Here is a 57,015-nt window from a genome sequence, read left to right as displayed (position 1 = left end):
CGGATCGTCTTCCGCTCGGCGAGCGACTTCTTGGCGACCTTCGCGGCCTCCTCGTACCCGATGTACTTGTTCAGCGGGGTGACGACGGACGGGGACGACTCGGCGTACTCCCGGGCGCGTTCACGGTCGGCGGTGATGCCGTCGACGGTCCGGTCGGCCAGCAGCCGCGAGACGTTGGCGAGCAGCCGGACCGACTCCAGCACGTTCTTGGCGATGACCGGCAGCATGACGTTGAGTTCGAAGTTGCCGGCGGCACCGGCGGTCGCGATGGTGGCGTCGTTGCCGATCACCTGCGCGGCGACCATCAGCACCGCCTCCGGTACGACCGGATTCACCTTGCCCGGCATGATGGACGAGCCCGGCTGGAGATCGGGCAGCCGGATCTCCGCGAGCCCGGTCCGCGGCCCCGACGACATCCACCGCAGATCGTTGGCGATCTTCGTCAGGCCCACCGCGATGGTCCTGAGCTGTCCGCTGGTCTCCACGATCCCGTCCCGGGCGCCCTGCGCCTCGAAGTGGTCGCGGGCCTCGGTCAGCGGCAGCCCGGTGACCCGGGCGACCTCCTCGATCACGGCGGCCGAGAACCCGGGCGGCGTGTTGATCCCGGTCCCGACCGCGGTCCCGCCGAGCGGCAGTTCGGCGAGCCGGGGAAGGGACGCCCGCAGCCGCTCGACGCCGTACCGCACCTGGGCCGCGTACCCCCCGAACTCCTGCCCCAGGGTCACCGGGGTGGCGTCCATCAGGTGCGTCCGCCCGGACTTGACGACGTCGGCGAACTCGTCGGCCTTGCGGGACAGCGCGGCGGCGAGGTGGTCGAGGGCCGGGATCAGGTCGTGGGTCACGGCGGCGGTGGCCGCGATGTGGATGCTGGACGGGAAGACGTCGTTGGACGACTGCGAGGCGTTGACGTGGTCGTTGGGGTGCACGTCCCGGCCGAGCCGCTCGCTCGCCAGGGTGGCGATGACCTCGTTGGTGTTCATGTTGGACGAGGTCCCCGAGCCGGTCTGGAACACGTCCACCGGGAAGTGCTCGTCCCACCTGCCCTCGGCGACCTCCCGGGCCGCCTCCTGGATCGCCTCGGCGATGTCCTTGTCCACCACTCCCAACTCGGCGTTCACCTTGGCGGCGGCGCTCTTGATCCGGGCCAGCGCCTCGATGTGGGCGCGTTCCAGCCGCTGCCCCGAGACGGGGAAGTTCTCGACGGCACGCTGGGTCTGCGCCCGCCACTTCGCGTGCGCCGGAACCCTGACCTCGCCCATGGAGTCGTGCTCGATGCGGTAGTCGCTCATGCCGGGTACAGCGATCGGACGCACGCGTATGTTCCGGGCGCTGGGCCGGTTGGCTGCGGGCCGCGGTCCGCCACACTGGGCCGATGGATCATGTGACGATCGCCCGGGACCTGGTGCGGGACCGCTTCCCCGACGCGCGCGCCGCGTTCCTCGCCGGAAGCGTGCTGACCGAGCGCCGTACCCCCACCTCGGACCTGGACATCGTGGTGCTGCTGGCGGGGCCGCCCGCGCCCTTCCGGGAGAGCCTGGTGCACCGGGGATGGCCGGTGGAGCTGTTCGTCCAGACGGAGGCCGACTGGCGGGCCTTCGCGGAGCGGGAGACGGCCGGGCGGAGCTCCCCGCTGCTGCACATGTGCGCGCACGGCATGCTGCTGGCCGACGCGGACGGCCTCGGCGCGGCCCTGCGCACCGAGGCCCGGGAACGCCTCGCCGCGGGCCCGCCGCCCGTCCCGCCCGCCGAGCTGGCGGACCGGCGGTACGCGCTGACCGACACCCTGGACGACCTCCGCGGCTGCACCGACCCGCTGGAGCGCACCTATCTGGTGGCCGAGCTGGTGCTGCTCGCGGGGGGCCACTGGCTGGGCGGCGGCAAGTGGCTCTCCCGCCGTCTGGCCATGGCCGACCCCGGCCTGCACGGCCGGCTGACGGCGGCCGCGGCCGCGGCGGTCGCCGGTACGGCGGAGGGGGCCGACGCTTTCGCGGCGGCGGTCCGGGAGGCTCTGGACCTGGCCGGCGGCCCCCTGTGGGCCGGCTACCGCCGGGGCTGACGGCGCCTCCGGCAACCGCCCGTCCCGCCGCCTCTCAGCCCGTCCGGCGTTTGAGGACGAGGCCCTTTCGGGGCCGATCGGGGGTCCAGGGGGCCGGGCCCCCTGGGAGCGGGGTCGAAGGGGCGGCAGCCCCTGGGGAGGGGACGGGTAGGGGCGGCGGGGGCGAGATCCGTCCCCCGCCGCGCCCGAGGTACTACGCCAGCCCGGGCCCGCGAACCGGAATCGACGTGAACGTCGGCTGGGGGGCGGGATCCTGGAAGAAGTCGTTGCCCTTGTCGTCCACCACGATGAACGCCGGGAAGTCCTCGACCTCGATCTTCCAGACGGCCTCCATGCCCAGCTCCTCGTACTCCAGGACCTCCACCTTCTTGATGCAGTCCTGGGCGAGACGGGCGGCGGGGCCGCCGATGGAGCCGAGGTAGAAGCCGCCGTGCGCGGCACACGCGTCGGTGACCTGCTTGGACCGGTTGCCCTTCGCGAGCATCACCTTGGAGCCGCCCGCCGCCTGGAACTGCTCCACGTAGGAGTCCATCCGGCCGGCCGTCGTCGGGCCGAAGGAACCGGAGGCGTACCCGTCGGGCGTCTTCGCCGGGCCCGCGTAGTACACCGGGTGGTCCTTCAGGTACTGCGGCATCTCCTCGCCCGCGTCCAGCCGCTCCTTGATCTTGGCGTGCGCGATGTCACGGGCCACGACCAGCGGGCCGGTCAGCGACAGACGGGTCTTGACCGGGTACTTGGTCAGCTCCGCGAGGATCGTGTCCATCGGCTGGTTGAGGTCGATCTTGACGACGTCCGAGGACTCGTCGAGGTGCTCGTCCGTGGTCTCCGGCAGGAACCGCGCCGGGTCGGTCTCCAGCTGCTCCAGGAAGACGCCCTCGGCGGTGATCTTCGCGACCGCCTGCCGGTCGGCCGAGCAGGAGACGGCGATGGCGACCGGGCAGGACGCGCCGTGCCGCGGCAGCCGGATCACCCGCACGTCGTGGCAGAAGTACTTGCCGCCGAACTGCGCGCCGATGCCGATCTTCTGGGTCAGCTCGAAGACCTTCTCCTCCAGGTCCTTGTCACGGAAGCCGTGGCCCAGCTCCGAGCCCTCCGCCGGGATCTCGTCCAGGTAGTGCGCGGAGGCGTACTTCGCGGTCTTCAGCGCGTACTCCGCGCTGGTGCCGCCGACGACGATCGCCAGGTGGTACGGCGGGCAGGCGGCCGTACCGAGCGAACGGATCTTCTCCTCCAGGAACTTCATCATGGAGGCCTCGTTCAGGACGGCCTTCGTCTCCTGGTAGAGGAAGGACTTGTTGGCGGAGCCGCCGCCCTTCGCCATGAACAGGAACTTGTAGGCGCCGCCGTCCGTGGCGTACAGCTCGATCTGGGCCGGCAGGTTGGAGCCGGTGTTCTTCTCCTCCCACATGGTGAGCGGAGCCATCTGCGAGTAGCGCAGGTTGAGCTTGGTGTAGGCGTCGTAGATGCCGTGGGAGAGGTGCTTCTCGTCCTCGCCGGCCGTGAGCACGTTCTGGCCGCGCTTGCCCATCACGATCGCCGTGCCGGTGTCCTGGCACATGGGCAGCACGCCGGCCGCCGCGATGTTCGCGTTCTTCAGCAGGTCCAGCGCGACGAACTTGTCGTTGCCGGACGCCTCCGGGTCGTCGATGATCCGGCGCAGCTGGGCGAGGTGGGCGGGGCGCAGATAGTGCTGGATGTCGTGGATGGCCTCGGCGGCCAGCGTGCGCAGCGCCTCCGGCTCCACCTTGAGGAACGTCCGCCCGTCCGGGCCCTCGACGGTGGAGACGCCCTCCGACGTCACCAGCCGGTACGGGGTGGTGTCCTCTCCCTGGGGGAGCAGGTCGGTGTACGCGAACTCAGGCATCTCAGCCCATTCCTCACTCTGACGGACGGCCGCCCGCCGACGCTGGCGGGCCTCACCAGCCTAGAACCTGCCGCCGACACGAAAGCTGTGAGGTAAGGCTCAGTTCGACACGCCGGGGTTTTCCACAGCCCCTAGTCGCGATCTATCGCGTTTCGGTACGCTGCTGCCGTGGACCTTCAGAAGCCCGCCCGAACCCCCGACGCGACCGACACGGCCGACACGGTCGCCGCCGCCCCGAGTGCCCCGGGTGCCCCGGGCCCCGGCGGGCTGCGCGCCTCGGACGCCGACCGTGACCGGGTCGCCGACATCCTCCGCGAGGCCCTCGCCGAGGGCCGCCTGACCGCCGACGAGCACGCCGAGCGCGTGGACGGCGTGCTGCGCGCCAAGACCGTGGGTGAACTGGAGGTCTTCCTCCAGGACCTGCCCGGCGCCCACCAGCGGCCGGCCGCCTCCGCCTACACCGCGGCCGCGCCCCGGCCCGCCCCGGACGCGCTGCCCGCCGAGGCCGACGCCAGCGTGGTCGCGGTCTTCAGCAGCGCCGTCCGCCGCGGCCGCTGGCGCGCCGGGCGCCGGCTGCACGCGTACTCGGTCTTCGGCAGCGTCGAGATCGACCTCAGCGAGGCGATCTTCGAGTACCAGCAGGTCGTCATCAAGGCCGTGTCGGTCTTCGGCGACGTCCAGATCCGGGTGCCGGAGAACGTGTCGCTGCGCGGCACCGGCGGCGGCGTCCTCGGCAACTTCGAGGTGGACACGCTGGACTCGGTCGACGCTAACGCGCCGGTCGTCTACGTCGACGGCTGGGCCGTACTCGGCAATGTGGAGGCGCGGGCCAAGCGCGGCAGACGAGTGGCGGACATCCTGGAGCGGGTGCAGGGCAAGGTCGACCGGAAGCTGGAGCGCGTCCAGGACAAGGTCGACCGGAAGCTGCGCAAGCACCTGGGGCGTTGACGGCCGCGTATCGCCCGCCGGGCGGACGGCCGGACCGCCGGGGGCGCTGCGCCGGTGGCGCCGTGCCGGGGGGCGCGAACGAGCCGCCGTGCGCCTGCGCTTGGGAACGCTGTGCATAGGCCCGCGCACAGCGGGTAGGCCTTGCTGCATCGTGTCTCGCCCGCGAAGCCGTCGTCAGGAGTAGACCGTGCTGCAACCGCCGCATTCGTCCCTGCATGTAGCTGCCGTTCCGGCCCAGCGGATGCCGGCACAGGACAGGGATCGAGGCAGGGACCGGGACCAGGACGCCCCGTGGCACACCGAGGCGGTGTGCCGGCGCGACGAGGCGGGTCTGTTCTTCGCCCCGTCGAAGGAGCCGACCGCGGCCCGGCTGTCCCGTGAGGAAGCGGCCAAACGCGTCTGCGCCCGCTGCCCGGTCATGGTCGAGTGCCGCGAACACGCCCTCCTCCAGCCCGAGCCCTACGGCGTCTGGGGCGGCCTGACGGCGGCGGAGCGCCGCGTGGTGCTGGCGAGGCGCCGCCGGCGGGACCTGGAGCTGAAGAAGGCGGCGCGGGCGACCACCAACCGCATAGCGGGATGAGCCCGGCCGCGTAGCCGCAGGCAGAGCCGCCGCCCGGCCGGGCGAGATCAGCGCCCCCTCCGCACAGGGGGCGCCGCACGTCCCGGCAGGTGCTACTTGGCCCGGTCGAAGTCGATCGCGCTGTAGGCCCGCAGCTTCCGCAGCCGGTGCTCGGAGTCGATCCTGCGCACCGTCCCCGACTTCGACCGCATCACGATCGACTCGGTCAGCGCGGTCTCCGACCGGTACCGCACACCCCGCAGCAGCTCACCGTCGGTGATGCCGGTCGCGACGAAGAAGACGTTCTCGCCGGACACCAGGTCGTCGGTGGTCAGCACCCGGTCCAGGTCGTGCCCGGCGTCGATGGCCCGCTGCCGCTCCTCGTCGTCCTTGGGCCACAGCTTGCCCTGGATGGTGCCGCCGAGGCACTTCACGGCGCAGGCCGAGATGATTCCCTCGGGGGTACCGCCGATGCCGAGCAGCAGATCGACGCCGGTGCCCTCGCGCAGCGCGTAGATGGAGCCGGCGACATCGCCGTCGGAGATCAGCTTGATCCGCGCGCCGGCCTCCCGGACCTCGCGGATCAGACCCTCGTGCCGCGGCCGGTCGAGGATGACGACGGTGACGTCTTCCGGCGCGGACCGCTTGGCCTTGGCGATGCGCTTGATGTTCACGGCCACGGGCGCGTCGATGTCGACGAACTCGGCGGCCTCGGGGCCGGTGACCAGCTTGTCCATGTAGAACACGGCGGACGGGTCGAACATCGCGCCGCGCTCGGCGGCGGCCAGCACGGCGATCGCGTTCGGCATGCCCTTGGCGGTCAGCGTGGTGCCGTCGATCGGGTCCACGGCGATGTCGACCTCGGGGCCGGTGCCGTCGCCCACGTGCTCCCCGTTGAAGAGCATCGGGGCCTCGTCCTTCTCGCCCTCACCGATGACGACGACGCCGTTCATCGAGACGGTGGAGACGAGGGTCCGCATGGCACGCACCGCGGCACCGTCGGCGCCGTTCTTGTCACCGCGCCCCACCCAGCGGCCCGCGGCCATCGCCGCGGCCTCGGTCACCCGGACCAGTTCCAGGGCGAGGTTGCGGTCGGGAGCCTCGGAGGGAACGTCAAGCTCGGACGGCAGATGATGATTTTCGGTCATCGGAGCGCACCTTTCTGATACGACGACGGCCGGATGAGGGTAGTGCCCCTGACTCTATCGTTAGGCAGACAAAATGAGCAGGGGACCCCACGGATGAGCGCTTGGGGCACCTGCGACGATAGAGGGCGTGGCAGGTTCGAAAGGCAAGCAGAAGACGGCCCGGGACATGGTTCTCTCCCTGGCCCTGATCGCCGTCGTGGCGGCCGGCATCTGGTTCGTCGGTGTCCCGCACGACGATCACGCTCCGGAACTCAAGCGGGTCGACTACCGGGTCGAGCTGCTCACGGCCCGCCGGGCCGCGGGCTACCCGGTCGCGGCACCCGAGGGCCTGCCGAGTACCTGGAAGGCGACCTCCGTAAGCTTCCAGGAGGACAGCGGCGACCGCTGGCACCTGGGCTTCCAGACCCCGGACGGGCAGTACGTCCAGGTCGAGCAGTCCACGCAGAAGCGCGCCGGGTTCATCGACGACGCCAGCCAGGGCGCCTCGGCGACCCAGCGGACCGAGGAGATCGCCGGCCGCACCTGGACCCGCTACACCGGCGGCCGCTACGACGCGCTCGTCCTGGAGAAGACGCCCGGCTCCACCACGGTGGTGGCCGGCACCGCGTCCTTCGCCGAGCTGACGAAGATGGCGGCGGCGCTGAAGACCGGGTGACCCGCCCGCCGGCGCACGCCAACACACGAGAACCGGCGCACGCGCACACACGAGAAGAGGCCCCCGGCGGTGCTGGGGGCCTCTTCTCGTGTGCCGTGTTCTCGTTGTGCCGTGGTGGCTCAGACGGTCGTGACGACGTCCTCGTAGGCCAGGCGCGGCGAGCGCGGGTACCAGGCGTCGGGGCCCGGCTTGCCGATGTTGACGACCATCAGCGGGGTGTGGTCCTCGTCCAGGAACTCCTTGCGGACGCCCTCGAAGTCGAACCCGGTCATCGGGCCGGCGGCCAGACCCGCGGCGCGCACGCCGACGATGAAGTAGGCGGCCTGGAGCGCGGCGTTGAGCGCGGCGGCGCTCTCCCGGGCCGGGCGCTCGGCGAAGAAGAGGTCCTTGGCCTGCGGGAAGGCCGGGAAGAGGGTCGGCAGCTCCTCGTGGAACTCGTTGTCCGCGGAGAGGATCGCGACCAGCGGGGCGGCGGCGGTCTTCGGCTGGTTGCCCTCGGCCATGTGCTTCACCAGACGCTCACGCGCCTCGGGGGAGCGGACCAGGGTGATGCGCAGCGGGGTCTGGTTGAAGGCGGTGGGGCCGTACTTGACCAGGTCGTAGATCGCCTGGACCTGCTCCTCGGTCACCGGCTCGTCGGTGAAGGTGTTCGCGGTGCGGGCCTCGCGGAACAGCAGGTCCTGGGCGGCGGGGTCAAGAACGAGAGACATGCGTGCCTTCCTCGGATGCGCGTCCGGTCCGGGGTGCGGACCGGCTGACGGGTACGACCCTACGGCAATGAGGTTTAACCTTCAACCAACCTCTGGCCAGGGTGACCCGCCTCACGCGGACCGAGTCCCGCCGGCGCCCTACTCGCTCTCCTCCTCCTCGGCCAGTGCCGCGTCCAGCCGGGCCCGCGCGCCCTCCAGCCAGCGCCGGCACACCTTGGCCAGCTCCTCGCCGCGCTCCCACAGAGCGAGGGACTCCTCCAGCGTCGTACCGCCCGCCTCCAGCCGCCGTACCACCTCGATCAGCTCGTCCCGCGCCCGCTCGTACGACAGCGCCTCGTCCACCTTGCTCGTCATTCGCCCACCTTCACTGTGAATTCACCGTCGGCGACGCGGGCCCGCAGCGCCTCGCCGCCCGTCACCTCGGCCGGATCGCGCACCACATGCCCGTCGGCCTTCTGCAGCACCGCGTAGCCGCGCCGGAGCGTGGCCGCGGGGGAGAGCGCCACCACACGCGCGTGCGTGTGCGACAGCTCCGAGTCCGCCCGGTCGAGGAGATGACCGAGGGTGCGCCGGCCCCGCTCCGCCAGGGCGGCCACCTGATCGGCGCGCTCGTCCAGCATCCGGTGCGGATCCTCCATGCACGGCCGGCCCAGCGCATGCGCCAGCCCCCGCTCCTCCCGCTCCACGAACGCGCGCGCACAGCGCCGGGCGCGGTCCCGGAGCATCAGCACCCGCTCGAGCTCCTCACCGACGTCCGGTACGACCTTCTTGGCCGCGTCCGTCGGCGTCGAGGCCCGCAGATCGGCGACGTGGTCGAGCAGCGGGCTGTCCGGTTCGTGCCCGATCGCCGACACCACGGGCGTACGGCACTCCGCCACCGCCCGGACGAGCTGCTCGTCGGAGAACGGCAGCAGGTCCTCCACGCTGCCGCCGCCCCGCGCGACGATGATGACGTCCACGTCCTCCAGGGCGTCCAGCTCCTTCACCGCCTGCACGACCTGCGGCACCGCGTGCACACCCTGCACGGCGACGTTGCGCACCTCGAAGCGGACGGCGGGCCAGCGGTGCCGGGCGTTCTCCAGCACGTCCCGCTCCGCGGCGGAGGCGCGTCCGCAGACCAGCCCGATCAGCTGCGGCAGGAACGGCAGCGGTTTCTTCCGCTCCGGCGCGAACAGCCCCTCGGCCGCGAGCGCCTTCTTCAGCTGCTCCAGCCGGGCCAGCAGCTCGCCGACGCCGACCGGCCTTATCTCGGCGGCCCGCAGCGACAGCTGCCCCCGTGGCGCGTACCACTCGGGCTTCGCCAGGACGACGACCCGGGCGCCCTCCCCGACGACGTCCGCGACCGCGTCGAACACCTGCCGGTAGCAGGTCACGCTCACGGAGATGTCGTGCGACGGATCGCGCAGCGTCAGGAAGACGACCCCGGCACCGGGCCGCCGCGACAACTGTGTGATCTGCCCCTCGACCCAGACGGCGCCGAGCCGGTCGATCCAGCCCCCGATCATCCGGGAGACCTCCCCGACGGGAAGCGGGGCTTCGGGGGACGTGTTCACAGCCATGCGCCGAGCGTAACGGTCCCCTGTGACACCGGGTCCCTCCCGCCGTGGGGCTCGCGGTCGTCCGAGGAGTGCGGCTCCGTCGTGGCCGTTCGCGCAGTTCCCCGCGCCCCTAAGGGGCGCAGCCCCGCGCCGTCGGCCTCTCTGGCACCGGGTCCCTCCCGCCGTGGGGCTCGCGGTCGTCCGAGGAGTGCGGCTCCCTCGTGGCCGTTCGCGCAGTTCCCCGCGCCCCTAAGGGGCGCCGCTCCCGCGCCACTGCGCCACCAGCACCCCCAGCCCGCACACCAGCCACACCGCCCCCACCACCTGCGCCGCCCTGCTCGCCTCCGCGATCACCGCCACCGTGACCCCCGCGCCCACCACCGGCACCACCCCATGCCGCCACCAGCTCCACCCCGCCCGGCGCCGCCCGAAATACCCCACCACGCTCGCGTGCAGCAGCGTGAACGCGGTCAGCGCCCCGATGTCGACCACCGACACCAGCTTGTCCAGCCCGTCCCCGCGCCCCGCCGCCCACACCGCCGCAACCATGGTGATCACCGCCGAGACCAGCAACGCGACCCGCGGAACCCCCGCATCCGTGCGCGCCAGCGCCCGCGGCAGCCGCCGGTCCCGGCCCATCGCGAACAGCAGCCGGCCGGCCGCCGCCTGCCCCGCCAGCGCGGCGAACGCCGCCCCGACCGCCTTGCTCGCGGCCACCAGATCATGCAGCCAGCCACCGACCGACGCGTCCACGGCGTCGTAGAAGGCCGGCCCCTGCCGTACCGGCTCGGCCGCCAGCCGCGCGGACGTCGTCGGCTCCAGCAGCGCCACCAGATAGGTCTGCGCCACGAACAGCACCCCGGCCAGCGCCAGACAGCACAGCAGCGCCCGAGCCACCTTCGCCGAGCCCCCGCCGACCTCCTCCGCGAAGGTCGCGATCGCGTCGAAGCCCAGATACGACAGCACCGCCACCGACACCGCCCCGAGCACCGCCGACAGCGCGAACGCGCCCTGGCTGCCGTCCCCGGACAGCGGCGACCACAGCCCCCGCTGCGCCCCGTCCCGCGCCAGCACCACGACCGCCGACACCACGAACACCAGCAGGACCACGACCTCCAGGACCAGCACGAGGAACCCGACCAGCGCGGCGGCCCGCACCCCCCACAGGTTCAGCAGCGTCGTGACCACCACGGCCAGCGCGGTCCACGCCCACCGGGACACCCCGGGGACCAGCGCGTGCAGGGCGATCCCGGAGAAGAGATAGGCCACCGCCGGGATCAGCACGTAGTCCAGCATCGCCATCCACCCCGCGATGAACCCCGCGCCCGGGCCGAGCCCCGCGCGCGCGTAGGCGAACACCGACCCGGCCTGCGGCACCACCCGCACCATCTGCGCATAACTGAACGCGGTGAACGCCATGGCGACCGTGGCCACCAGGTACACCAGCGCCACCGCGCCGTGCGACCTGGCGTCCAGCGTGCCGAACACGCCGACCGGCGCCATGGGCGCGATGAACAGCAGCCCGTAGACCACCAGGTCGCGGAAGCCGAGGCTGCGCCGCAGCCGGTGGTGTTCGTCGGCGGGGGACGGCGTCGGCGTCGTATGCGTGCCGGCGAACATGCGCACCTCCCGGTCGGCGTACCCCTCCTAGTCTTTCCGCCGGTACCCCGCGACGCGATCTCTGTGCGGCCGATCGCGGGCGGCCCTTACGATGGGGCGCATGACCGCTTCCTCTGGCCGCCGTGTCCTGCTCGCCGCCCCCCGGGGCTACTGCGCCGGTGTGGACCGCGCCGTGATCGCCGTCGAGAAGGCCCTGGAGCAGTACGGGGCCCCGATCTACGTCCGGCACGAGATCGTCCACAACAAGTACGTCGTGCAGACCCTGGAGAAGAAGGGCGCGATCTTCGTCGAGCGCACGGAGGAGGTGCCGCCCGGCAACATCGTCATGTTCTCCGCCCACGGTGTCGCGCCGGCCGTGCACGAGGAGGCCAGGCAGGGCCGTCTCGCCACCATCGACGCCACCTGCCCGCTGGTCACCAAGGTCCACAAGGAAGCCGTCCGGTACGCCAACGAGGACTACGACATCCTGCTGATCGGCCACGAGGGCCACGAGGAGGTCATCGGCACCTCCGGCGAGGCCCCCGACCACATCCAGCTGGTGGACGGCCCCGAGGACGTCGCCAAGGTCGAGGTCCGCGATCCGTCGAAGGTCGTCTGGCTCTCGCAGACCACCCTCTCCGTGGACGAGACCATGGAGACCGTCGACGCCCTGAAGACCAAGTTCCCCGGGCTGGTCTCGCCGCCCAGCGACGACATCTGCTACGCCACCCAGAACCGTCAGCTCGCCGTGAAGCAGATGGGCTCCGAGGCCGAGCTGGTCATCGTGGTCGGCTCGCGCAACTCCTCCAACTCCAAGCGCCTGGTCGAGGTCGCCAAGCTGGCCGGCGCCCGCGAGGCCTACCTGGTGGACTTCGCCAGCGAGATCGAGGAGGCCTGGCTGGAGGGCGTGACGACCGTCGGTGTCACCTCGGGCGCCTCCGTCCCGGACGTCCTGGTCGAGGAGGTCCTCCAGTGGCTCGCCGAGCGCGGCTACGGCGATGTGGAGATCGTCAAGGCGGCCGAGGAGTCCATCACCTTCTCGCTGCCCAAGGAGCTCCGCCGCGACCTGCGCGAGGAGGCCGCCGCCCTGGTGGCCGCGCGCGGCGGAAGCGGTACCTCCGAGGTCTGAGCCGACGCTCGCGGACCGATCGGGGCGTGACTGTCAGTCGTCCGTCGTAACGTAGGGCCATGCAGATCTTCGGCGTGGACATCGGCGGATCCGGGATCAAGGGCGCCCCTGTGGACCTGGACAAGGGCGAGCTGGCCCAGGAGCGCTGCAAGGTGCTCACCCCGCACCCGGCGACGCCCGACGGCGTGGCCGACGGGGTCAAGCAGGTGATCGACCACTTCGGCTGGACCGGCCCGGTCGGGCTGACCTTCCCCGGAGTGGTTACCGGCGGGTCCACGGTGCGTACGGCGGCGAACGTCGACAAGGGCTGGATCGACACGGACGCGCGCGCGTTGTTCGGCTCCCGGCTGGGCGGCCTGCCGGTGACCGTGGTCAACGACGCGGACGCGGCGGGCGTCGCCGAGATGCAGTTCGGCGCCGGCCGGGGCAGACGGGGCACGGTCGTCCTGCTCACCTTCGGCACCGGCATCGGCAGCGCCGTCTTCGTGGACGGCGTCCTGCTTCCCAACACCGAGCTGGGCCACCTGGAGCTGCACGGCCACGACGCCGAGAAGCGGGCCTCCAGCAAGGCCAAGGAGGACCACGACCTCAGCTGGGAGCAGTGGGCGCGCCGGGTCCAGAAGTACCTGGCCCATGTCGAGATGCTGTTCTCGCCGGAGCTGTTCGTCATCGGCGGCGGGGTGAGCCGCAAGGCGGCCAAGTTCCTGCACTACATCGAGGGCGTCAAGGCCGAGATCGTGCCCGCCCAGCTCCAGAACGACGCGGGGATCGTGGGAGCGGCGATGAGAGCCGCCCAGGAGTGCTGAGCCGGGAGCCGTGAGCCGGACCGGCGGTTCAGCCGGTCCGGCGCTGCCGTTGCCGCTGCCGCACCCAGCCCACCCGTCGTACGAGCACGATCACCCCCGCGACCAGCGTCCCCCCGTACAGCCAGCCCGCCTGGGTGGCCAGGCCGGTGACCAGCCCCATCAGCCGGCCAAGCAGCCCCCCGCCGCCGTCGGCGACGGTCAGCAGCCCGGCGGCGAAGCCGATCGGCACCACGACGGGCGCGGTCAGTACGTCCCCGGCGCGCACCCACAGCGCGGTCAGCACGCACACCGGCAGGAACAGCACGCCGTACACCGCCGGCACGCCGTCGAACAGCAGCTGGTCCAGGCAGCCGAGCAGGACCATCGCGGCCAGGCAGAACAGCCCGGTGCCGAGACCGGTGAGCCGGGGGTTCGGCAGCCGCCGCACCGGCGGCGCCGGGCGCGCCACCCTCACCCGTCGTATGTCCCGGTCCGCGTCCGGTCCCGGCCTGCGCTCACCGGCCGCCCCGCGCCGGCCCTGCGGCGGCAGCGGGGTGGGCGGCGTGCCGCGTCGCCGTCCGTCGTTCGGGGGTCGCGTCCTGTGTTGCTCCACTGGACCAACTTAGGTCGGCTTATGTGCCGAATCGCCCATCAGACACGCCGGTGGGCAGGGCTTGGCCGGGCGTTCGACGCTCTCGGGAGGCACCCGCCGGGGACGCCGTAGACTGGGGGATCGGCGAGTGCCCTCCTCGGCCCTGGCACCCCCGCAGCTCTTGGCCCTCTCATCCACGGGAAGTCGCAACGTGTCGCTCACGATCGGAATCGTCGGCCTGCCCAATGTCGGCAAGTCGACCCTGTTCAACGCCCTGACCAAGAACGACGTGCTGGCGGCCAACTACCCGTTCGCCACGATCGAGCCCAACGTCGGCGTGGTCGGTGTCCCCGACGCCCGCCTGGCCAAGCTGGCGTCGATCTTCTCCTCGGAGCGCATCCTCCCGGCCACCGTCGACTTCGTCGACATCGCGGGCATCGTGCGCGGCGCCTCCGAGGGCGAGGGCCTGGGCAACAAGTTCCTCGCGAACATCCGTGAGTCCGACGCGATCTGCCAGGTCATCCGCGCCTTCAAGGACGAGAACGTCGTCCACGTCGACGGCAAGGTCTCGCCGAAGGACGACATCGAGACGATCAACACCGAGCTGATCCTCGCCGACCTCCAGACCATCGAGAAGGTCCTTCCGCGCCTCCAGAAGGAGTCGCGGATCAAGAAGGACGTGGCCCCCAAGGTCAAGGCGGTCGAGGAGGCGAAGGAGATCCTGGAGAAGGGCGACACGCTCTTCGCGCACGGCGTGGTCCAGGGTTCGGAGCGCGCCGAGCTCCTCCACGACCTGCACCTGCTCACCACGAAGCCCTTCCTCTACGTCTTCAACGTGGACGAGGACGAACTGACCGACGAGGACTTCAAGAACGAGCAGCGCGCCCTGGTCGCCCCCGCCGAGGCGATCTTCCTCAACGCCAAGCTCGAGGCCGACCTCGCCGAGCTGGACGAGGAGGAGGCCCTGGAGCTCCTCCAGTCGGTCGGCCAGAACGAGCCCGGCCTCGCCACCCTGGCCCGCGTCGGCTTCAACACCCTCGGCCTCCAGACCTACCTCACGGCCGGCCCCAAGGAATCCCGCGCCTGGACCATCAAGAAGGGCGCCACGGCCCCTGAGGCGGCCGGTGTGATCCACACCGACTTCCAGAAGGGCTTCATCAAGGCCGAGGTCATCTCCTTCGACGACCTGGTCGCCACCGGCTCCGTCGCCGAAGCCCGCGCCAAGGGCAAGGCCCGCATGGAGGGCAAGGACTACGTCATGCAGGACGGTGACGTGGTGGAGTTCCGCTTCAACGTGTGAGCGGTCCGTTTCCACGGAAGAGGCCGGGCTCGACGGAGCCCGGCCTCTTTCCTGTTGCTAATCGGCCCGCGGCGGGACGAGCTTGTCGAGATCCATGTTGATCTCGAAGGGAACGGGGCGCTTCAAGGTGCCCCGGAAGATACCGGCGGGAGCGTAGGCACCGGTGGGTTCATCGAGCTCGTAGGCATGGACGACAGGGGCGCCGTCTTCTTCCTCGACACACCAGTAGTGCGGGATCTTCGCTTGCGCGTATTTGTGCAGTTTCACTCTGCGGTCACGATGCGCGGACTCGGGAGAGACGACCTCGACGACGAGCTGCACCTCTTCCGGTGCGTAGCAGGTGCGGTCGGGGTCGTAGGGGATGGTCGCCACGAGGAGGTCGGGTTCCGGGCGGTTGCGAGCGTCGAGACGAATGGTCATCTCTCGTTCGACCTCGAAACCAGCGGGTGCGATGGCCATGAGCGTGGTGGTGAAGGCGGTGACGAGGCGGCCGTGCCAGGACCGCTGGGGCGACATCATGAAGACAAGCGCTCCGTCGATCAGCTCGGTGTGGCGGGGTGCCTCGGGGAGGCGGTCCAGGTCCTCCGCGAACCAGCCTTCCTCGCGCGGCGGGCGCATCCAGTCGGGCAGTGCGGTCATGGCTCAACGGTAGCGATTCGGCGGGGCCCCGGCCACGAGGTCGTCAAGGGCCCGTGATCAGGACACCGCCACCGGATAAGGCGCCGGGTCCGTCACCCAGCCCGCGATCAGGACCAGGCGGGTCTCGCGGTCCACCGCGAGGAAGCCGAAGGGGCGGTCGAAGGAGGCGCGGACCACCGTGGTCTCGTAGGGGTACTGGGGCAGGCCGCCCGCGGCCACCGGCATCATCGCCGTCACCGCCGCCGCCCGGAAGCCGAGCGCGCCGAACTGGGCGACGGCCGACTGCCTGGCCTCGCCGACGGCCAGCGGGGTGTCGCTGATGCCGGGGAAGTGGCCGTACCGGTCGTCCAGGGCCGAGGTGAGGCCGAACAGGGCCGCCGTCGCGGTCAGATCGTGGTCGGCGCGCACCTCGAAGCCGACCGTCCGCACATCGAGCGAGCGGGGCTCCGGCGCCATGGCCGGCTGCTGCTCCACATGCAGCCCGGGGCCGACGTGGCCGTGTGGGAGGGCGCCGCCCGCCGTGACCGGGAGCGTGCGTTCCACGACGGCGACGCCCGCCGCCAGCACCTGACCGGGCGTCATGCGTTCCTCGCCGAGCGCGAGATGGACGTCGATGCCGTTGTCGCCGGGCACGGTCAGCGTGGTGACGAAGCCGTCCGGGGTGCCGGTGACGCCCACCCGGTCCGGCCGTACGATCCTGCGGTGCAGTCCGCGCAGGGTACGGCCCTGCCAGGGGCCGGTGTCCGGGCGGTGCGGCAGTTCCTGGAAGGGCTGGCGCCAGGCGGTGCGCAGGGCCAGGGCGCTGGCCAGCACCATGCGGGCGTCCCGGGTCAGGGTGACCGGCATGCGCTCGACCAGCCCGCCGGTGCGCTCGGCCGCCCAGGCGTCCAGCCGTTCCTGCGCGGTGACGAGGTCGTCCCCGAACACCCCGTGGGTGCCGGCCGGCAGCCCGGCCCGCCACTCCTCGCGCACCGCCAGCTGCGCGTGGGTCCACAGCCCCAGCGCGGTGTCCAGGCCGGACACCGACTGGAGCGCGGCGAGCAACTCCCGTGCCGCGGCGGCCGCCTGATCGGCCGGCACGCCCAGCGCGGCGGACAGTTCCGCCCGGGCCGGGCCGCCCGCGCCGTCGGCCAGATGGGCCAGCAGCGGCCAGACGCCCGGTGCCGAGAACACCGTGTTCTCGTGCAGGGCTTGCGCCCAGCGGGCGGTCAACCCGTTGACCCGGCCGACCGTCTCGGCGCTCACCTTGCTCACTCGTCGTCCTCCAACAGGTATTTCGGGATACGGCAGGAGCATACGGAGGTGTGAGCGACCCCCGGTACGGGGGAGAAAGTGGCTGGGTAAAGCCCGTGTGGACGTCATGTCATCACTTCGAGTGATTCTCTGGCCTTCACTTGCACGGCACAACCCACGGTTGCCAGGCTGTTGCTGTCTGTACAACCTGATGGGAGCGGCCAGTGACTTTCGGTGAGCAGCCGGCGTACCTGCGTGTCGCGGGTGATCTCCGCAAGAAGATCGTCGAGGGTTCGCTGCCGCCGCACACCCGTCTCCCCTCCCAGGCCCGCATCCGCGAGGAGTACGGCGTCTCGGACACGGTCGCGCTGGAGGCGCGCAAGGTGCTGATGGCCGAGGGGCTGGTCGAGGGCCGTTCCGGATCGGGGACGTATGTGCGCGAGCGGCCCGTGCCCCGGCGGGTGGCCCGGTCGGGATACCGCCCGGCCGGCGGCGCCACCCCCTTCCGCCAGGAGCAGGCCGAGCCCTCGGTGCGCGGCACCTGGGAGTCCAGCAGTGAGCAGACCGCGGCCGGCGCCGCGATCGCCGAGCGGCTCGGGCTCCAGACCGGCGACCGCGTCATGCGCACCAAGTACCTGTTCCGGGAGGCCGGCGAGCCGATGATGCTCTCCACCTCCTGGGAGCCCCTCGCCGTCACCGGCCGGACCCCGGTGATGCTGCCCGAGGAGGGACCGCTCGGCGGCATGGGCGTGGTGGAGCGCATGCGTGCCATCGACGTCATCGTGGACAACGTCACCGAGGAGGTCGGCGCCCGCCCCGGTCTCGCCGAGGAGCTGCACCTGCTCGGCGGGGTCCCCGGTCATGTGGTGCTGGTCGTCCAGCGCACCTATTACGCCTCCGGCCGCCCCGTCGAGACCGCCGACGTGGTGATCCCGGCGGACCGGTACCGGGTGGCCTACCACCTGCCCGTGAAGTAGGCCCGCCCCGCACTCCGTTCCCGTTCCGCGCGCCCTCGCATGAGGTCTCCGGACGCGACGGAGACCTCTGACGCGCACCCCTGGCGCACACCCCTGACGCCCCTCCGCTGCCTCGCACCCGGTCGAGCGGCCCGCGCCGAGCCCCGGCTGGCCGCTGCAATCCGGCCGTTTTCCCAGGTGGCCCCGGTTCCCCCGGGCATGCCTCGCGACCCGGCCAGCGGTGTTCACGACGGCGCGTTCAGTCCCGTGCGCCCCCGGGGTTCTGGCTGGTTGCGTACCTCTTTGTGAAAACCCGTATTCGCTCCGTAAAGGTTGGGCGTACGCTCGGGCATATGCGGATTGCGGTTTCCTTAGACGCGGCTCGGCGGGGGCCCGGGACAGGACGCAAGGGCGATGCGAGAAAGGGCGGGGGCGGTGGGGGCGATGAGTGAGGGCACGGTCTCCCTGCCCTGGATCGTGATACGGCAGGACGACAACGGCAACCGCTACCGCGTCGGCCGCTATGCGACCCGCGCGGAGGCCCAGCGGATCGCCGACAGCCTCGATGACCGGGGACACAAGCAGCTCTACTGGGTCGAGCGCATCGGCCGGCACGGGGACGACCTCCCGAGCGACCTCCGGAACTGACCGCGCGCACGCTCCCGTACGCTCCGACGCATGACACCCATGCCGTCCGTGAACTCAGGGCCGGAACCGATCGTGCCGGAACCGATCGTGCCGGAACCGATCGTGCCGGAACCCGTCGTGGTGGTGGGCGCCGCCCTGTTCGACGGCGGTCGGCTGCTCGCGGCGCGCCGCAGCGCGCCCGCCGAACTGGCCGGACGCTGGGAGCTGCCCGGCGGCAAGGTGGAGCCAGGCGAGCGCCCCGAGGACGCCCTGGTGCGCGAACTGCGCGAGGAACTCGGCGTCGACGCCGAGCCGGTCGAGCGGGTGCCGGGCGAGTGGCCCCTGCGGGCGCCGTACGTCTTCCGGGTGTGGACCGCCCGGCTGCGCCCCGGCTCCGCCGCGCCCCGGCCCCTCGAGGACCACGACGACCTGCGCTGGCTCGGTCCGGACGAGATCTGGGACGTGGCCTGGCTCGACCAGGACGTCCCGGCGGTCCGGGAGGCCGCCGCCCGCCTGGCCGCGGACACCGAACGGCGTACCCCCTGAGCCGCTGTCCGGCGAGGGCGCCCGGTGTGCTCCCCGGTCTCTGCGCCCCCTGCTTCTTCACCGACCAGACGAGCCGCGCGTACGCCGTTCGTGCCACAGTGCGCCCTCGCGCACGGTACTGCCCACTGGATATCGGGTATGTGCCCATTAACCCCACGAAACCGGACAAGGGTGGGCTCGCTGGCCTGGGAAGTGATCGGCGTGATCGACACCGATGGCGACTGCGCCGACTGGACCTTTGCCGCGGAACCGGGCGCCGTGCGCTCCGCCCGGGCCGCGGTCCGGGGCCAGTTGCACGGCTGGGACCTCGACTGCCTCGCCGACCTGGCCGCGTTGCTGGTCAGCGAGCTGGTCACCAACGCGCTGCGGCATGCCGCCGGCCCCATCGGGGTGCGGCTGGTCCGCCCCACCGGGCGCTCTGACGCCCTGCTGGTCGAGGTCTCCGACCCGCTCCCGGACCCGCCGCGGGAACGCACCGCGCGGCCCGAGGACGAGAGCGGGCGCGGCCTGCAACTGGTCGCGGGCTCCTCGCGCGCCTGGGGCACGCGCCCCGGCGCGAGCGGAAAGACCGTCTGGTTCGAGCTGGCGGTGCCGGGGAGTGCGTGATTCGAGGGCCTGTTCCCTGGTTAGAAGAGGGGAAGTGTTGTCACGGAACGGTCCGAAAAACACCTGGACCGAGCTGTGATCGTGAACACCGTGTCGTGCGGCGCCGTAGTGCTGGATACTGCGGGCAGCCGCCCCCGGTGACCGGTGCCGGGCGCGGTGAGCTGGAGGGGACGGTTCGCGTGAGCGAGATACCAGCGAAGGCCACGGAGTCCGAGGACCCGTCGGACGGCGCGAGGGGCCAGGCCGCGGAGGGTGCCGCGGTGCCCGGAGACGCCCTGTGGCAGAGCAGTCCGCCCGGCTCGATCTACGACTACATCAAGGTGGCGTCCTTCGCCATCGGCCCCGGTGGCCTGGTCGAGCAGTGGAGCCTGCGCGCCGAGCAGCTCTTCGGCATCCCCGCGTCCCGGGCCGTCGGCATGGACCCCATCGAGGCGTTCATCGACCCCGATCTCCGTGCGCGCGGTCAGCGCAAGATGGCCGAGATCCTCGACGGGCGCGAATGGACCGGTGTGGTGCCCTTCCGGATGCCCGACACGCCGGACGGCCTGCGCGGTGCGGAGGGGCTGGCCGAGGTGTACGTCATGCCGACCCGGACCGCCGAGGGCGACCGGGCCGCCGTCTGCATCGTCGTGGACGTCCGGACCCTGCGCAGCATCGAGACCGACCTCGCCGCATCACAGGCGATTTTCGGCCAGTCCCCGTTCGGATTCCTGCTCATCGACGCGGATCTGAGGGTCCGTCGGGCCAACGAGCAGTTCGCCTCCGTCTTCGGCGGAACCCCGGACGACCACCGGGGCAAGGGTGTGCACGACTATCTGGTGCGCGGTGAGGCCGAGCGGGTTTCGGCCACCCTGCGCCGGGTGCTGGAGACCGGGGAATCCATCACCGACATGCATGTCACGGGGTTCGTCCCGGGCTCGCAGGAACGCCGGCACTGGTCCGTCAACCTCTACCGGGTGCACAGCGGCAGCGGCCGGCCCATCGGCATCGCCTGGCTCGGCACCGACATCACCGCCCGCCGCGCCGCCGCCCGCGAGGCCGCCGCCGCCCGCCGCAACCTCGCCCTGCTCAACGAGGCCGGAGCCCGTATCGGCAACTCCCTCGACCTGGAGACGACGGCCCGGGAACTCCTCGACGTCGTCGTCCCCGGCTTCTGCGACCTCGCCACCGTCGACCTCTACCAGGGGCTGCTGACCGGCGACGAGAACCCTCCCGGCCGCGCCGACGGCAGCGCGGCACTGCGCCGGGTCGCCTACGCCAGCGCGGTCACCGGCGCTCCCTTCGCCGGGTCCGGCGAACCCGTCGAGGTCGGCGCCGTCCACCACTTCCCCTTCAACTCGCCCTGCGCGGACGCCCTGCGCACCGCCCGCCCGCAGCGGGTGCCGGCCGAGGAGGGCGGGCTGGTGCAGTCCACGCTGGCCGTGCCGATGGTCGCCCACGACACGGTCGTAGGACTCGCGCAGTTCGCGCGGACCAAGGGCAGCGAGCCGTTCGGCGACCGGGACCGCGAGCTGGCGGTGGAGCTGGCCGCGCGTGCGGCGGTGTGCATCGACAACGCGCGGCTGTACCGCCGGGAGCACGAGCGGGCGCTGATACTGCAACGGTCGCTGCTGCCGCCCGGCGACCCCGAGGCGTCCGGGCTGGACATCGCCTGCCGCTATCTGCCGGGCAACGCGGCGACCGAGGTCGGCGGCGACTGGTTCGACGTGATCGAACTGCCCGGCCACCGCACGGCGTTGGTGGTCGGCGACGTGATGGGGCGCGGGCTGCGCGCCGCCGTCGCCATGGGGGAACTGCGCACCGCCGTGCGGACCTTGGCGCTGCTCGATCTCGAACCGGCCGAGGTGCTGTCCGCGCTGGACGAGATCGCGCGCGGGCTCGGCACCCCCGGCGGGGTCCGGCAGGCCGGCCGTACGGGCCGGCAGCCGCGGGACGCCGACCTGTCCGAGGTGTACCTCGCGACCTGCGTGTACGCGGTGTACGACTCCGTCACCAGACGCTGTACGTTCGCCAACGCCGGGCATCTGCCACCGGTTCTGGTCGAGCCCGGCGAGCCGGCGCTGATGCTGGACGTGCCGCCCGGGATGCCGCTCGGGGTGGGGGGCGAGCCCTTCGAGGAGGTCGAGGTCGAACTCCCTGAGGGCGCGCTGCTCGCGCTGTACACGGACGGGCTGGTGGAGTCCCGGGACCATCCGCTGGACGAGGGCTTGCAGGCGTTCGTCGGGGCGCTGACCGACTCCTCGCGCCCGCTGGAGGATGTCTGCGACCACGTCCTGAACACCCTGGACACCCATCACGGCGAGGACGACATCGCGCTGTTGATGGCCCGGGTGCAGGGGCTGCCGGCCGAGTCCGTCGGCGACTGGACGCTGCCCCGGGAGCCGCGCAGTGTGGGGCGGGCGCGGGAGTACGCCCGGGGGCAGCTGCTCAGCTGGGACCTGGAGCCGCTGGTCGACACCGCCGAGTTGCTGGTCAGCGAGTTGGTGACCAATGCGCTGCGGTACGGCGAGGGGGAGATACGGCTGCGGCTGCTGCTGGACCGGACGCTGGTGTGCGAGGTGTGGGACTCCGGGCTGGTGCAGCCTCGGCGACGGCGGGCCCGGGACACCGACGAGGGCGGCCGGGGCTTGCAGTTGGTGGGCTTGCTCAGTGCGGCGTGGGGTTCGCGGCGGACGCCCCGGGGCAAGACGGTCTGGTTCGAGCTGCCGTTGCCCGGGGGCGAGGGCGGGCTGACGGACCCGGCGGAGGCGCTGTTGAGCCTGTTCTGAGTCCGCGCCCGGGTCGGCCGGGAAGGCACCGCCGGCCTGATCCGGAAGCACGGGCCTACGCCCGGTTGCCCTGTGCCCGCACGTCCCGTTCGGCCAGGGCGCGGGCGTGGGCCGCCAGGGTGTCGGCCTCGGCTGCCGCCCCCGCGGCCAGTGCGCGGACCGCCGCCGCCAGGTCCGAGCGGGCCTCCGGGCCCACTGCCGAGCCGTACGCCGAGATGAAGCCCTCCGCCCCGGCCACCGAACTGCGGGCGACGAGCAGCGCCGCCGTGTCGAGGACGCCGGAGCGGCCCGTGGCCAGGCGCTCCACGGCCCGGGTGATCCGGCGCAGCGCGTCCAGCGGGTCGTACGCGCCCGAGATCAGCTCCTGCCGTACCCCGTTCAGCACCCCGCGCGCATGGGCGAGCCGGGCATGCAGGTCGCCCTCGGTCAGTGGAGTGCGGGAACGCCCTTCCCGGGCCGCCGCGAGTTCCGCCTCCGCGCCGGTCAGCGCGGCCGGGACCAGCTCCGCGGCCCGGCGCAGCTCGGACGCCAGGCGCTCCACCGCGTCGACGAAGACGGCCGCCTGCGCCACCGCGCTCTCCCCGGCGCGCAGGCGTTCGGCGGCCCGGGCCGGATCGCCCGTGTCGGCGGCTTGGCGGGCGTCGTTGAGGTGGGAGGTGGCGAGCACCAGCCGGTCCTTGGCCCGTTCGGGATACCCGGTGACCGGGCCGGTGGCCGAGGGCGGATACCGGTCGTGCAGGCCGCGCAGGGTCTCCTCGGCCGAGGTCGTCCGTGCGGCCAGCTCGCGGAACCGGGTCTCGGCGGTCTCCAGGGCCGGGCGCAGCCCCGCGCCGTCCAGCGCCCGGAGCCGGTCCAGGGCCGGGGTCTCCGCGTCCAGGCGCCGGCTCGCCTCCGCGCACCGGCCGAGCACCCCCACCAGGGCCTGCCGCCGGGCCTCGGGATCCTCCGGTACCCCCTGCTCGTACCGCCGCCAGATCGCGAACGCGGCCGCCAGCTCGGTCTCGGCGGCCCGCAGCGCATGCGTGAACGGCTCGGTCTCCGGCTTGTCGAAACGGCACTGGACGAAGGCGAGTTCCTCGCGGCTCGCCCGCACCCGGTCGTCGGCGAGCAGCAGTGCGGCCCGCGCCTGCCGCTCGGACTCGGCCGGGCTGCTCGGGGCGGGCGGCGTCGCGGAGACGGTGCCCGGGGTCGTCCGGGTCCGGGCGCGCCGGGTGCGGCGCAGATAGCCGTATCCGGCCAGCGTCACGGCCGCCACCCCGGCGAGGAGCGGCAGCACGAGGTCGGCCGTGGACGTCCCGCCCTGCTGCTGTGCGGGGGCGCTCGCCACCGGTCCGGCCGGTGCCGGGGGAACCGGCTCGTGGGGGCCGGCGGTCGTCACCGGCAACACCAGCCACCCGATCCCCGTCAGCGCGCCCAGCACGACATGCGTCACCCGCGCCCATATGTGCGCATGGGCGCGCCGGGGGCGGCCCCGAATCAGGGAGGACGTCACATTTCGGAGCGTATGGGCAGGTAGACGGCTTCGCGAGCGGGGCGGATACGGGTGGGGGACGAGACGGGCAGGGGGACGGGATGGACGACGGCACGGCAGGGGGCGCCGTCATGTCGTACGACACATCACCGGAGTTGACGGAATCCATACGCGGGAACGCGGCGCACGATCTGGCGGAAAAGCTTCGCCCGGTGGCACCCTGACCGTCATGCACATGTTCCTGGTGGTGGCGGGTGCCATCGTCCTTGGGCTGCTCGGGCTGAGCGGCGTGATGACCCTCACCACGGGCTGGATCGTGCCCTGGGGGCGCGCCCGGGTGCTGCGCCCGGCCCTGTGGGGGTACGGCTCCCTGCTGGCCGCCGCCGGCGGCGCGGTGTTCCTGTTCCTGGGTCCGCTCGCCCGCCAGTACGGCCCCGTGCCGTGGACCGGCTGGCTCGCCTTCATGGCCGGGCTGGGCCTCCAGACGCTGGCCCAGCGGCCCGGCCGTGCCGCCGCCGCGCCGAAGGACGCCCCCTGACCCCCTCGAACCACACCCCCTGACCCCCTCGACCCACCCCTGCTGAGCTTCGGCCCCGTCGACAGCGGCGGGGCCTACGCATGCTCCACCGCTCAGGGAGCGTGCCGGTCGCGGGCGCCCAGGCCCTCGTCGTCCGCGTCCGTCCACAGACTGATGTCGTAGGGCGTGTCGGAGACGGTGACGAGGTCGGGCCGGCCGGATCCGGCCGGTGTCGCCGCCTCGCGCAGCAGCGCCACACTCTCGCGCAGGTGGTCGGCGTCCAGCCGGACCCGGCGGAGCTCCAGGCCACCCCTGCCGAGTTGGTTCTCCAGCCGGCCCAGCGACCGATCGAGGTCGTCGAGGCAGCGCTGGACGGTGGTGATGTCGTCGTGCACGGTCATGGCTTGCCCTCGCTTTCCCGGCTCCGGCGGGCGGGCGGGGAGGCGTCTTCCGGGTGTGTTGCGCCGCTCGGGTGGGCTTGCAGGCCCTCGTCGCCGTGTCGCCCGCGCTGGCCGGAACCTTTCCTCTTCAGTGGCCGCATAGATCTGATCAGCTCCATATACCGCCAAAAGTGATCATAACGCTCGCGGCTTCCCGGAGGTAGCAGAGATGTCGTATTCGGCGACGGCAGGGGAGCGCCCCGACGGGGCGCGGGACCGCAGCGATGTGCGAGCGGCCGCAACGGCGCCGCAGCCGAACAACGGCGCCCGGCAGCTCCGGCGCGGCCTCGCCCTGCTGACCGCCGGCGCGCTCGCCCTGCCCCTGCTCACCGCCTGCGGCTCCGACGACGAGGCCGGCAAGCCCCTGGCCGGGCAGGACATCGCCCTGGCCGCCCGGGACCTGGTCGCCGACGGCGGCACCCTGAAATGGGCCGTGGACGCCGTGCCCGAGACCCTGAACACCTTCCAGGCCGACGCCGACGCCGGCACCAACCGCGTCGCCCAGGCCGTGCTGCCCTCGATGTTCCGGCTCGACGCGACCGGCCGGCCGGTGCCCAACCCCGCCTATCTGGAATCGGCCAAGGTCATCGAGACCGAGCCGCGCCAGGTGGTGCTGTACAAGCTGAACCAGCAGGCCGTCTGGAGCGACGGCCGGGAGATCGGCGCCGCCGACTTCGTCGCCCAGTGGCGCGCCCTGTCCGGCAAGGACAGCGCCTACTGGACCGCCCGCAACGCCGGCTACGACCGCATCGAGAAGATCGAGCGCGGCGCCAACGACCTCCAGGTCCGGGTCACCTTCTCCCGCCCCTACGCCGACTGGAAGTCGCTGTTCTCCCCGCTGTACCCGAAGGACGTCATGGGCACCCCGGACGCCTTCAACGACGGCGCCCGGCGCAAGCTCAAGGTCACCGCCGGGCCGTTCAAGGTGGAGAAGGTCGACACCGCCGCCAAGGACGTCGTCCTCACCCGCAACCCGCGCTGGTGGGGCAGGCCGGCCAAGCTGGACGAGATCGTGCTGCACGCCGTACCCCGCGACAAGCGGGCCGCCGCGCTCGCCGACGGCAGCGTGGACCTCGCCGACATCGACTCCGCCGAGGCCGAGCGGATCGGGCTCGCCGCCCAGGGCACCGCCAACCCGCTCCAGGGCGCCGGCAAGACCTCGGTGAAGAAGCTGCGCTCCTGGGCGCTGGCGCACGGCTTCGACGAGGACAAGGTGCCCACCGGCAAGAAGAAGCTGCGCAAGGCGATCACCCGCTACCTGGACCAGCAGCAGGCCCTGCGCGGCTTCGACGTGCGCAGGTCGCTGGAGCCCGCCTACACCCAGCTCGCCCTCAACGGCTCCGCGGGCCCCCTCGCCGACGAGCGGGTCCGCCGGGCCGTCGCCCGCGCCCTGGACCGCGAGGAACTGGCCAAGCTGGTGCTCACCCCGCTCGGCCTGCCCGCCGTCCCGGTCGGCAGCCACCTCGCCCTGGCCGGCCAGGCCGACTACGCCGACAACAGCGGCGCCGTCGGCGGCCCGGACACCAAGGAGGCCCAGGCGCTGCTCACCGACGCGGGCTGGGTGGCCGGAGGGCCGGTCAAGGAGGAGAAGAAGGGCGAGAAGGCGGCCGGCCCCGAGAGCGACGACCACACGGGCGACGACCACGCGAGCGAGGAGAAGAAGTCCGACGGCGGCAAGGACGGCGAGTACATCGTCGGCGAGGACGACAAGAACGGCGGGCGGGGCGACACCGGGGACCGGCACCTCGCGCAGGAGGGCAAGCACGGGGGCGCGCCCGGCGCCTACGCCCCCCAGGGCACGGCGGCACCGGCCGCCGCACCGGCCGCGCCGCTCGCCAAGGACGGCAAGGCCCTGCTGCTCCGCTTCGTGCTGCCCTCCGGGCCGGGCTCCGAGACGCTGAACCGGGTCGCGGAGCGGATCTCCGCGATGCTGGAGAAGGTCGGGGTCCGCACCACGATCAGCAAGGTCCCGGACGAGAGCTTCTTCAAGGACCACATCGCCGCCGGCGACTACGACCTCGCCCTGTACTCGTGGCCGGCGACCCCCTTCCCGGCGACCGACGCCCGGCCGATCTACGCCAAGCCGGTGGCGGCGGCCGACGGCTCGGTGAACATCGAGCAGAACTACACCCGGGTCGGCACCGACCAGGTGGACCAGCTCTTCGACCAGGCGGCGGCGACCCTCGACGAGGACGAGGCCCGGGACCTGATCAGGAAGGCCGACGCCCGGATCTGGGCGACGGCCGGGTCGATCCCGCTGTACCAGCGGCCCCAGTTGGTCGGGGTGCGCAGGAACCTGGTGAACGCCGGGGCCTTCGGCTTCCAGACCCCGGTCTACGAGGACATGGGCTATCTGAAGAAGGGCGCGAAGATCTCCCCGAGCCCCCGCAACAGCTAGCGGAAATCGGCCCGGCGAGCCCTTGGTGCGGAGGACACGTACCATGGGGTAAGGCCGTGGCGTGTCCAGCCCGGCAGGGCCCGCGCGGCACAGATGTACGCGCAGGGCGTTCCTCACACTCCGGGAGTACGGCAACCTATGGCCACGCGCCACGACATCCGCAACGTCGCCATCGTCGCCCACGTCGACCACGGCAAGACCACCATCGTCGACGGCATGCTGAAGCAGGCCGGTGCCTTCGCCGCCCACCAGCTCGACTCGGTCGACGACCGCATGATGGACTCGAACGACCTGGAGCGTGAGAAGGGCATCACGATCCTCGCCAAGAACACGGCGGTGAAGTACCACCCCAAGGACGGCGGGGACCCGATCACGATCAACATCATCGACACCCCCGGCCACGCCGACTTCGGTGGCGAGGTCGAGCGCGGTCTGTCGATGGTCGACGGTGTCGTGCTGCTCGTGGACGCCTCCGAGGGCCCGCTCCCGCAGACCCGCTTCGTGCTGCGCAAGGCGCTCCAGCAGCGGCTCCCCGTCATCCTGTGCATCAACAAGACGGACCGCCCGGACTCCCGCATCGACGAGGTCGTCAACGAGACGTACGACCTCTTCCTCGACCTGGACGCGGACGAGGAGCAGATCGAGTTCCCGATCGTCTACGCCTGCGGCCGTGACGGCATCGCCTCGCTGACCAAGCCGGAGAACGGCACGGTCCCGGCCGACTCCAACAGCCTGGAGCCGTTCTTCTCGACGATCCTGGAGCACATCCCGGCTCCGACCTACGACGAGGACGCCCCGCTCCAGGCGCACGTCACCAACCTGGACGCCGACAACTTCCTCGGCCGTATCGCGCTGCTGCGCGTCGAGCAGGGCGAGCTGCGCAAGGGCCAGACGGTCGCGTGGATCAAGCGCGACGGCTCCATCAGCAACGTCCGCATCTCCGAGCTGCTGATGACCGAGGCGCTCACCCGCAAGCCTGCCGAGGTGGCCGGCCCGGGTGACATCTGTGCCGTCGCCGGTATCGCCGACATCATGATCGGCGAGACCCTCGCCGACCCCGAGAACCCGATCCCGCTGCCGCTGATCACGGTCGACGAGCCCGCGATCTCCATGACCATCGGCACCAACACCTCGCCGCTGGTCGGCCGGGGCGGCACCGGCAAGGGCGCCGACGCGAAGTCGGCCGTCAAGGACCGCAAGGTCACCGCCCGTCAGGTCAAGGACCGCCTGGACCGCGAGCTGATCGGTAACGTCTCGCTGCGCGTCCTGGAGACGGACCGTCCGGACGCCTGGGAGGTCCAGGGCCGTGGTGAGCTGGCGCTCGCCATCCTGGTCGAGACCATGCGCCGGGAAGGCTTCGAGCTGACCATCGGCAAGCCGCAGGTCGTCACCAAGGAGATCGACGGCAAGACGTACGAGCCCGTCGAGCGCATGACGATCGACGTGCCCGAGGAGCACATGGGCGCGGTCACGCAGCTCATGGGTGTCCGCAAGGGCCGTATGGACAACATGTCCAACCACGGCTCCGGCTGGGTGCGCATGGAGTTCGTCGTGCCGTCGCGCGGTCTCATCGGCTTCCGGACCGAGTTCCTGACCCAGACCCGCGGTACGGGCATCGGGCACTCGATCCACGAGGGCTTCGAGCCCTGGTTCGGCACCCTCCAGACCCGTAACAACGGCTCCCTGGTCGCCGACCGCGCCGGTGCCGTCACCGCGTTCGCGATGACGAACCTCCAGGAGCGCGGCGTGCTGTTCGTCGAGCCGGGCACCGAGGTGTACGAGGGCATGATCGTCGGCGAGAACTCGCGCTCCGACGACATGGACGTCAACATCACCAAGGAGAAGAAGCTCACGAACATGCGGTCCTCGACCGCTGACGTCTCCGAGTCCATCGTCCCGCCGCGCAAGCTGTCGCTGGAGCAGTCGCTGGAGTTCTGCCGCGACGACGAGTGCGTCGAGGTGACCCCGGAGGCGGTCCGCATCCGCAAGGTCAACCTGGACCAGCGTGAGCGGGCCCGCGCCGCGAGCCGCGCCAAGCACGGCTGATCCACGGGCAGTCGAGCCCGGGCACCCCATGGCGGGGTGCCCGGGCTTTTTGCCGCCCGCTTTCAGGGGTAGTTTGCGGACAGCGCTCGGGTCATTGAGTGAACACGCGGAGTCACATTCCTTCGGGTGAAGTGGGCGAACCGTGACAACTCCTGGCAAGATCGAGGGCCGGTCACCCGGCCGGCTCATGTGGCTGCGTTTCCGACGCGACCGCACGGGTGTGCTCTCGGCCTGCGTGGTGGGCTGCTTCTTCCTGCTCGGCCTGCTCGCCCCGCTGATAGCCAAGGGGTACGGCAAGGACCCCTACACCGTGTACGCGGACGAACGTCCCGAACTCTTCGACAGCGCCGGAGTGCCGGTGCGGCCCAACGGCGGCATCAGCGGCGAGTTCTGGTTCGGACTCGAACCCGGCAACGGGTACGACGTCTTCACCAAGCTCCTCTACGGCATCCGCACCTCGCTGATGATCTCGGTCGCGGTCACCCTCGCGGTCGTCGTCACCGGCATCCTGCTCGGCGTCACGGCCGGCTACCTCGGCGGCCGGGCCGACTACCTCATCGGCCGGGTCATCGACTTCCTGCTCGCCTTCCCGGCCCAGCTGTTCTTCATCGCGAGCATGCCCGTCGTCGTCTCGCTGTTCGTCAGCCCCCGCGACGAGACCCCCACCTACGTCCGGGTCGTCGCCCTCGTCCTGGTCCAGTGGTTCCTCGGCTGGATGGGCCTCGGCCGGATCCTGCGCGGCACCACACTGGCCCTGCGCGAACGGGAGTTCATCGACGCGGCGAGGATCAGCGGGGCCTCGCCGTGGCGGATCATCCGCAGGGAGATCCTGCCGAACACCGTCACCCCGCTGCTGGTGCAGGCGACGTACCTGCTGCCCAACTTCGTGACCGCCGAGGCCGGGCTGTCCTACCTGGGCGTCGGCATCGTCGAACCGACGCCGGACTGGGGGCAGATGTTCGCCAAGGCGTCCACCCAGCTGGTGATGCAGAACGACATCACCTACATGTTCTTCCCCGGCGTGTCGATGATCGTCTTCGTCGTCGCCTTCAACCTGCTCGGGGACTCGGTCAGGGACGCCTTCGACCCCAAGACCGCGCACTGAACCGGCACTTCAGGCAAGCGCACACGGTACTTCGGACAACCGCACGGCACCTCAGGCAAGCGCACGGCACTTCCATCGCACCTCCACGGTCCCGGTGACACACAGATGGGTGGGAATCGCGTGATGAACAGGGGTGGACGTCAACTCCACGGCGCGCTCTGCGTCCTCGCGGCCGGAGCTCTCGTGCTCACGGGTTGCAGCAAGGGCGGCAGCGGCAGCGGCGGCGACAACCGGAAGGACCAGCAGAACGCACGACGCCAGCAGGCCCCCATCAAGTTCGGCGGTACGGCCGACTCCACCGGGCCCGCGGCGCCCGTGCCCGGCGCCAGGTCCGGCGGCACCATGGAGGTGCTCCAGCGCGACTCCTACGCCCACCTGGACCCCGCCCAGATCTATGTCTTCGACCAGATGTCGCTCGCCCAGCTGATCCACCGCGGCCTCACCGGCTACAAGGCGACCGGCAACGACGGCCACCGGCACGAGGTGGTCGGCGACCTCGCCACCGACTCCGGCACCACCACCGACGGCGGCAGGACCTGGAAGTACACCCTCAAGGACGGGATCAGGTTCGCCGACGGCACCCCGATCACCTCCAAGGACGTCCGGCAGACCGTCGAGCGGCTCTTCGCGCCCTTCATCACCCAGGGCCCCGCCTACCTCCAGCAGTGGCTGGCCGGCACCGACGGCGCGGGCTACCGCAAGCTGCTCCCGGACGGCCCCTACAAGGGCAGACACCTGCCGGACAGCGTCCTTTCGACGCCCGACGCGAAGACCATCGTCTTCCACTTCGCCAAGCCCCACCCGGACCTGCCGTACGCGCTCGCCATGGCCGGCTACTCCATCGTGTCCGCCAAGGGCGACACCCGGCAGCAGTACGACAAGAACCCCGTCACCACCGGCCCGTACAAGATCCAGTCCTTCAAGTCCGGCAAGTCGATGGTGCTGGTCAGAAACCCCGCATGGGACCCGAGGACGGACCCCATCCGGCACCAGTACGTGGACCGCTTCAACATCGTCTTCAACCAGCAGTTCGAGACCTCCACCAAGGCGCTGCTGGCGGACAGCGGCCCCGACCGGGCCGGCCTCAGCTTCAACAACCAGGTCGACGCGGGCAACCTGTCCCAGGTCCTGCGGGACCCGAAGCTCAGGTCCCGCACGGTCTCCGGCTACCAGCCCTACGTCGGCCAGATGAACATCAACCTGAGCAAGCCCGAGATGAAGGACATCCGGGTCCGCCGGGCCATCGCGTACGCCCTGCCGATCACCCCGTTCGTGCGGGCCTACGGCGGCAGCGACGCCATGGAGGTCGCGGGCGGCCTGATCTCCCCGACCGTCCCCGGCTACGACCCCGCCTTCGACCCGTTCGGCAAGAAGAAGCACCCCGAGGGCGACCCGGCCAGGGCCAGGAAGCTGCTCCAGGCGGCCGGCAAGCTCCACATGAAGCTGACCTTCGGCTACACGAACACCAACGAGGGCCAGCAGTACTCCACCGCCATGGCGGCGGGCCTGAAGAAGGCCGGCTTCGACGTCCAGCGCCGGGAGATCCCCTCCGAGACCTACTTCGACCAGGTCTCCAAGCTCGACAACGACTACGACATCTTCCACACCTCGTGGGCCGCCGACTGGCCGTCCGGCGGGACGGTCATCCCGCCGCTGTACGACGGCCGCCAGATCGCCGACGGCGCGTCGAACTACTCCCAGCTCAACGACCCCCACGTGAACAGCGAGATCGACCGCATCGGCCGGATCGCCGACCCCGCCAAGGCCGCGGCCGAGTGGGAGAAGGTCGACAAGTACCTGCTCACCAAGGTGGTGAACGAGGTCCCGACCGCCTACTACAAGCAGGTCCAGATCGCCGGCTCCCGGGTCGGCGGCCTCGTCTACGACGACGTGATCGGCAGCATCGACCCCCGCTGCCTCTACATCAAGTGACCGGCCGTGCTGCGCTTCCTCGTCCGCCGGACCCTCGGCGCCGTCGTCATCCTGTTCCTGCTGAGCATCGTCACGTTCGCGCTGTTCTTCGGGGTGCCCCGGGACCCGGCGCTGCTGATGTGCGGCAAGACCTGCAACCCGGGCAGCCTCGCGAACATCCACCATGTGCTCGGCCTGGACAAGCCGCTCACCGAGCAGTACTTGATCTTCCTGCACAATGTGTTCCTGGGCAGCGACAGCTTCGCCCAGGGACCGTGCCCGGCGCCCTGTTTCGGCTACTCGTACCACACCGACGAGCAGGTCTGGGGCACGCTGACGGACCGGCTGCCCACCACCGTCTCGCTCACCCTGGGCGCGGCCGTGTGCTTCCTGGCCGTCGGCCTCGGCACCGGGCTGCTGGCCGCCTGGCGGCGCGGCACGCTGATCGACAAGACGGCCACCGCGGGCGCCATGGTCGTCAGCTCGCTCCAGATCTACTTCCTCGGCCCACTGGTGCTGGCCGTGTTCGTCTACCAGACCCACTGGTTCGCCAAACCCGCCTACAACGAGTTCACCCACGACCCCGTCGGCTGGTTCACCGGGCTGCTGATCCCCTGGGCCGTGCTCTCCACGATCTTCGCCGCGCAGTACACCCGGATGGCCCGGTCCTCGATGATCGAGCAGCTCCAGGAGGAACACGTCCGCACCGCCCGCGCCAAGGGCATGTCCCGGCGGTATGTCTTCTTCCGCTACGCCTGGCGGGGTTCGCTCATCCCGATCGTCACCATCTTCGGCATCGACCTCGGCTCCCTGTTCGGCGGCGCCATCATCACCGAGTACACCTTCGGTCTGCCGGGCATCGGCCAACTCGCCGTCCAGGCGGTTCTCTTCAGTGATCTGCCGCTGCTGCTCGGGGTGATGCTGTTCGCCGCCAGCATGATCCTGCTCTTCAACATCGTCGTCGACGCGACGTACGCCTTCATCGACCCGCGGGTGCGGCTGTCGTGAGGAGGGACACCATGGAAGAGGACCTGCTGCGGGTCTCCGGGCTGACCAAGCACTTCCCGGTCAAGGGAGGCTTTCCCGTCCGCCGTACGGTCGGCCGGGTGCAGGCCGTCGACGGCATCGACCTGACCGTGCGCGCCGGGGAGAGCTTCGGCCTGGTCGGCGAGTCGGGCTGCGGCAAGTCGACCACGGGCCGGCTGATCACCCGGCTGCTGGAACCGACGGCCGGCACGATCACGTACCGGGGCCGGGACATCAGCCATGCGACGCGCAGACAACTGGCGCCGATCCGCTCCGAGATACAGATGATCTTCCAGGATCCGTACGCGTCGCTGAACCCGCGCCAGACCGTCGGCACGATCGTCTCCGGGCCGATGGAGATCAACGGGATCAGACCCGAGGGCGGTCGCGAGAAGCGCGTCCGGGAACTCCTGGAGATCGTCGGTCTCAACCCCGAGCACTACAACCGCTTCCCGCACGAGTTCTCCGGCGGTCAGCGCCAGCGCATCGGTGTCGCCCGCGCGCTGGCCCTGAACCCGAAGCTGATCGTCGCCGACGAGCCGGTCTCCGCCCTCGACGTGTCGATCCAGGCACAGGTGGTCAACCTGCTCCAGCAGGTGCAGCGGGAGCTGGGCATCGCGTTCCTGTTCATCGCCCACGACCTGGCCGTCGTACGGCACTTCTCCCAGCGGGTGGCGGTGATGTACCTCGGCAAGATCGTCGAGATGGGCGACCGCGCGTCCCTCTACACCCGCCCGCGCCACCCCTACACCCACGCCCTGCTGTCCGCCGTACCGGAGCTGACGGCGGACGAGGAGCCGCGCGAGCGGATCCGGCTGGCCGGCGACGTGCCGTCCCCCATCGCCCCGCCCTCCGGCTGCCGCTTCCGCACCCGCTGCTGGAAGGCGACGGAGAAGTGCGCGGCCGAGGAGCCGCCGCTGGAGCGCATATCCGGCAACCGGGAGGGCCATCTGACCGCCTGCCACTTCCCGGAGGAGCCCACCACCACGGCCCGCGAGGAGGACATCGTCCTGGACCCGGCCCTGACTGCCGTGGAGCAGGGGGAGGAGGGCGCCGGAGGCTAGAGACCGCTCCGGCGGGCCGTGTAGTAGGTGGGCTCGGGGGAGTCCGAGTCGTCGACGGTGAGGCTCAGCAGGGTGCCGTAGCGGGTGCGGGCGGCCGTCAGGGACAGTGGGGCGCGCGGGGTGGTGGTGCAGCGCTCGTGGACGGTGAACCGGGTCGGGCGGGAGCACGCGGCGGGCTCCGCGACGCGGTGCGGCCGGGGTGCGCCCGGGCGGTCCCAGTCGACGGACAGCCCCGGAGCCTTGAGCACCGGGGCGGGCATCGGGGTGCCGTCCTGGAAGCGGCCGTGCTCGCGGTAGTAGTCCAGGGCGAAGGACACGGTGCCCGTCGCGCTGGGCACCTCGTCCCCGGTGGCGTCCCGGGGCCCCCAGGCGGCGATCCGGGCCGCGCGGAGGCGGGGGAGTACGTCGGTGATCCGGCCCCGGACGCCGAAGTAGGCGACGGCCCCCATCCGGCACTCCAGGGAGTTCGGCGACCGGTCGCTGTCGAAGAGCGAGCTGGGCGGCTGGTAACAGGTGTCGGTGAGCCGCGTCCCGATGTGCTCCAGCCCCTCGACCGCGCTCAGCCGCGCGACCAGGGCGTGGATCCGCCGCTCCGCGGCCGCCCGGTGGGACCTCGCCTCGGGTGACTCGGCCTGGTTGCGCAGGTCCTGCACCGACGGCTCGACCGAGCACCCGGTGCCGAGCCCCGCCAGGATCAGCGCCAGCAGCCCTGCGGCCGCCCGTGTCCTCCGCATCCGCACACCTCCGCCCCCCACTCTGCGGCGCCCGGGGCCCGGGAGGCATGAGTAGGCGTACTCAAGCGCGCCGGGCCACCGTGATGATCTCGGGCGCGGCGGCGGTGACCGGGCCCCGCGCCCAGTCGCCGTACTGCTCGACGACGGCCAGCCCGGCCTCGCCGAGGAAGCCGGCCAGGGACTGCGGGTCCAGGAACCGCAGGACGCTGGGGCAGGCCCGGGGCGCCGGCCAGCCGTCGGCGTCGTAGGTCTCGGTGAACCGCACCCGGCCGGCGCCGGGCTCCCACTCCTGGACCTCGTGCCACACCCGTACGGTGCTGCCGTCGCCGGTCCCGAACTCGTGCACCCGGTCGGGAGTCCACCGCTCCCAGGCGCGGGCGGCCGGGTTGCGGGTCTCGAACACGAACCGCCCGTCCTCGCCCAGCGCCTCCCGGGCCGCCCGCAGACAGCGGCGGATCTCCTCGTCCCCGACCAGCTCCTGGAAGGCGTGCCCGGTCATGACGACGAGGTCGAACTCCCCGTCCCACCGGCGCACCCGCGCGTCCCCGAGGACCCACTCGACGTCCGGCCGGGCCCGGCGTGCCTGTACGAGCATGGCGGCGGCCGGATCGAGCCCGGTCAGCCGGCCGCGGTGCCCCTCGGCCCGGGCCCGCCGCAGCAGCCGCCCGGTGCCGCACCCGATGTCCAGCACCGAGCGGGCCCGACGCACCAGCCCGAGATAGAAGTCGTCGTCCGGGCCCCAGGGGTTGAGGCTGTCGTAGAACGCGGCGAGCGTGAGATCCGTGAAGACTTGGTCCGGCACCGCGGCAGTCTGACACACGTTGCTGAACGGTGCGTCAGTTTCCGGGACACTTCTTGAGGGACCGTCAACTTCTTTCGTCACCCGGCTCGTTGAACGCCGCAGGCCCGCGTCCGGGAAGGGCGCGGGCCTGCGGGGATGCCGTCAGTGGAAGGTCAGGCGAGGTCCTTGGAGAGGCGGTCCTTGGACTCCCGGGGCGCGGGGACGGTCTCCTGCGTCTCGGGGTAGTGGCACGCCGTGAGGTGGCCGGCCTTGTTGCCGGTCACCTGGACCAGCTGCGGCGCCTCGGTCGCGCACTTCTCCGTCGCCTTCCAGCAGCGGGTGCGGAAGCGGCAGCCCGACGGCGGGTTGATCGGCGACGGGACGTCACCGACCAGCCGGATCCGCTCGCGCGGCTCCTCGTCCACCGTCGCCTCGGGCACGGCGGACAGCAGCGCCCGGGTGTACGGGTGACGCGGGTTCTCGTACAGGTCCTCGCGGTCCGCGATCTCGACGATCTTGCCGAGGTACATCACCGCGACGCGCTGCGAGAAGTGCCGCACGATCGCCAGGTCGTGGGCGATGAAGACGAAGGCGATGCCCATCTCCTTCTGAACCTCCTGGAGGAGGTTCACCACCTGTGCCTGGATCGACACGTCGAGGGCGGAGACCGGCTCGTCGGCGACGATCAGCTTCGGGTTCAGGGCCAGCGCGCGGGCGACACCGATGCGCTGGCGCTGACCGCCGGAGAACTCGTGCGGGAAGCGGTTGAAGTGCTCGGGGTTGAGACCGACGATCTCCAGGAGTTCCCGGACCCGCTTCTCGCGGCCGCCCTCCGGGTTGATGTCGTTGATCTCCATCGGCCCGGAGATGATCTTGCCGACCGTCTGCCGCGGGTTCAGCGAGGCGTACGGGTCCTGGAAGATCATCTGGATCTCGGAGCGGATCGGCGCCAGCTCCTTGCGGCCCGCGTGCGTGATGTCCTGGCCGCGGTAGGTGATCTTGCCGCCGGTCGGCTCCAGCAGCCGGGTGATCAGCCGGCCCGTGGTCGACTTGCCACAGCCCGACTCGCCGACCAGACCCAGGCTCTCGCCCTCGGACACCTGGAAGTCCAGGCCGTCCACGGCCTGCACCGCGCCGACCGTACGGCGGATCGGGAAGCCGCCCTTGATCGGGAAGTGCTTGGTCAGCCCCGAGACGTCCAGGAGGGGGTTCGTGTTGCTCATGATGGTGAAGTCCCGTCTGCTGTCCGTCAGTTGTGCCGGGTCTCGGCGAGGTCGGCGAAGAGCGTCCGCTTCTGCTCCGCGGTGAGGTGGCAGGCGGAGCCACGCCCCTCGACCACGTCCAGCACCGGCCGCTCACTGGAGCACCGGCCGCCCTCCACCTGGTCCGCGAAGGCGCAGCGCGGGTGGAAGCGGCAGCCGCTCGGCGGGTTGAGCAGCGAGGGCGGGGAACCGGGGATCGGCGTCAGGGGCACGTCGACCGGGCCGTTCAGGCTCGGCATCGAGTTCAGCAGGCCCACCGTGTAGGGGTGGTCGGGGGCGCGGAGCACCTGCTTCTTGGTGCCGCGCTCCACGCACCGGCCGCCGTACATCACCAGCACGTCGTCCGCGATGTCGGCGATCACGCCGAGGTCGTGGGTGATGAAGATGATGGCGGTGCCGAACTCCTGCTGGAGGTCCTTGAGCAGGTCCATGATCTGGGCCTGGACCGTCACGTCGAGGGCCGTGGTCGGCTCGTCGGCGATCAGCAGCTCGGGGTCGCAGACCAGCGCCATGGCGATCATCGCGCGCTGGCGCATACCGCCGGAGAACTGGTGCGGGTACTCGTCCACCCGGACGTCCGGCTGCGGGATGCCGACGCGGCGCAGCATCTCGATCGCACGCGCCCGGGCCTCCTTCTTGGAGCAGCCGGTGTGCTTGCGGTACGTCTCGGAGATCTGGGCGCCGACCGTGTGGTACGGCGACAGGGAGGCCAGCGCGTCCTGGAAGATCATGGACATCTTGTTGCCGCGCAGCTTCTCCAGCGTCCGCTCGGACGCGGTCAGCAGCTCCTGGCCGTCGAGCAGGATCTCGCCCTCCAGGGCGGTGCGCTCGGGGTTGTGCAGGCCCAGGATGGCCAGGTTGGTCACCGACTTGCCGGAGCCGGACTCGCCGACGATGCCGAGGGTCTTGCCCTTCTCCAGGTCGAAGGAGAGGCCGTCGACGGCCTTGACCACGCCGTCCTCGGTGGAGAAGTGCACGCGCAGGTCGCGGACGGAGAGGAAGGGGGTGCTCATGGTTTCTCTCCTTAAGCGAGGCGGACGCGCGGGTCGATGAGGGCGTAGACGGCGTCGACCACGATGTTGAAGACGACGATCGCGGCGGCGGCGACCAGGGTCACGCCGAGCAGCATCGGCAGATCGTTGTCCTTGACGGCCTTGACCGACACGGCACCGAGGCCGTGCAGGCCGAACGTCGCCTCCGTGATGACCGCGCCGCCGAGCAGCGTGCCGAGGTCCAGGCCGAGGATCGTCACGATCGGGCCCATCGCACCACGCCAGGCGAACCGGAAGAACACCGTGCGCCAGGCGAGGCCCTTGGCGCGGGCGGTGCGGACGTAGTCCTCGCTCAGCGTCTCGACCAGCTGGGAACGGGTCATACGGGTGTAGTTGGCGGTGAAGATGATCGCCAGCACGAACCACGGCAGCAGGAAGCCGGTGAACCAGGACACCGGGTCCTCGGTGATGCCGGAGTTGTCGTTCGGGCGGGCGAAGATCTGCCACTCGTCTGCCAGGTAGAACATCGCGACGATACCGACGATGTAGATCTGGAGCGAGGAGCCGATCAGCGAGGCCGAGGAGGCGATCTTGTCCATCGCCTTGCCCTGCTTGACGGCGGCGATCATGCCGGTGCCGACACCGAAGATGACGAAGACGACCGCGCTGCCCAGTGCCAGGGAGATCGTGGTCGGGAAGCGGTCCAGGATGATGCCCGTGACCGGCTCGCGGTTGATGAACGAGTAGCCGAGGCAGGGCGCGTTGCAGTGCCCGTACGACGCGTAGTCACGGCCCATGAAGACGCCCTCGAGCCAGTGCCAGTACTGCACCGGCAGCGGATCGTCGATCCCCAGGTTGTGCTTGACCAGCGCCAGAGTCTGTGGCGTGCAGACCTTGCCGCAGGCGACCCGGGCGGGGTCACGCGGAGCGACATAGAAGAGGAAGAAGGTGATGGCACTGATGATCAGCAGGATCACCGCTGCGCCGAGTATCCGGCGGACGAGGAAGCGGAACATGGCGATGGGATTCCCTGGGCGACGCCGTGGTGGGGGCGGAGGGGGACGGGCGGGGGGCGCCGGTGTGCGGCGCCCCCCGCCCCTGGACTGGCTGTGAGCGTCAGGCCTTCACGTACAGCTTGTACATGATGAACGCCGAGAACTGCGGGTCGAACATCGCGCCGCCGACCTTCGAGCCGTGCAGGTAGAACCGGCGCTGGAAGGTTTCGGGGATGATCGGAGCCAGCTCCGTCATGATCTTCTTGTCCAGCGCCTCCCAGGCCTTGGCGGCCTGGTTCGGGTCGGGGATGACCGCGTTCTTCTTGATCGCGTCGTTGACCCAGCCGACGTTCAGCTGCGAGACGTTGTTGGAGCCGTTGGCGATGGTGGAGCCGTCGAACAGCGGCTGCATGACGGTGTAACCGGTCGGCCAGTCCGGGGACCAGCCGAACCACATCACGTCGAAGCTGTTGTCGATCTGCTGGACCTGGTCGTAGTAGCTGGTGGAGTCCACCGGCTTGACGACCGGGTCGAAGCCCGCCGCCTTCAGGGCGTTGGTGATGACGACCGCCGTCTTGGTGTAGGCGTCGTTGCTGCCCTTGGGGTAGGTGTAGACGATCTTCTGGCCGAGCTTGCCGGCCTCCTTCAGAAGCGCCTTGGCCTTCTCCGGGTCGCCCTGCGGCTTCTTCAGCTTGCCGTAGACGTCCTGGTGCTCGTAGCCCAGGATGTCGGGGCTGATGATGGAGGTCGCGTAGTCACCGGCGGACGGACCGCCGTAGATGCGGCGGATCTGCTCCAGCGGCCAGGCGTGGTTGAGCGCCTGACGCACCTTCGGGTCGGTGATCCGCTTGCAGTTGATGGCGTAGTAGTACAGGCCGGTGAGCAGACCGTTGATGGTGCGCTTCTTCAGCTCCGGGTCGCCGAGGACCTTCTGGAGACGCTCGGCCGGGACACCGCTGTACGCCATGACCGCGTACTGGTCGTCGCCGCTCTGGGCGATCAGACGGTCGGTGGCCGCGAGCGACTCGTTGCCGAACTGGAAGGTGAAGCTGTCCGGGTAGGCGTTGCGGATCGCGTCCGTCTTCGGGTCCCAGTTCGGGTTGCGGACCAGCTTCAGGGACTTGTCGACGGAGTGCTGCGCGATCTTGTAAGGACCGGCGGAGACCGGGTCCTTGTCGTACTTCTCCTTGGAGTCGTGGCCGACCGGCACGGCGCCGTAGGAGTGCATCGCCAGGGTGAAGTTGAGGTCCGGGCGGGCGACCTTCAGCTTCAGGGTGATGGTCTTCTTCGCCTTGTCGGTGACGATCGAGTCCAGGTGCTTGCCGCTGAACGGGCCCTTGTACTTGGACCGGAAGTCGCTGGAGCCGACGAGCGCGGACTGGACGTACTGCGCACCCTCGGTGGTGAAGCTGGCGAAGCCGCGCTCGATGCCGTGGCGGACGTCCTCGACGGTCAGCTCGCTGCCGTCGTCCCACTTCAGACCGTCCTTCAGGGTGAAGGTCCAGGTCTTGCCGCCGTCGGACATGGTGCCCGGGTCGGTCGCCAGGTCACCGACGAGCTTCATGGAGCCGTCGGAGGCGATCTTGTAGCCGGTCAGGGTACGGACGTACAGGTTGGCGATGGTGGAGTTCCACGCGAAGTAGATCCGCTGCGGGTCCAGGTGGGAGAAGTCGTCCGGCCCGAGGCCGATGATGTTGCCGCCCTTCTTCGCGCCCGGGATCTCCGGGGCGGGGCCGGTCGAGTCCTCCTTGGTGCCGACGGTCACGGAACCCGTGTACTTGTCGGTACCGGCGTGGGAGTTCTTGCCACCGTTCCCGCTCCCGCCGCTGCTGCACGCGGAGAGGACCATGGAGCCGCCGGCCGCGACCGACGTGGCGATGACGAAGTTTCTGCGGGAAAGGGACATGGCTTCCTGCTCTTGTCGAGGAGAGTTACGAGCTGCTCCGGCGGGCCCCGTCGCCCGGGCCGGAAGGTGGTACGGGAGGTTCAGCGCCCGGCCTTGGGGTCCAGCGCGTCACGCACCGAGTCGCCGAGGAGGTTGAAGGCGATCACGAAGATCACCATCGACAGGCCCGGGAAGAGCATGTACGTGATGTCGGACTGGTAGTACTTCGAGGCGTTCTGGACCATGACGCCCCAGTCCGGGGTGGGGTCGGAGAGGCCGACACCCACGAAGGCCAGACCCGCTTCGGTCGTGACGTACATGGGAAGCGCAAGAGTGGCCTGGATCAGGATCGGCGTCCAGAGGTTGGGCAGCAGTTCCTTGAAGATGATCCGCGCCGAGGACGCTCCGGTGACCTTGGCGGCCTCGACGAACTCACGCTCGCGCAGGGCGAGTACCTCACCGCGCAGCAGTCGGGCCATGGGTGCCCAGCCGAAGATCGTCATGATCACGATCAGCGAGGTGACGATGAGCCAGACCGGAGTGGCCTCCTCGGGGGAGACCAGGATGGTCAGCATGACCGGGAAGAAGCCGATGAAGAACAGCATCTGCGGGAAGGCCAGCAGGATGTCGATGATCCGGCCGACGAAGTAGTCGGTCCTGCCGCCCAGGTAGCCGGCGGTGACGCCGACGATCACGCCGATGACGGCCACCAGGAGGGTCGTCGCCGTGGCGATCAGGAGCGAGTTGCGGATGCCGTAGAGCAGGAACGTGAGCACGTCCCGGCCCAGCTGGGGGTCGATTCCGAACCAGAAGTCACCGCTCATGCCGCCGTTGGGCTTCGCCGGGAAGCCGAAGTCGTCCAGCAGCGTCGGGTCGTTCTGGCCGTACGTCGTGTACGGGTCCTTGCCGTACAGCTTGGCTATGAGCGGCGCGCAGATGCCGATCACGAAGAAGAAGATCACCACATAGGCGGATATGACGCCCGTCCTGTCCCGCTTGAAACGGGTCCAGGCCAGCCGTCCCGGAGAGCGGCTCTCGGTGCCCTTGGGGTTGCCGGGCTTCGCCGATGCGGCGCTGTCTTCGTCGGTCACCTCGAGGGGGGCGGCCGGGGAAGGAGTTGCGGGGGTCATGATGCTCCGTGCCTTGTGGGTCAAGGCTCCGCAGGGCGCTCCCCTACGGGCTACGCCGGACTTTTTCAACGCAATTCATTCAAGGTCAATAAATTCTGGGCCGCCTTGGTTGCGTCTTTACCTTCTTGGCTCGTACTTGACCATTCCGCAGCTACACGGGTAGCGCGCCGTAATCAATCCGTGCTTCAGATCGGACCAATTGGGCGAATCGGGCAAGGCGTTCGTTATGCGGACGGTCGTGTGTCGAAATGCGTACATCGACACGTCCCAATCCAACGTTTCAGCATCGTTAAGCGAAGATCTGTTGCGCTCCTCGGGCAAGATCGTCCAGGGGGTTCGCGGGGGTGCCTGCAATCGGATGACGTGTCCCTCTAAAGGCCCCTCAATCGGGCGGCGCGCATGCGGTATGTGATCTATGAGCCGATATTGGCCGGTATCGGGGCAGTGATCACGAAGGAGGCAGCCATGCGGGGAATCTCGCGCGCCCGGTGCGCCGTCTGCGCGGTGGCGGTGGCGCTCGCCGCGGCGGGCTGCGGAGGCGGCGGAGGCTCAGGCGGCGGCGGCAACGGCGGCGGGGTGCTCAGCTCCTCCTGGGGCGATCCGCAGAACCCGCTGGAGCCCGCCAACACCAACGAGGTGCAGGGCGGCAAGGTCCTCGACATGATCTTCCGAGGTCTGAAGCGGTACGACCCGAAGACCGCCAAGGCCGAGAACTGGCTCGCCCAGTCCATCGACACCAAGGACTCGCAGACCTTCACGATCAAGGTGAAGGACGGCTGGACGTTCTCGAATGGCGAAAAAGTGACCGCCCGGTCCTTCGTGGACGCCTGGAACTACGGGGCCAGCCTGAAGAACAACCAGAAGAACGCGTACTTCTTCGGGTACATCGAGGGCTACGACAAGGTGCACCCCGACAGCGGCAGCCAGAGCGCCGGCACCCTGTCCGGGCTGAACGTGGTGGACGACCACACCTTCACGGTCCGGCTCCGGCAGAAGTTCTCCGGCTTCCCCGACACCCTCGGCTACGCGGCCTTCGCCCCGCTGCCCCGCGCCTTCTTCACCGACCACGCGGGCTGGCTGAGCAAGCCGGTCGGCAACGGGCCGTACACGATCGAGTCCTATACGAAGGGTTCGCAGATGACCCTGAGGAAGTGGGACGGGTACCCCGGCAGCGACAAGGCGCAGAACGACGGAGTGACCCTCAAGGTCTACACGGACAACAACACCGCCTACACCGATCTGATGGCGGGCAACCTCGACCTCGTCGACGACGTCCCCGCCGCCCAGCTGAAGAACGTCAAGAGCGACCTGGGCGACCGGTACATCAACACCCCGGCCGGCATCATCCAGACCCTGGCCTTCCCCTACTACGACCCGGCCTGGAACAAGGCCGGGTCGGAGAAGGTCCGCACGGGCCTGTCCATGGCGATCAACCGCAAGCAGATCACCGAGACCATCTTCAGCAACACCCGCACCCCGGCCACCGACTGGACCTCCCCGGTGCTCGGCACGGCCGGCGGCTACCAGGCCGGCCTGTGCGGCAAGGCCTGCGACTACGACCCCGCCGGGGCCAGGAAGCTGATCCAGCAGGGCGGCGGCATCCCCGGCGGCCAGGTCAGGATCACCTACAACGCCGACACGGGCTCGCACAAAGAGTGGGTGGACGCGGTGTGCAACTCCATCAACAACGCCCTCGGCAACGGCACGGCCTGCGTGGGCAACCCCGTCGGCACCTTCGCCGACTTCCGCAACCAGATCGGGCAGCACAAGATGCACGGCCCGTTCCGGGCGGGCTGGCAGATGGACTACCCGCTCATCCAGAACTTCCTCCAGCCGCTCTACTACACCGACGCCTCCTCCAACGACGGCAAGTGGTCCAACAAGAACTTCGACCACCTCGTCGACCAGGCCAACGCGCAGACCGACACCGGCAAGGCCGTGGACCTCTTCCGGCAGGCCGAGGGGGTCGTCCGCGACAACATGGCCGCCATCCCGCTCTGGTACCAGAACGGCAGCGCCGGCTACTCGCAGCGGCTGTCCCATGTGGCCCTCAACCCCTTCAGCGTCCCCGTCTACAACGAGATCAAGGTCGGCTGACCGGGCATGGGGCGCTATGTCCTGCGGCGACTGCTCCAGATGATCCCGGTGTTCATCGGGTCCACCCTGCTGATCTTCCTCATGGTGAACGTGATGGGCGATCCCGTCGCGGGCCTGTGCGGGGAGCGGGCGTGCGACCCGGCGACCGCGGCCCAGCTGAGGAAGGAGTTCGGCATGGACAAGCCGGTCTGGCAGCAGTACCTCACCTACATGGGGAACGTCTTCACCGGAGACTTCGGTACGGCGTTCAACGGCCAGAAGGTCACCGAGCTGATGGCGACGGCCTTCCCCGTGACCATCCGGCTCACCCTCGTCGCCATCCTCATCGAGATCGTCATCGGCATCACCCTCGGCGTGATCACCGGTCTGCGCCGGGGCCGTCCCGTCGACACCGGGGTGCTCCTCGCCACCCTCGTGGTCATCTCCGTCCCCACCTTCGTCACCGGTCTGCTGCTGCAACTGCTGCTCGGCGTCGAGTGGCAGTGGATCAAGCCGTCCGTCTCGCCGGACGCCACCTTCGGCGAGCTGCTCGTGCCCGGCCTGGTCCTGGCCTCGGTCTCGCTCGCCTATGTCACCCGGCTGACCCGGACCTCCATCGCCGAGAACAAGCGGTCCGACTACGTCCGCACGGCGATCGCCAAGGGCCTGCCGAGACGCCGGGTCATCACCCGCCACCTGCTGCGCAACTCGCTGATCCCGGTGGTCACCTTCATCGGCACCGACATCGGCGCGCTGATGGGCGGGGCGATCGTCACCGAGCGGATCTTCAACATCCACGGCGTCGGCTACCAGCTCTACCAGGGCATCCTGCGGCAGAACACCCAGACGGTCGTCGGCTTCGTGACGATCCTCGTGCTGGTCTTCCTGGTGGCCAACCTCCTCGTCGACCTCCTGTACGCCGTACTCGACCCGAGGATCCGCTATGCCTGAGCAGCCGTACGAACCCGAGCGCGCGATCGCCGGCACGGGCATGGGCGGCACGATGGACCTGGGCGCCAGCGAGGCCGCGACCCTGGAGAAGACGCCGGGGGGCCCGGAAGGCACCGGCCCGGCCGGCGCACCCCGCTCGCTCTGGTCCGACGCCTGGCGGGACCTGCGCCGCAACCCCGTCTTCCTGCTCTCCGCCGTGGTCATCCTCTTCCTGGTCTTCATCTCCCTGTGGCCCTCGGCGATCGCCTCCGGCTCCCCCCTCACCTGCGACCTCGCCAAGGCCCAGGACGGCCCCGGCCCCGGCGCCCCCTTCGGCTACGACGGCCAGGGCTGCAACGTCTACACCCGCACCGTCTACGGCGCCCGTACGTCCGTCACGGTCGGGGTGCTGGCCACCCTCGGGGTGGCGCTGTTCGGCTCCGTGCTGGGCGGCCTCGCGGGGTACTTCGGCGGCACCGGGGACGCGATCCTGTCCCGGATCACCGACATCTTCTTCGCCATCCCGGTCGTCCTCGGCGGCCTCGTCCTCCTCTCCGTGGTGACCAGCAATACGGTCTGGCCGGTCATCGGGTTCATGGTCCTGCTCGGCTGGCCGCAGATCTCCCGCATCGCGCGCGGCTCGGTCATCACCGCCAAGCAGAGCGACTACGTCCAGGCCGCCCGCGCCCTCGGCGCCTCCGACTCCCGCATCCTGCTGCGCCACATCGCGCCCAACGCCGTGGCGCCGGTGATCGTCGTCGCCACCATCGCCCTCGGCACCTACATCGCCCTGGAGGCGACCCTGTCCTACCTCGGCGTCGGCCTCAAACCGCCCAGCGTCTCCTGGGGCATCGACATCTCGTCGGCCTCCAACTACATCCGCAACGCCCCGCACGCCCTGCTCTGGCCCGCGGGCGCCCTGGCGGTCACCGTCCTGGCCTTCATCATGCTCGGCGACGCGGTCCGCGACGCCCTCGACCCGAAGCTGAGGTGATCGCGCCGTGCTGCTCGACGTGCGGGACCTGCATGTGGAGTTCCGGACCCGGGACGGGGTCGCCCATGCCGTCAACGGGGTCAGCTACCACGTGGACGAGGGGGAGACGCTGGCGGTGCTGGGGGAGTCCGGGTCGGGCAAGTCCGTCACCGCGCAGGCGGTCATGGGGATCCTCGACTCGCCGCCCGGGAGGATCACCGCAGGGCAGATCCTCTTCCAGGGGCGGGATCTGCTCACCCTGAAGGAGGAGGAGCGCAGGAGGATCCGGGGCGCCGGAATGGCGATGATCTTCCAGGACGCGCTGTCGGCCCTCAACCCGGTCCTCCCCGTCGGGGACCAGCTCGGCGAGATGTTCGTCGTGCACCGCGGGATGTCCCGCAAGGACGCCCGGGCCCGGGCCGTCGAGCTGATGGACCGGGTGCGGATCCCGGGCGCCGCCCAGCGCGTGCGTGACTACCCCCACCAGTTCTCCGGCGGCATGCGCCAGCGCATCATGATCGCCATGGCGCTGGCCCTGGAGCCCGCGCTCATCATCGCCGACGAGCCGACCACCGCCCTGGACGTCACCGTCCAGGCCCAGGTCATGGACCTGCTCGCGGAGTTGCAGCGCGAGTACCACATGGGACTCATCCTCATCACCCACGACCTGGGCGTGGTCGCGGACGTCGCCGACCGGATCGCGGTGATGTACGCGGGGAAGATCGTCGAGTCCGCGCCGGTGCTGGACATCTACAAGGCGCCCGCCCACCCCTACACCCGGGGCCTGCTGGACTCCGTACCCCGCCTGGACCAGAAGGGCCGGCAGCTGTACGCCATCCAGGGCCTGCCGCCCAACCTGATGCACATCCCGCCCGGCTGCTCCTTCCACCCGCGCTGCCCGATGGCGCAGGACGTGTGCCGCGCCGACGAACCCCCGCTGTACCCGGTGTCCGAGGTGCGCGGCAGCGCCTGCCACTTCTGGAGGGAGTGTCTGCATGGCCGTGAGCGCTGAGCCGATCCTGGAGGTCGCCGGGCTGGTCAAGCACTACCCGCTGACCCGGGGCGTCCTCTTCAAGAAGCAGGTCGGTGCGGTGAAGGCCGTGGACGGCGTGGACTTCACCCTGGCCAGGGGCGAGACCCTCGGTATCGTCGGCGAGTCCGGCTGCGGCAAGTCGACGGTTGCGAAGCTGCTGTGCAACCTGGAACGCCCCACGGCCGGCTCCATCCGCTTCAAGGGCGAGGACATCACCCGGCTGTCCGGCCGCGCGCTGAAGGCCGTACGCCGCAACATCCAGATGGTCTTCCAGGACCCGTACACCTCCCTCAACCCCCGGATGACGGTGGGGGACATCATCGGGGAGCCGTACGAGATCCACCCCGAGGCGGCCCCCAAGGGCGACCGGCGCCGCCGGGTGCAGGAGCTGCTGGACGTGGTCGGCCTCAACCCGGAGTACATCAACCGCTATCCGCACCAGTTCTCCGGCGGCCAGCGCCAGCGCATCGGGATCGCCCGGGGCCTGGCGCTGCGCCCGGAGGTGATCGTCGCCGACGAGCCGGTCTCCGCTCTCGACGTCTCGGTGCAGGCCCAGGTGATCAACCTGCTGGCCCGGCTCCAGTCGGATTTCGACCTCTCCTACGTCTTCATCGCGCACGACCTGTCCATCGTCCGGCACATCTCGGACCGGGTCGGGGTGATGTACCTGGGCCGGATCGTGGAGATCGGCCGGGACGCCGAGATCTACGACCATCCCACGCACCCCTACACCCAGGCGCTGCTCTCCGCCGTCCCGGTCCCGGACCCCGAGGCCCGTGAACACCGGGAGCGGATCATCCTCTTCGGCGATGTGCCGTCCCCGACGGACATCCCGTCCGGCTGCCGCTTCCGCACCCGCTGCTGGAAGGCGCAGGAGCGCTGCGCCCTGGAGGTGCCGGCGCTGGCCGTGCCGGCTCATCTGCACGGCGCCGCCGGGCCCGCCGCGCACGACTCGGCCTGCCACTTCGCCGAGGAGAAGCGGGTCGTACCGCCGGAGGACGTCCTGGAGAACGGCAACGGGCCGGGGTGATATGACGCACCCCGGCCCGTTCACGGCACCCGCACGGCCGTACATGGATCAGCCTCGCGCGTCCGTATATCGGCACCGCTTCCGTGAAGTTGCCTGTGTGTTAACGCGGTTCACGTTCATTTTGCGGGGCGGGCCAGCGACCGCCGCAGGAAGTCCAGCTGGAGCCGCAGCAGGTTCTCCGCGACGGTCTCCTGCGGGGTCATATGGGTCACCCCGGACAGCGGCAGCACCTCGTGCGGGCGGCCGGCGGCGAGCAGCGCGGAGGAGAGCCGCAGGGAGTGCGCGACGACCACGTTGTCGTCCGCCAGCCCGTGGACGATCATCATCGGCCGGTGCGGCTCGGCGGCGTCGACCAGGCCCGCGTCGTCGATCACCGAGTTGCGGCGGTAGACCTCCGGCTGCTCGTCCGGGTGGCCCAGATAGCGCTCCTCGTAGTGGGTGTCGTAGAGCCGCAGGTCGGTGACGGGCGCGCCGACCACCGCCGCGTGGAAGACGTCCGGGCGGCGCAGCACCGCGAGGGCCGCCAGATAGCCGCCGAAGGACCAGCCCCGGATGGCCACCCGGTCCAGGTCCAGCGGGAACCGCCCGGCGAGCGCGTGCAGCGCGTCCACCTGGTCCTGGACCACGACGGCCGCCTTGTCGTCCCGGATCGCCTTCTCCCAGCCGGGGGAGTGGCCCGGGGTGCCCCGCCCGTCGGCGACGACCACCGCGAAGCCCTGGTCGGCGAACCACTGGGAGGTGAGGTGGGCGTTGTGCGCGGCGACCACCCGCTGGCCGTGCGGACCGCCGTAGGGGTCCAGCAGCACCGGCAGGGGCGTGTCACCGTGGTAGTCCCGTGGCATAAGCACGGCGCATGGAATTCTGCGTGCGCCCCCCTGGGTGAGCGTCACCCGGGGGGACATACCGGGATCTTCGGCGTACGACCGGACAGTGGCCGCCGGTTTTCCGTCACGCAGTACCTGCGCCCGGGTGCCCGGCCGGTCCAGCGCCGCGGACACCAGGACCGTCACCCCTCCGCAGCGCACCGCCGAGTGCACACCCGGCTCCTGGGACAGGCGCTCCACGCCCAGCTCGTTCACCCGGTACACATGGATTTCGCCGATTTCCGGGTCCTCCGCCTCCGCGCCCGCGGAGGCGGAAACCAGTACGTCCTGCGGACCGACGTCCAGCACCGCCCGGATGTGCAACTGGCCGCTGGTCAGCGGCCTTTCGCCGACCGCCAGCACACGTGCCCCGCCCTCGTCCGCGATACGGACAAGCTGCCCGGAGGGGCTCCAGCAGGGCACTCCAGCGAAAAGTTCCAGCCAACTTGGATCTTCATCGGCGTGCACCATCCGGGTGGCCCCGGTGTCCGGGTCCACCGCGAGGATCACCTGGCTCCGCTGGTCCCGCGCCTGCACGAGTACCAGCGGGGCACCTGCCTCTGACCAGTGCACTCGTGCCAGATACGGATAGCGGGACCGGTCCCACGCGACCTCCGTGCGCTCCCCGTCCAGGCCGAGCACGAACAGCCGTACCTCCGCGTTAGGAGTGCCGGCGGCGGGGTACGCGACGTTATTTGGCTCACGCTCCGGGTGGGCCGGGTCGGCGATCCACCACCGCTGCACCGGCGTGTCGTCCACGCGCGCCACGAGCAGCCGGCGCCCGTCCGGCGCCCACCAGAAACCACGCGAACGGTGCATCTCCTCGGCCGCGATGAACTCCGCGAGCCCGTAGGAAACCCCCTCCGCCTCCGGCTCGGCGAGCGCCCGGTCGGCGCCGCCCTCCGCGTCCACCACCCGCAGCGCGCCCCGCGCGACATACGCGATGTGCCGGCCGTCGGGCGCCGGGCGCGGGTCGATCACCGGCCCGGGGACGCCCAGTTCGCGTGCCGTGCCGACCCGCAGCTCGGCCGCGAAAAGCCGCCCTGACAAGGTGAAAGCCGCCAACTCCACGGCCGCGTCGGTGGCGTACCCGACGATCCCGGCGCCGCCCTCGCGGCTCCGCTCCCGGCGCGCCCGCTCCTCGGCGGAGAGTTCTTCCCCGGCCCCCGCAAGCAGTGCGGCCGGGTCCGCCGCGAGGCGCTCGGTGCCCTCCGGAAGATCCAGCACCCACAGGGAGTGGGCGCGGTCCGTGCCGGAACCGGAACGCAGGAACGCGACACGCGAGCCGTCGGGCGCCACGGTGAACGCACGCGGCGCGCCGAGCGTGAACCGCAGCGTCCGGGCGTGCCGACGGGGGAAGGAGTCAGCCTCGGTCGTCATACCCCGACCATATTGGCCATGCGCCCCCTTGTGCGGCCGTGCGCCGAGCGATGCGCGCATACGGATAGTTATGATCACTACCGCTGTGTGGGTATGAACCTGCTGGCGTCCGCATGGATTTGCTCAACTGATCTAGATCTGGCGATCTTTGTGACTGGCGATCTTTGGAGGTGAGCCGCCGTGGCACTCTCGATTTCGGCGGTGGTGCTGCTGGCGATCATCGTCTTCTTGCTGATCAAGAAGTCCGGGCTGAAGGGCGGTCACGCAGCTGTCTGCGTCCTGCTGGGGTTCTATCTCGCCTCCTCGACGATCGCTCCGACGATCAGCGAGCTGACGACCAACGTGGCCAGCATGATCGGCAGCATCAAGTTCTGAGCCGGGCCCGGTCGCGGCCGGCTCCGGCGCCGACTTCGCCGATCGCCCTCGCCACGCTTGGATAGTTGCACTACCTTTCCGGCGTGGACCAGTTGACCGCTGACGACCCGACCCGCATCGGCCCGTACCGCCTGATCGCCCGGCTGGGCGAGGGCGGCATGGGGCTGGTCTATCTCGGGCGCTCCGAGGGCGGCCGCACCGTGGCCGTGAAAGTCGTGCAGGCCGAGTACGCCGGGCATCAGGAGTTCCGCCGGCGGTTCGCCCGTGAGGTGGCCGCCGCCCGGCGGGTGGGCGGCAGTTGGACGGCGGCCGTGCTCGACGCCGACCCCGAGGCCGCCGTCCCCTGGGTCGCCACCCAGTACATCCCGGGGCCCGACCTGCACACCGTGGTCGCCAAGGACTTCGGGCCGCTGCCCGAGTACTCGGTGCACGCCCTGGCCAACCGGCTCGCCCTCGCCCTCGGTGCCGTGCACGAGGCGGGCCTGATCCACCGCGACCTCAAGCCCTCCAACGTCCTCGTCACCGTCGACGGCCCCCGCGTCATCGACTTCGGCATCGCCCGCGCCATGGACAGCCTCTCCGGGCACAGCCTGCTCACCCGCACCGGCATGCTCATCGGCTCGCCCGGCTTCATGTCGCCGGAACAGGTCCGCGGCCTCGAACTCACCCCCGCCAGCGATGTGTTCTGCCTCGGCGCGGTCCTCGTCTACGCCGCCACCGGCCGCCTTCTCTTCGGCGCCACGGAAACCGGTCTGAACGCCCACCTCTTCCGGATCGCCGAGGAGGAGGCCGATCTGACCGGCGTACCCGAGCCGCTGGCCGATCTGGTCGCCGCCTGCCTGCACAAGGACCCGGCCCAGCGGCCGACCCCGCGACAGGTGGCCGAGCGCACGGCACCGGAGCGGGCCGGGGAATGGCTGCCGGGGCCCGTCCTGGCACAACTCGGTCGGCACGCGGCCCAGTTGCTGGACTTCGCCCCGGCGCCGCGGGCGGAGACGCCGGCAGTACATCCCCAGCGGGAGGCGCCCGCGCCGGGATCCTCGGGGGAGGCACCGGTGCCCGGCCCCGGCGCCGAACCCCAGCCGGACCCGCGGGTCGCGCTGGCCAGGTCCCGCGCCGATGCCCCGGTGCCGCAGGCCCCGCCCGCGTCCCCGCCCCCGCCGCCCGCCTACTCGCCGACGGTCCCCACCGCCCCCGCGCCGCCGAACCCCCGGCGCTGGTGGGGTCTGGTGGCGCTGATGCTGGCGCAGCTGACGGTCCCGCTGGAAACGGCGGCGTTCGTGCTGGGGATGCAACCCGTCCAGATCGATCTGCACGCGTCCTACGCCGGCCCGTTCACCCTGCCCGCCGTCTACGCCATCGCCTTCGGCGGCCTGCTGCTGCCCGGCGGGTATCTCGGGGACCGGATCGGGCGCAAACCGGCCCTGGTCATCGGCCTGATCGGGTTCGCGGTGGCCTCCGCGCTCGGCGGCTCCGCCGAGACCGCCGCGGTGCTGACCCTCGCCCGCGCCCTCCAGGGCGTCTTCGCCGCCCTGGTCACCCCGTCCGTGCTCGCCCTGGTGAGCACCGGCTTCCCCGAGCCCAGCGAGCGCCGCAGGGCCTTCGGGATCTACGCCCTGGTGACCGCCGGCGGTACGGCCCTCGGGCTGGCCCTGTCCGGACCGATGCTGGAGTACCTCTCCTGGCGGATCTGCCTGTACGTCGTCGTCCCGCTGGCCGTGCTCGCCCTGGCCGGCGTCGGCCCCCTGGTCCAGGACGGCCCGCGCCGCACCGGTGCCGGATCCGACCTGCCCGGTGTGCTCTCCGGCTCCCTGGGCATGGTGGCGCTCGCCTACTGCTTCAACCGGGTCCGGGACTTCGGGTGGGCCGACCCGCAGGTCCTCGTGCTGCTCCTGGGAGGTGCGGCCCTGTTCGCGGGCCGCGTGTGGCGGCAGCGCAGGAAGGAGCCGTACGTCCTGCGAGACCGCCGCCGCCTCGGCAGCCACCTCACCCTGATCCTGTTCGGCACGGGCGCCATGGGCCTCTGGCACGCCGTGGCCCTCTTGCTGCTCCACCGGGGCAGCGGTTTCGCGCAGATCGGGACGGGCCTCCTGCCGCCGGCCCTGGCGGTGGCCGTCGGCGCCACCCAGGTCTCCGCCCGCCTGCTGGGCCGGGCCGCGCCCCGCGCCCTGGTCGCGGCGGGCCTGCTGGTGGCGGCGCTCGGGGCGGCGTTGCTGGCCGTCCTGTCGCCGGAGGGGGGTCCGCTGCTCCTGGTGGGCACGCTGACGGCCGGTTTCGGCATCGGCTTCGCCGGCGTGCCGCTCTACGCGATGGCCACCGCGGACATCGCCCCGGAACACGCTGGTGCGGCAGCGGCGGCCGCCGGTACGGCCCAGCAGCTGGGCGAGGCGCTCGGCTGGGGACTGCTCATGTCGGCCTCCGGGAACTCCTACAACTCCTACGCCCTGACGTTCGGCTGGTCGGCGGCCGCGCTGCTGCTGGCGACCCTCCCCGCCACGCTGATCAGCTCACCCCGGACGGCCGCCGCCTCGTAGGGTGGCCCCATGACGGAACTGCCCTCCCGGCGTCTGCTGCTGGTGCACGCGCACCCGGACGACGAGTCGATCAACAACGGCGCGACCATGGCCAGGTACGCGGCCGAAGGTGCCCATGTGACCCTCGTCACCTGCACTCTCGGTGAGCGGGGGGAGGTCATCCCCCCGGAGCTGCGGCATCTGACGGGCCCCGCGCTGGGCGCCCACCGGCGCGGTGAGCTGGCCGCCGCCGTGCGCGAGCTGGGGGTGACGGACGCCCGGCTGCTCGGCGGGGCGGGCCGGTACGGGGACTCCGGGATGATGGGCACCGCCGACAACGACGACCCCGGCTGCTTCTGGCAGGCCGACGTCGACGAGGCCGCGGGGCTGCTGGCGGACGTGATCCTGGAGGTCCGGCCGCAGGTGCTGGTCACCTATGACCCCGACGGCGGCTACGGCCACCCCGACCACATCCAGGCCCACCGCGTCGCCATGCGCGCCGTCGAGCTGGCGGACGAGCGCGGGCACCGCATCGCCAAGGTCTACTGGAACCGTGCCCCGCGCTCCGTCGTGGAGGCCGCCTTCGCCCGCCTCCAGGACGAGCTGACCGCGCTGCCGTTCGACAAGAGCGCCGCCGTGGACGACGTACCGGGTGTGGTGGACGACGAGCGCGTCACCACCACCGTCGACGGCACCGCGTTCGCCACCGCAAAGGCCGCCGCGATGCGCGCCCACGTCACCCAGATCGAGGTCGCCGAACCGTACTTCGCACTCTCGAACGAACTCGCCCAGCCGCTGTTCACCACCGAGTACTACGAGTTGGTGCGCGGCCAGGGGCAGGCCGGCGAGACCGACCTGTTCGCGGGCATCCAGGGCGGGGAGGCGTCGTGAGCGGCAACGGAAACGGCTCGTTGCTCGCGCAGCCGCTGCGGCCGCCGTCCGCCGGGCGCGCCGCCGCCCACGTCGGACTGTTCCTGCTCGGCGCGGTCGTCGGCCTGGCCGGCGCCCTGGTGCAGGCCGCCTGGTTCCCCGGCGGGCTGCTGCTCGCCCTCGCGGGCGCCACCGGGGTGTTCCTCGGCGGGGCGTACGCCACCGGCGGGCGCGGCGGGGCGGTCGCCCCGGCGGCCGGCTGGATGGTCTGCGTCATCCTGCTCACCGCCTCGCGCCCCGAAGGCGACTTCCTCTTCGGCGCCGGCGGCGGCTCCTATCTCTTCCTGCTCGGCGGCATGGCCCTTGCTGTGATCTGCGCCACCGTTGGTGCGGTACGGCAACCCGGCGGCGGCCCCGTCCGACTTGGCAAGTGACGTACCACTTCGCCGTACGGTGTGCGTGCGAGTCCGGTGTGGGTTTCCTCAGCGGTCATGGGATACACGCCAGAAGTGGCCAGTATGGTGGTGCGCGCCGCCGAGCTGCCCGAGCAAATGAGGTCGTGACGGGCGGTGGAGCCAACTGGGAGAACCTGCCTTGAGTCGTGAAACTGACACTCCGTCCTCCGGGCCCGACGGGCGCGGCGGAGCCGCATACCCCTCCGGCACGCCGCCGTACGGGACCCCCTTGGCTTCCGACGACGGTACGGACGCGGGCCGTTCGGGTGCGCGTCCGGAGGAGAAGAAGACCGAGACCACGCTGACCACCCGGATCCGGATCAACATCCCCGGTTCCCGGCCCATCCCGCCCGTCGTCGTGCGCAAGCCCGTCGGGGAGGCCGAGGGCTCCGCCGCGGACGAGGCACCCGCCGAGCAGGCGCCCGCCGCTCCGGCCGAGCCCGACCGGGCCGCCGCCGAACCGGCCGCGCAGGCCGAGGAGAAGGCCAGCGACTGGTTCGCGCCCCGCAAGTCCTCGGCGCCCAAGGGCGCTCCGGGCGGCGGCGGCACGAACGGGGCCGGGACGCCCGGCGGTTCCGGCACCGCCCCCGGCGCGTCGGCCGCCCGTCCGGGTGGTCCGGGTGCATCCGGTACGACTGGTAGCACCGGCGCACGCCCGGGTGGCGCACGCTCCGGCGGTGGCCGTCCCGGTGGTGTGGTCGGCTCCATGAGCATGTCCGGCGGCTCCCGGCCCGGCGGTACGGGCGGCAAGGGCGGTCTGCCCGGCGCCACCGGCGGTCCGGTCGCCCCGGGCCACGGCGGTGGCACCGGCTCCTTCGACGTGACCGAGGCGCTGGCCGCGGGCCCGCTGGGCGGCGGCTCCCGCCCGTCCGGCACGGGTGACTCCCGCCGGGACGAGCTGCCGTACTTCTCGGACGGCGCCGACACCGGCGCGGCCGACGGCTTCGGCGGCGGTGCCGCGGCCGGTTCCGGCGGTTCCGGCGGCTTCGACGGGCCGCTCGGTTCCGGCGGTCCCGGCGGCCCGCAGGGTCCGGCCGGGCCCACCGGCGGCCCGGTCACCGGCGACAGCCCCTTCCTCACGTCCGGCGCCGACCTCGGCCGCGGTGAGCCCTTCGGCGGCCCGCGGGCCACGGCCCAGCGCAGCGCCATCGCCGACCTCGCAGGCACGGAGGCCGCCGGCGCCCCCGTCGGCCGCGGTCCCGGCGGCGGGATCAGCGACGACACCGCGATCCTCACCCCGCAGAAGCCGGCCCCGGAACCCGGCACCCCCGGCTACCGCTCCCCGGCCGACGACAACGTCTCCGGGCACACCGTCACCAGCGGCATCCCGGTCGTCCCGGGCGCCGGCAGCCCGTCGGGCGCCCCCTTCGGCGCGCACTCCGACGGCCCGGTGCCGCACACGGCGCCGAAGCCCGCGCCGGCCCCCGCGCCCAAGGCGCAGAACAAGGCGCAGGCCAAGCCGAAGAAGAAGGGCCGCAGCAAGCTGATGCTGCTCGCCGTCGGCCTGGTCGTCGTCGCGGGCGGTGTGTACGGCGCCGGACTGCTGATGAACCACACCGACGTGCCCAACGGCACCACCGTGCTCGGCGTGGACATCAGCGGCACCCGCGACGACGCCGTCAAGAAGCTCGACGACACCTTCGGCAGCCGGGTGAACAAGCCGCTGAAGCTGTCCGTCGACGGCCGCACGGTCACCCTCACCCCGGCCAACGCGGGGCTCCAGTTCGACTTCCAGGCCACCGTGAGCAAGGCCGCGAAGAGCGACTACAACCCGGTGTCCGTGGTCGGCTCCCTCTTCGGCCAGAAGCGCGTGATCGACCCGGTCATGCCGGTGGACGAGGAGAAGCTCCAGGCCGCCCTCCAGCAGGCCGGCGGCGGCTCCGGCTCGGTCACCGACGGCACCGTGAAGTTCGTGGCGGGCAAGGCCGTCGCCGTCTACGGCAAGACGGGCAAGGGCATCGACGCGGGCCGCTCCACCGCGGCCATCGAGCAGGCCTACCGCACCATGGTGGAGACGGACAGCGCGGCCGCGGTCGCGGTACCGACGACCACCCGGCAGCCGACGGTCTCGAACGCCGAGGTCGACCGCGAGCTGAAGGAGTTCGGGGAGCCGGCGATGTCGGGGCTCGTGACCGTACGGGTGGACGCGGCGCACTCGGTCCTGATGAGCCCGCAGAAGTCGCTGTGGAAGTTCCTCAAGGTGACGGCCGTCAACGGCAAGCTGGTCGACAAGCCCGACCTGGTCGCCCTGAAGCAGCTGTACGGCCAGGCCTTCGACGGGGTGCTCATCACGCGCGGCAACGGCAAGAAGACGCCGGTCACCCCACAGGACGTGTACGCCGCGCTGCGTCCGGCGCTGCTGAGCAAGACCAACCGGGTCGGGGTCATCTCCACCAACCCCAGCTGACACCCGCGCGGGGGGGGGGGGGGGGGGGGGGGGGGGGGCGGGGGGGGGGGGGGGGGGGGGGGGGGGGGGGGGGGGGGGGGGGGGGGGGGGGTACG

The 57,015-nt window shown here is 71.1% G+C and carries 49 protein-coding genes (1 of these 49 only partly in view); 29 read left to right on the top strand and 20 right to left on the bottom strand.

What is annotated here, in order from left to right; all coding sequences use genetic code 11:
- A protein-coding gene (locus ACZ5CZ_RS17075) for a class II fumarate hydratase (RefSeq protein ID WP_468943430.1) crosses the window boundary here: on the bottom strand, positions 1 to 1,289 show its 5' portion. It extends 97 nt beyond the left edge of the window; the window shows 1,289 of its 1,386 coding nt (coding positions 1-1,289); its start codon is at positions 1,287 to 1,289; its stop codon lies beyond the left edge, outside the window.
- Between the two features lie 83 nt (positions 1,290 to 1,372).
- Here ACZ5CZ_RS17075 and ACZ5CZ_RS17070 point away from each other — a divergent pair, with 83 nt between their 5' ends.
- Positions 1,373 to 2,056, top strand: coding sequence for a nucleotidyltransferase domain-containing protein (locus tag ACZ5CZ_RS17070; protein ID WP_468943427.1), 684 nt, complete (start codon positions 1,373 to 1,375; stop codon positions 2,054 to 2,056).
- A gap of 193 nt (positions 2,057 to 2,249) precedes the next feature.
- Here the strand turns inward: ACZ5CZ_RS17070 and ACZ5CZ_RS17065 are convergent, their stop codons facing one another.
- On the bottom strand, positions 2,250 to 3,920 hold the full coding sequence (locus ACZ5CZ_RS17065) for a fumarate hydratase (protein ID WP_468943424.1): 1,671 nt from the start codon (positions 3,918 to 3,920) through the stop codon (positions 2,250 to 2,252).
- A gap of 168 nt (positions 3,921 to 4,088) precedes the next feature.
- Here ACZ5CZ_RS17065 and ACZ5CZ_RS17060 point away from each other — a divergent pair, with 168 nt between their 5' ends.
- Both ACZ5CZ_RS17060 and ACZ5CZ_RS17055 read left to right on the top strand, forming a co-directional pair.
- Positions 4,089 to 4,868: a DUF1707 SHOCT-like domain-containing protein gene (locus ACZ5CZ_RS17060; protein WP_385840253.1), complete on the top strand. Its 780-nt coding sequence runs from the start codon at positions 4,089 to 4,091 to the stop codon at positions 4,866 to 4,868.
- A 187-nt stretch (positions 4,869 to 5,055) separates the two neighbouring features.
- Entirely contained in the window at positions 5,056 to 5,448 is a 393-nt protein-coding gene (locus ACZ5CZ_RS17055) for a WhiB family transcriptional regulator (protein ID WP_385840251.1), read from the top strand.
- A 92-nt stretch (positions 5,449 to 5,540) separates the two neighbouring features.
- Here the strand turns inward: ACZ5CZ_RS17055 and glpX are convergent, their stop codons facing one another.
- Positions 5,541 to 6,575 (bottom strand): class II fructose-bisphosphatase, encoded by a 1,035-nt coding sequence (gene glpX / locus ACZ5CZ_RS17050; RefSeq protein WP_385840250.1) that lies wholly within the window; start codon positions 6,573 to 6,575, stop codon positions 5,541 to 5,543.
- Between the two features lie 127 nt (positions 6,576 to 6,702).
- Here glpX and ACZ5CZ_RS17045 point away from each other — a divergent pair, with 127 nt between their 5' ends.
- Positions 6,703 to 7,230: a DUF4245 domain-containing protein gene (locus ACZ5CZ_RS17045; protein ID WP_468943421.1), complete on the top strand. Its 528-nt coding sequence runs from the start codon at positions 6,703 to 6,705 to the stop codon at positions 7,228 to 7,230.
- A gap of 119 nt (positions 7,231 to 7,349) precedes the next feature.
- Here ACZ5CZ_RS17045 and ACZ5CZ_RS17040 read toward each other — a convergent pair whose 3' ends face one another.
- The 4 genes from ACZ5CZ_RS17040 to ACZ5CZ_RS17025 form a co-directional block, all read right to left on the bottom strand.
- Positions 7,350 to 7,940 carry a malonic semialdehyde reductase gene (locus ACZ5CZ_RS17040; protein WP_385840248.1) on the bottom strand — a complete coding sequence of 197 codons (591 nt, stop codon included), beginning with the start codon at positions 7,938 to 7,940 and terminating at the stop codon, positions 7,350 to 7,352.
- Between the two features lie 138 nt (positions 7,941 to 8,078).
- Positions 8,079 to 8,294 (bottom strand): exodeoxyribonuclease VII small subunit, encoded by a 216-nt coding sequence (locus tag ACZ5CZ_RS17035; protein WP_385840247.1) that lies wholly within the window; start codon positions 8,292 to 8,294, stop codon positions 8,079 to 8,081.
- Positions 8,291 to 9,499, bottom strand: coding sequence for an exodeoxyribonuclease VII large subunit (gene xseA / locus ACZ5CZ_RS17030; RefSeq protein WP_468943416.1), 1,209 nt, complete (start codon positions 9,497 to 9,499; stop codon positions 8,291 to 8,293). Before xseA ends, ACZ5CZ_RS17035 begins: the two co-directional genes overlap by 4 nt.
- A 228-nt stretch (positions 9,500 to 9,727) precedes the next feature.
- Positions 9,728 to 11,098: an APC family permease gene (locus tag ACZ5CZ_RS17025; protein ID WP_468943414.1), complete on the bottom strand. Its 1,371-nt coding sequence runs from the start codon at positions 11,096 to 11,098 to the stop codon at positions 9,728 to 9,730.
- A gap of 91 nt (positions 11,099 to 11,189) precedes the next feature.
- On the opposite strand from ACZ5CZ_RS17025, the gene ACZ5CZ_RS17020 reads away from it, so the two are divergent.
- Both ACZ5CZ_RS17020 and ppgK read left to right on the top strand, forming a co-directional pair.
- Positions 11,190 to 12,206 (top strand): 4-hydroxy-3-methylbut-2-enyl diphosphate reductase, encoded by a 1,017-nt coding sequence (locus ACZ5CZ_RS17020; protein WP_468943411.1) that lies wholly within the window; start codon positions 11,190 to 11,192, stop codon positions 12,204 to 12,206.
- A gap of 59 nt (positions 12,207 to 12,265) precedes the next feature.
- Complete coding sequence (gene ppgK / locus ACZ5CZ_RS17015; protein ID WP_468943408.1) at positions 12,266 to 13,012, top strand: polyphosphate--glucose phosphotransferase; 747 nt, start codon at positions 12,266 to 12,268, stop codon at positions 13,010 to 13,012.
- Between the two features lie 28 nt (positions 13,013 to 13,040).
- Here ppgK and ACZ5CZ_RS17010 read toward each other — a convergent pair whose 3' ends face one another.
- Complete coding sequence (locus ACZ5CZ_RS17010) at positions 13,041 to 13,604, bottom strand: DUF6542 domain-containing protein (protein WP_468943405.1); 564 nt, start codon at positions 13,602 to 13,604, stop codon at positions 13,041 to 13,043.
- Between the two features lie 190 nt (positions 13,605 to 13,794).
- Between ACZ5CZ_RS17010 and ychF the strand changes: the two genes are divergently transcribed.
- Positions 13,795 to 14,883, top strand: a complete 1,089-nt coding sequence (gene ychF / locus ACZ5CZ_RS17005) for a redox-regulated ATPase YchF (protein WP_385840240.1) — start codon at positions 13,795 to 13,797, stop codon at positions 14,881 to 14,883.
- A 57-nt stretch (positions 14,884 to 14,940) separates the two neighbouring features.
- On the opposite strand, the gene ACZ5CZ_RS17000 is transcribed toward ychF, so the two are convergent.
- Together ACZ5CZ_RS17000 and ACZ5CZ_RS16995 are read right to left on the bottom strand one after the other, a co-directional pair.
- Complete coding sequence (locus ACZ5CZ_RS17000) at positions 14,941 to 15,522, bottom strand: Uma2 family endonuclease (protein WP_385840239.1); 582 nt, start codon at positions 15,520 to 15,522, stop codon at positions 14,941 to 14,943.
- A gap of 57 nt (positions 15,523 to 15,579) precedes the next feature.
- A complete protein-coding gene (locus tag ACZ5CZ_RS16995; protein ID WP_468943402.1) occupies positions 15,580 to 16,818 on the bottom strand; it encodes a serpin family protein in 1,239 nt (412 codons plus the stop codon).
- A gap of 161 nt (positions 16,819 to 16,979) precedes the next feature.
- On the opposite strand from ACZ5CZ_RS16995, the gene ACZ5CZ_RS16990 reads away from it, so the two are divergent.
- The 5 genes from ACZ5CZ_RS16990 (at position 16,980) to ACZ5CZ_RS16970 (ending at position 22,258) form a co-directional block, all read left to right on the top strand.
- Positions 16,980 to 17,732: a GntR family transcriptional regulator gene (locus ACZ5CZ_RS16990; RefSeq protein ID WP_385840237.1), complete on the top strand. Its 753-nt coding sequence runs from the start codon at positions 16,980 to 16,982 to the stop codon at positions 17,730 to 17,732.
- A 393-nt stretch (positions 17,733 to 18,125) separates the two neighbouring features.
- Positions 18,126 to 18,359 (top strand): SPOR domain-containing protein, encoded by a 234-nt coding sequence (locus ACZ5CZ_RS16985; protein WP_385840235.1) that lies wholly within the window; start codon positions 18,126 to 18,128, stop codon positions 18,357 to 18,359.
- A gap of 102 nt (positions 18,360 to 18,461) precedes the next feature.
- Positions 18,462 to 18,884 carry a (deoxy)nucleoside triphosphate pyrophosphohydrolase gene (locus ACZ5CZ_RS16980; protein ID WP_385840331.1) on the top strand — a complete coding sequence of 141 codons (423 nt, stop codon included), beginning with the start codon at positions 18,462 to 18,464 and terminating at the stop codon, positions 18,882 to 18,884.
- 171 nt (positions 18,885 to 19,055) lie between these two features.
- Positions 19,056 to 19,490: an ATP-binding protein gene (locus ACZ5CZ_RS16975; protein WP_385840234.1), complete on the top strand. Its 435-nt coding sequence runs from the start codon at positions 19,056 to 19,058 to the stop codon at positions 19,488 to 19,490.
- 179 nt (positions 19,491 to 19,669) lie between these two features.
- Positions 19,670 to 22,258, top strand: a complete 2,589-nt coding sequence (locus ACZ5CZ_RS16970) for a SpoIIE family protein phosphatase (RefSeq protein WP_385840233.1) — start codon at positions 19,670 to 19,672, stop codon at positions 22,256 to 22,258.
- A 55-nt stretch (positions 22,259 to 22,313) separates the two neighbouring features.
- Here the strand turns inward: ACZ5CZ_RS16970 and ACZ5CZ_RS16965 are convergent, their stop codons facing one another.
- Complete coding sequence (locus ACZ5CZ_RS16965) at positions 22,314 to 23,750, bottom strand: hypothetical protein (protein WP_468943398.1); 1,437 nt, start codon at positions 23,748 to 23,750, stop codon at positions 22,314 to 22,316.
- Positions 23,751 to 23,958: 208 nt separating this feature from the next.
- On the opposite strand from ACZ5CZ_RS16965, the gene ACZ5CZ_RS16960 reads away from it, so the two are divergent.
- Positions 23,959 to 24,267, top strand: coding sequence for a hypothetical protein (locus ACZ5CZ_RS16960; protein ID WP_385840231.1), 309 nt, complete (start codon positions 23,959 to 23,961; stop codon positions 24,265 to 24,267).
- A gap of 92 nt (positions 24,268 to 24,359) precedes the next feature.
- On the opposite strand, the gene ACZ5CZ_RS16955 is transcribed toward ACZ5CZ_RS16960, so the two are convergent.
- Positions 24,360 to 24,647, bottom strand: a complete 288-nt coding sequence (locus ACZ5CZ_RS16955) for a hypothetical protein (protein ID WP_385840230.1) — start codon at positions 24,645 to 24,647, stop codon at positions 24,360 to 24,362.
- 208 nt (positions 24,648 to 24,855) lie between these two features.
- On the opposite strand from ACZ5CZ_RS16955, the gene ACZ5CZ_RS16950 reads away from it, so the two are divergent.
- The 6 genes from ACZ5CZ_RS16950 (at position 24,856) to ACZ5CZ_RS16925 (ending at position 34,236) form a co-directional block, all read left to right on the top strand.
- Entirely contained in the window at positions 24,856 to 27,084 is a 2,229-nt protein-coding gene (locus tag ACZ5CZ_RS16950) for an ABC transporter family substrate-binding protein (protein ID WP_468943395.1), read from the top strand.
- A 138-nt stretch (positions 27,085 to 27,222) separates the two neighbouring features.
- Complete coding sequence (gene typA, locus ACZ5CZ_RS16945; protein WP_385840227.1) at positions 27,223 to 29,130, top strand: translational GTPase TypA; 1,908 nt, start codon at positions 27,223 to 27,225, stop codon at positions 29,128 to 29,130.
- A 142-nt stretch (positions 29,131 to 29,272) separates the two neighbouring features.
- Positions 29,273 to 30,235, top strand: coding sequence for an ABC transporter permease (locus tag ACZ5CZ_RS16940; protein ID WP_468943391.1), 963 nt, complete (start codon positions 29,273 to 29,275; stop codon positions 30,233 to 30,235).
- Between the two features lie 123 nt (positions 30,236 to 30,358).
- Positions 30,359 to 32,167 (top strand): ABC transporter substrate-binding protein, encoded by a 1,809-nt coding sequence (locus tag ACZ5CZ_RS16935; protein ID WP_468943388.1) that lies wholly within the window; start codon positions 30,359 to 30,361, stop codon positions 32,165 to 32,167.
- Positions 32,168 to 32,173: 6 nt separating this feature from the next.
- Positions 32,174 to 33,154, top strand: coding sequence for an ABC transporter permease (locus ACZ5CZ_RS16930; protein ID WP_385840223.1), 981 nt, complete (start codon positions 32,174 to 32,176; stop codon positions 33,152 to 33,154).
- An 11-nt stretch (positions 33,155 to 33,165) separates the two neighbouring features.
- Entirely contained in the window at positions 33,166 to 34,236 is a 1,071-nt protein-coding gene (locus ACZ5CZ_RS16925; protein WP_468943385.1) for an ABC transporter ATP-binding protein, read from the top strand.
- Here ACZ5CZ_RS16925 and ACZ5CZ_RS16920 read toward each other — a convergent pair.
- From ACZ5CZ_RS16920 to ACZ5CZ_RS16890, 7 genes are all read right to left on the bottom strand, one after another.
- Positions 34,233 to 34,970, bottom strand: a complete 738-nt coding sequence (locus ACZ5CZ_RS16920; protein WP_468943383.1) for a hypothetical protein — start codon at positions 34,968 to 34,970, stop codon at positions 34,233 to 34,235. The two genes, ACZ5CZ_RS16925 and ACZ5CZ_RS16920, sit on opposite strands and share 4 nt — an antisense overlap.
- Positions 34,971 to 35,031: 61 nt before the next feature.
- Complete coding sequence (locus ACZ5CZ_RS16915) at positions 35,032 to 35,772, bottom strand: class I SAM-dependent methyltransferase (RefSeq protein ID WP_468943381.1); 741 nt, start codon at positions 35,770 to 35,772, stop codon at positions 35,032 to 35,034.
- Positions 35,773 to 35,924: 152 nt separating this feature from the next.
- The gene (locus ACZ5CZ_RS16910; protein ID WP_385840217.1) at positions 35,925 to 36,974 is read right to left on the bottom strand and encodes an ABC transporter ATP-binding protein; all 1,050 of its coding nucleotides are present in this window, start codon (positions 36,972 to 36,974) and stop codon (positions 35,925 to 35,927) included.
- A 26-nt stretch (positions 36,975 to 37,000) separates the two neighbouring features.
- Positions 37,001 to 38,026: an ABC transporter ATP-binding protein gene (locus ACZ5CZ_RS16905; protein WP_385840216.1), complete on the bottom strand. Its 1,026-nt coding sequence runs from the start codon at positions 38,024 to 38,026 to the stop codon at positions 37,001 to 37,003.
- A gap of 11 nt (positions 38,027 to 38,037) precedes the next feature.
- Complete coding sequence (locus ACZ5CZ_RS16900; protein WP_385840214.1) at positions 38,038 to 39,021, bottom strand: ABC transporter permease; 984 nt, start codon at positions 39,019 to 39,021, stop codon at positions 38,038 to 38,040.
- Positions 39,022 to 39,121: 100 nt separating this feature from the next.
- Entirely contained in the window at positions 39,122 to 40,906 is a 1,785-nt protein-coding gene (locus tag ACZ5CZ_RS16895) for an ABC transporter substrate-binding protein (protein ID WP_468943375.1), read from the bottom strand.
- Positions 40,907 to 40,986: 80 nt separating this feature from the next.
- Positions 40,987 to 42,015, bottom strand: a complete 1,029-nt coding sequence (locus tag ACZ5CZ_RS16890; RefSeq protein ID WP_385840212.1) for an ABC transporter permease — start codon at positions 42,013 to 42,015, stop codon at positions 40,987 to 40,989.
- A gap of 465 nt (positions 42,016 to 42,480) precedes the next feature.
- Between ACZ5CZ_RS16890 and ACZ5CZ_RS16885 the strand changes: the two genes are divergently transcribed.
- From ACZ5CZ_RS16885 to ACZ5CZ_RS16865, 5 genes are read left to right on the top strand one after another with little or no spacing between them, the layout of a single operon-like run.
- Complete coding sequence (locus tag ACZ5CZ_RS16885; protein ID WP_385840211.1) at positions 42,481 to 44,112, top strand: peptide ABC transporter substrate-binding protein; 1,632 nt, start codon at positions 42,481 to 42,483, stop codon at positions 44,110 to 44,112.
- A 6-nt stretch (positions 44,113 to 44,118) separates the two neighbouring features.
- Complete coding sequence (locus tag ACZ5CZ_RS16880) at positions 44,119 to 45,042, top strand: ABC transporter permease (RefSeq protein ID WP_468943370.1); 924 nt, start codon at positions 44,119 to 44,121, stop codon at positions 45,040 to 45,042.
- Entirely contained in the window at positions 45,035 to 46,015 is a 981-nt protein-coding gene (locus tag ACZ5CZ_RS16875) for an ABC transporter permease (protein WP_468943368.1), read from the top strand. Before ACZ5CZ_RS16880 ends, ACZ5CZ_RS16875 begins: the two co-directional genes overlap by 8 nt.
- A gap of 7 nt (positions 46,016 to 46,022) precedes the next feature.
- Positions 46,023 to 47,006 (top strand): ABC transporter ATP-binding protein, encoded by a 984-nt coding sequence (locus ACZ5CZ_RS16870; protein ID WP_468943365.1) that lies wholly within the window; start codon positions 46,023 to 46,025, stop codon positions 47,004 to 47,006.
- Positions 46,990 to 48,057 (top strand): ABC transporter ATP-binding protein, encoded by a 1,068-nt coding sequence (locus ACZ5CZ_RS16865; RefSeq protein WP_385840205.1) that lies wholly within the window; start codon positions 46,990 to 46,992, stop codon positions 48,055 to 48,057. Before ACZ5CZ_RS16870 ends, ACZ5CZ_RS16865 begins: the two co-directional genes overlap by 17 nt.
- Positions 48,058 to 48,173: 116 nt before the next feature.
- On the opposite strand, the gene ACZ5CZ_RS16860 is transcribed toward ACZ5CZ_RS16865, so the two are convergent.
- Positions 48,174 to 50,300, bottom strand: coding sequence for a S9 family peptidase (locus ACZ5CZ_RS16860; RefSeq protein ID WP_468943362.1), 2,127 nt, complete (start codon positions 50,298 to 50,300; stop codon positions 48,174 to 48,176).
- Positions 50,301 to 50,480: 180 nt separating this feature from the next.
- Between ACZ5CZ_RS16860 and ACZ5CZ_RS16855 the strand changes: the two genes are divergently transcribed.
- From ACZ5CZ_RS16855 to ACZ5CZ_RS16835, 5 genes are all read left to right on the top strand, one after another.
- Entirely contained in the window at positions 50,481 to 50,675 is a 195-nt protein-coding gene (locus ACZ5CZ_RS16855) for a hypothetical protein (RefSeq protein ID WP_385840203.1), read from the top strand.
- 83 nt (positions 50,676 to 50,758) lie between these two features.
- Entirely contained in the window at positions 50,759 to 53,209 is a 2,451-nt protein-coding gene (locus ACZ5CZ_RS16850; protein WP_468943360.1) for a bifunctional serine/threonine protein kinase/MFS transporter, read from the top strand.
- Between the two features lie 9 nt (positions 53,210 to 53,218).
- A complete protein-coding gene (gene mshB, locus ACZ5CZ_RS16845) occupies positions 53,219 to 54,079 on the top strand; it encodes an N-acetyl-1-D-myo-inositol-2-amino-2-deoxy-alpha-D-glucopyranoside deacetylase (protein WP_468943357.1) in 861 nt (286 codons plus the stop codon).
- Entirely contained in the window at positions 54,076 to 54,492 is a 417-nt protein-coding gene (locus ACZ5CZ_RS16840) for a DUF6113 family protein (RefSeq protein WP_468943354.1), read from the top strand. Before mshB ends, ACZ5CZ_RS16840 begins: the two co-directional genes overlap by 4 nt.
- 160 nt (positions 54,493 to 54,652) lie before the next feature.
- Complete coding sequence (locus tag ACZ5CZ_RS16835) at positions 54,653 to 56,920, top strand: hypothetical protein (RefSeq protein WP_468943352.1); 2,268 nt, start codon at positions 54,653 to 54,655, stop codon at positions 56,918 to 56,920.
- The last annotated feature ends 95 nt before the right edge of the window (positions 56,921 to 57,015 follow it).

Source organism: Streptomyces sp. NPDC031418 (assembly GCF_055581605.1).
The sequence above is the reverse complement of the archived record's forward strand: the minus strand, read 5'-3'. Positions and strand labels throughout refer to the sequence as shown.

Coding starts and splice junctions, on each gene's coding strand:
- ACZ5CZ_RS16920 (WP_468943383.1), bottom strand. CDS start 34,970: ATGCGGAGGACACGGGCGGCCGCAGGGCTGCTGGCGCTGATCCTGGCG.
- ACZ5CZ_RS16960 (WP_385840231.1), top strand. CDS start 23,959: ATGCACATGTTCCTGGTGGTGGCGGGTGCCATCGTCCTTGGGCTGCTC.
- ACZ5CZ_RS17070 (WP_468943427.1), top strand. CDS start 1,373: ATGGATCATGTGACGATCGCCCGGGACCTGGTGCGGGACCGCTTCCCC.
- ACZ5CZ_RS17035 (WP_385840247.1), bottom strand. CDS start 8,294: ATGACGAGCAAGGTGGACGAGGCGCTGTCGTACGAGCGGGCGCGGGAC.
- ACZ5CZ_RS16895 (WP_468943375.1), bottom strand. CDS start 40,906: ATGTCCCTTTCCCGCAGAAACTTCGTCATCGCCACGTCGGTCGCGGCC.
- ACZ5CZ_RS16865 (WP_385840205.1), top strand. CDS start 46,990: ATGGCCGTGAGCGCTGAGCCGATCCTGGAGGTCGCCGGGCTGGTCAAG.
- typA (WP_385840227.1), top strand. CDS start 27,223: ATGGCCACGCGCCACGACATCCGCAACGTCGCCATCGTCGCCCACGTC.
- ACZ5CZ_RS16875 (WP_468943368.1), top strand. CDS start 45,035: ATGCCTGAGCAGCCGTACGAACCCGAGCGCGCGATCGCCGGCACGGGC.
- ACZ5CZ_RS17000 (WP_385840239.1), bottom strand. CDS start 15,522: ATGACCGCACTGCCCGACTGGATGCGCCCGCCGCGCGAGGAAGGCTGG.
- ACZ5CZ_RS16890 (WP_385840212.1), bottom strand. CDS start 42,015: ATGACCCCCGCAACTCCTTCCCCGGCCGCCCCCCTCGAGGTGACCGAC.
- ACZ5CZ_RS16995 (WP_468943402.1), bottom strand. CDS start 16,818: ATGCTCCTGCCGTATCCCGAAATACCTGTTGGAGGACGACGAGTGAGC.
- ACZ5CZ_RS16985 (WP_385840235.1), top strand. CDS start 18,126: ATGCGAGAAAGGGCGGGGGCGGTGGGGGCGATGAGTGAGGGCACGGTC.
- ACZ5CZ_RS16885 (WP_385840211.1), top strand. CDS start 42,481: ATGCGGGGAATCTCGCGCGCCCGGTGCGCCGTCTGCGCGGTGGCGGTG.
- ACZ5CZ_RS16935 (WP_468943388.1), top strand. CDS start 30,359: ATGAACAGGGGTGGACGTCAACTCCACGGCGCGCTCTGCGTCCTCGCG.
- glpX (WP_385840250.1), bottom strand. CDS start 6,575: ATGACCGAAAATCATCATCTGCCGTCCGAGCTTGACGTTCCCTCCGAG.
- ACZ5CZ_RS16955 (WP_385840230.1), bottom strand. CDS start 24,647: ATGACCGTGCACGACGACATCACCACCGTCCAGCGCTGCCTCGACGAC.
- ACZ5CZ_RS17065 (WP_468943424.1), bottom strand. CDS start 3,920: ATGCCTGAGTTCGCGTACACCGACCTGCTCCCCCAGGGAGAGGACACC.
- ACZ5CZ_RS16925 (WP_468943385.1), top strand. CDS start 33,166: ATGGAAGAGGACCTGCTGCGGGTCTCCGGGCTGACCAAGCACTTCCCG.
- ACZ5CZ_RS17040 (WP_385840248.1), bottom strand. CDS start 7,940: ATGTCTCTCGTTCTTGACCCCGCCGCCCAGGACCTGCTGTTCCGCGAG.
- ACZ5CZ_RS16910 (WP_385840217.1), bottom strand. CDS start 36,974: ATGAGCAACACGAACCCCCTCCTGGACGTCTCGGGGCTGACCAAGCAC.
- ACZ5CZ_RS17020 (WP_468943411.1), top strand. CDS start 11,190: ATGGGGCGCATGACCGCTTCCTCTGGCCGCCGTGTCCTGCTCGCCGCC.
- ACZ5CZ_RS16905 (WP_385840216.1), bottom strand. CDS start 38,026: ATGAGCACCCCCTTCCTCTCCGTCCGCGACCTGCGCGTGCACTTCTCC.
- ACZ5CZ_RS16950 (WP_468943395.1), top strand. CDS start 24,856: ATGTCGTATTCGGCGACGGCAGGGGAGCGCCCCGACGGGGCGCGGGAC.
- ppgK (WP_468943408.1), top strand. CDS start 12,266: ATGCAGATCTTCGGCGTGGACATCGGCGGATCCGGGATCAAGGGCGCC.
- mshB (WP_468943357.1), top strand. CDS start 53,219: ATGACGGAACTGCCCTCCCGGCGTCTGCTGCTGGTGCACGCGCACCCG.
- ACZ5CZ_RS16900 (WP_385840214.1), bottom strand. CDS start 39,021: ATGTTCCGCTTCCTCGTCCGCCGGATACTCGGCGCAGCGGTGATCCTG.
- ACZ5CZ_RS16860 (WP_468943362.1), bottom strand. CDS start 50,300: ATGACGACCGAGGCTGACTCCTTCCCCCGTCGGCACGCCCGGACGCTG.
- xseA (WP_468943416.1), bottom strand. CDS start 9,499: ATGGCTGTGAACACGTCCCCCGAAGCCCCGCTTCCCGTCGGGGAGGTC.
- ACZ5CZ_RS16880 (WP_468943370.1), top strand. CDS start 44,119: ATGGGGCGCTATGTCCTGCGGCGACTGCTCCAGATGATCCCGGTGTTC.
- ACZ5CZ_RS17025 (WP_468943414.1), bottom strand. CDS start 11,098: ATGTTCGCCGGCACGCATACGACGCCGACGCCGTCCCCCGCCGACGAA.